Source organism: Paraburkholderia hiiakae, from assembly GCF_904848665.1.
Classification (GTDB): domain Bacteria; phylum Pseudomonadota; class Gammaproteobacteria; order Burkholderiales; family Burkholderiaceae; genus Paraburkholderia; species Paraburkholderia hiiakae.
In genome coordinates, this window is record NZ_CAJHCQ010000024.1 from 57,672 (window position 1) to 113,968 (window position 56,297).

Annotated in this window: 51 protein-coding genes and 1 pseudogene (2 of these 52 cut by a window edge); 36 read left to right on the forward strand and 16 right to left on the reverse strand. The window is 64.9% G+C overall.

The window, feature by feature from the left end; all coding sequences use genetic code 11:
- Together JMY28_RS32645 and JMY28_RS32650 are read right to left on the reverse strand one after the other, a co-directional pair.
- Positions 1-1,380 carry the 5' portion of an NAD-dependent succinate-semialdehyde dehydrogenase gene (locus JMY28_RS32645; RefSeq protein ID WP_201700008.1) on the reverse strand. Its footprint begins 93 nt before the window's first position, so only the first 1,380 of its 1,473 coding nucleotides appear in the window; the start codon lies at positions 1,378-1,380; its stop codon lies beyond the left edge, outside the window.
- A 12-nt stretch (positions 1,381-1,392) separates the two neighbouring features.
- Complete coding sequence (locus tag JMY28_RS32650) at positions 1,393-2,541, reverse strand: aromatic ring-hydroxylating oxygenase subunit alpha (RefSeq protein WP_201700009.1); 1,149 nt, start codon at positions 2,539-2,541, stop codon at positions 1,393-1,395.
- A gap of 397 nt (positions 2,542-2,938) precedes the next feature.
- Between JMY28_RS32650 and JMY28_RS32655 the strand changes: the two genes are divergently transcribed.
- From JMY28_RS32655 to JMY28_RS32670, 4 genes are read left to right on the forward strand one after another with little or no spacing between them, the layout of a single operon-like run.
- Positions 2,939-4,384 (forward strand): purine-cytosine permease family protein, encoded by a 1,446-nt coding sequence (locus JMY28_RS32655; protein WP_201700010.1) that lies wholly within the window; start codon positions 2,939-2,941, stop codon positions 4,382-4,384.
- Positions 4,385-4,442: 58 nt separating this feature from the next.
- Positions 4,443-5,561, forward strand: coding sequence for a porin (locus JMY28_RS32660; protein WP_407945565.1), 1,119 nt, complete (start codon positions 4,443-4,445; stop codon positions 5,559-5,561).
- A gap of 25 nt (positions 5,562-5,586) precedes the next feature.
- Positions 5,587-6,528, forward strand: coding sequence for a LysR substrate-binding domain-containing protein (locus JMY28_RS32665; protein WP_201700012.1), 942 nt, complete (start codon positions 5,587-5,589; stop codon positions 6,526-6,528).
- A gap of 13 nt (positions 6,529-6,541) precedes the next feature.
- Entirely contained in the window at positions 6,542-7,822 is a 1,281-nt protein-coding gene (locus JMY28_RS32670) for an aromatic ring-hydroxylating oxygenase subunit alpha (RefSeq protein WP_201700013.1), read from the forward strand.
- 48 nt (positions 7,823-7,870) lie between these two features.
- On the opposite strand, the gene JMY28_RS32675 is transcribed toward JMY28_RS32670, so the two are convergent.
- Together JMY28_RS32675 and JMY28_RS32680 are read right to left on the reverse strand one after the other, a co-directional pair.
- Entirely contained in the window at positions 7,871-9,361 is a 1,491-nt protein-coding gene (locus JMY28_RS32675; RefSeq protein ID WP_201700014.1) for an aldehyde dehydrogenase, read from the reverse strand.
- Positions 9,362-9,420: 59 nt separating this feature from the next.
- Positions 9,421-10,014 (reverse strand): thioesterase family protein, encoded by a 594-nt coding sequence (locus JMY28_RS32680; RefSeq protein WP_201700015.1) that lies wholly within the window; start codon positions 10,012-10,014, stop codon positions 9,421-9,423.
- A 219-nt stretch (positions 10,015-10,233) separates the two neighbouring features.
- Between JMY28_RS32680 and JMY28_RS32685 the strand changes: the two genes are divergently transcribed.
- Both JMY28_RS32685 and JMY28_RS32690 read left to right on the forward strand, forming a co-directional pair.
- Positions 10,234-11,364 carry a porin gene (locus JMY28_RS32685; RefSeq protein WP_201700016.1) on the forward strand — a complete coding sequence of 377 codons (1,131 nt, stop codon included), beginning with the start codon at positions 10,234-10,236 and terminating at the stop codon, positions 11,362-11,364.
- Between the two features lie 36 nt (positions 11,365-11,400).
- Positions 11,401-12,804, forward strand: coding sequence for an FAD-binding oxidoreductase (locus tag JMY28_RS32690; protein WP_236597145.1), 1,404 nt, complete (start codon positions 11,401-11,403; stop codon positions 12,802-12,804).
- A gap of 63 nt (positions 12,805-12,867) precedes the next feature.
- On the opposite strand, the gene JMY28_RS32695 is transcribed toward JMY28_RS32690, so the two are convergent.
- The 3 genes from JMY28_RS32695 to JMY28_RS32705 all read right to left on the reverse strand — a co-directional run bounded on the left by JMY28_RS32695 (position 12,868) and on the right by JMY28_RS32705 (position 17,057).
- Positions 12,868-15,003, reverse strand: coding sequence for an acetate--CoA ligase family protein (locus JMY28_RS32695; RefSeq protein ID WP_201700018.1), 2,136 nt, complete (start codon positions 15,001-15,003; stop codon positions 12,868-12,870).
- Positions 15,004-15,107: 104 nt separating this feature from the next.
- Positions 15,108-16,265 (reverse strand): acyl-CoA dehydrogenase family protein, encoded by a 1,158-nt coding sequence (locus tag JMY28_RS32700; RefSeq protein WP_201700019.1) that lies wholly within the window; start codon positions 16,263-16,265, stop codon positions 15,108-15,110.
- A gap of 3 nt (positions 16,266-16,268) precedes the next feature.
- Positions 16,269-17,057, reverse strand: a complete 789-nt coding sequence (locus JMY28_RS32705; protein WP_201700020.1) for an enoyl-CoA hydratase/isomerase family protein — start codon at positions 17,055-17,057, stop codon at positions 16,269-16,271.
- A 142-nt stretch (positions 17,058-17,199) separates the two neighbouring features.
- Here JMY28_RS32705 and JMY28_RS32710 point away from each other — a divergent pair, with 142 nt between their 5' ends.
- From JMY28_RS32710 to JMY28_RS32750, 9 genes are all read left to right on the forward strand, one after another.
- Positions 17,200-18,357, forward strand: a complete 1,158-nt coding sequence (locus tag JMY28_RS32710; protein ID WP_236597146.1) for an ABC transporter ATP-binding protein — start codon at positions 17,200-17,202, stop codon at positions 18,355-18,357.
- Positions 18,358-18,446: 89 nt separating this feature from the next.
- Positions 18,447-19,556 carry an extracellular solute-binding protein gene (locus tag JMY28_RS32715; protein WP_201700021.1) on the forward strand — a complete coding sequence of 370 codons (1,110 nt, stop codon included), beginning with the start codon at positions 18,447-18,449 and terminating at the stop codon, positions 19,554-19,556.
- Positions 19,557-19,623: 67 nt separating this feature from the next.
- Complete coding sequence (locus JMY28_RS32720; protein ID WP_201700022.1) at positions 19,624-20,499, forward strand: ABC transporter permease; 876 nt, start codon at positions 19,624-19,626, stop codon at positions 20,497-20,499.
- Between the two features lie 19 nt (positions 20,500-20,518).
- Positions 20,519-21,313, forward strand: coding sequence for an ABC transporter permease (locus JMY28_RS32725; protein ID WP_201700023.1), 795 nt, complete (start codon positions 20,519-20,521; stop codon positions 21,311-21,313).
- 34 nt (positions 21,314-21,347) lie between these two features.
- On the forward strand, positions 21,348-22,076 hold the full coding sequence (locus JMY28_RS32730) for an NAD(P)H-dependent oxidoreductase (protein ID WP_201700024.1): 729 nt from the start codon (positions 21,348-21,350) through the stop codon (positions 22,074-22,076).
- Between the two features lie 28 nt (positions 22,077-22,104).
- The gene (locus tag JMY28_RS32735) at positions 22,105-22,854 is read left to right on the forward strand and encodes an electron transfer flavoprotein subunit beta/FixA family protein (protein ID WP_328809802.1); all 750 of its coding nucleotides are present in this window, start codon (positions 22,105-22,107) and stop codon (positions 22,852-22,854) included.
- A gap of 15 nt (positions 22,855-22,869) precedes the next feature.
- Positions 22,870-23,805: an electron transfer flavoprotein subunit alpha/FixB family protein gene (locus JMY28_RS32740; protein WP_201700026.1), complete on the forward strand. Its 936-nt coding sequence runs from the start codon at positions 22,870-22,872 to the stop codon at positions 23,803-23,805.
- A 54-nt stretch (positions 23,806-23,859) separates the two neighbouring features.
- Positions 23,860-24,510 (forward strand): MarC family protein, encoded by a 651-nt coding sequence (locus JMY28_RS32745; protein WP_201700027.1) that lies wholly within the window; start codon positions 23,860-23,862, stop codon positions 24,508-24,510.
- A gap of 52 nt (positions 24,511-24,562) precedes the next feature.
- Positions 24,563-26,170 (forward strand): 5-guanidino-2-oxopentanoate decarboxylase, encoded by a 1,608-nt coding sequence (locus JMY28_RS32750; RefSeq protein ID WP_201700028.1) that lies wholly within the window; start codon positions 24,563-24,565, stop codon positions 26,168-26,170.
- Between the two features lie 94 nt (positions 26,171-26,264).
- On the opposite strand, the gene JMY28_RS32755 is transcribed toward JMY28_RS32750, so the two are convergent.
- Entirely contained in the window at positions 26,265-26,918 is a 654-nt protein-coding gene (locus JMY28_RS32755) for a TetR family transcriptional regulator C-terminal domain-containing protein (RefSeq protein WP_236597147.1), read from the reverse strand.
- Positions 26,919-27,156: 238 nt separating this feature from the next.
- Between JMY28_RS32755 and JMY28_RS32760 the strand changes: the two genes are divergently transcribed.
- From JMY28_RS32760 to JMY28_RS32790, 7 genes are all read left to right on the forward strand, one after another.
- On the forward strand, positions 27,157-27,984 hold the full coding sequence (locus JMY28_RS32760; protein WP_201700029.1) for an ABC transporter ATP-binding protein: 828 nt from the start codon (positions 27,157-27,159) through the stop codon (positions 27,982-27,984).
- A 90-nt stretch (positions 27,985-28,074) separates the two neighbouring features.
- Entirely contained in the window at positions 28,075-28,872 is a 798-nt protein-coding gene (locus tag JMY28_RS32765; protein WP_201700030.1) for a transporter substrate-binding domain-containing protein, read from the forward strand.
- Positions 28,873-28,909: 37 nt separating this feature from the next.
- Entirely contained in the window at positions 28,910-29,626 is a 717-nt protein-coding gene (locus JMY28_RS32770) for an ABC transporter permease (RefSeq protein WP_201700031.1), read from the forward strand.
- Between the two features lie 49 nt (positions 29,627-29,675).
- Positions 29,676-30,371, forward strand: coding sequence for an ABC transporter permease (locus tag JMY28_RS32775; protein ID WP_201700032.1), 696 nt, complete (start codon positions 29,676-29,678; stop codon positions 30,369-30,371).
- Positions 30,372-30,448: 77 nt separating this feature from the next.
- On the forward strand, positions 30,449-31,633 hold the full coding sequence (locus JMY28_RS32780) for a pyridoxal phosphate-dependent aminotransferase (protein ID WP_201700033.1): 1,185 nt from the start codon (positions 30,449-30,451) through the stop codon (positions 31,631-31,633).
- Positions 31,626-32,636, forward strand: a complete 1,011-nt coding sequence (locus tag JMY28_RS32785) for a succinylglutamate desuccinylase/aspartoacylase domain-containing protein (RefSeq protein WP_201700034.1) — start codon at positions 31,626-31,628, stop codon at positions 32,634-32,636. Before JMY28_RS32780 ends, JMY28_RS32785 begins: the two co-directional genes overlap by 8 nt.
- Before the next feature lie 147 nt (positions 32,637-32,783).
- The gene (locus tag JMY28_RS32790; protein WP_201700035.1) at positions 32,784-34,766 is read left to right on the forward strand and encodes an oxidoreductase; all 1,983 of its coding nucleotides are present in this window, start codon (positions 32,784-32,786) and stop codon (positions 34,764-34,766) included.
- A gap of 199 nt (positions 34,767-34,965) precedes the next feature.
- Here JMY28_RS32790 and JMY28_RS32795 read toward each other — a convergent pair whose 3' ends face one another.
- Genes JMY28_RS32795 through JMY28_RS32805 form a run of 3 tightly spaced genes read right to left on the reverse strand, consistent with a single transcriptional unit; the run spans position 34,966 to position 37,705 of the window.
- Complete coding sequence (locus tag JMY28_RS32795) at positions 34,966-35,994, reverse strand: acyl-CoA dehydrogenase family protein (protein ID WP_201700036.1); 1,029 nt, start codon at positions 35,992-35,994, stop codon at positions 34,966-34,968.
- A 13-nt stretch (positions 35,995-36,007) separates the two neighbouring features.
- On the reverse strand, positions 36,008-37,174 hold the full coding sequence (locus tag JMY28_RS32800; RefSeq protein WP_201700037.1) for an acyl-CoA dehydrogenase family protein: 1,167 nt from the start codon (positions 37,172-37,174) through the stop codon (positions 36,008-36,010).
- 60 nt (positions 37,175-37,234) lie between these two features.
- The gene (locus JMY28_RS32805) at positions 37,235-37,705 is read right to left on the reverse strand and encodes a MaoC family dehydratase (protein ID WP_201700038.1); all 471 of its coding nucleotides are present in this window, start codon (positions 37,703-37,705) and stop codon (positions 37,235-37,237) included.
- A 310-nt stretch (positions 37,706-38,015) separates the two neighbouring features.
- On the opposite strand from JMY28_RS32805, the gene JMY28_RS32810 reads away from it, so the two are divergent.
- The 11 genes and pseudogenes from JMY28_RS32810 (at position 38,016) to JMY28_RS32855 (ending at position 49,930) form a co-directional block, all read left to right on the forward strand.
- Positions 38,016-39,323 carry an MFS transporter gene (locus tag JMY28_RS32810; RefSeq protein WP_201700039.1) on the forward strand — a complete coding sequence of 436 codons (1,308 nt, stop codon included), beginning with the start codon at positions 38,016-38,018 and terminating at the stop codon, positions 39,321-39,323.
- 100 nt (positions 39,324-39,423) lie between these two features.
- A complete protein-coding gene (locus JMY28_RS32815) occupies positions 39,424-40,731 on the forward strand; it encodes a CaiB/BaiF CoA transferase family protein (protein WP_201700040.1) in 1,308 nt (435 codons plus the stop codon).
- 96 nt (positions 40,732-40,827) lie between these two features.
- Positions 40,828-41,664 carry an IclR family transcriptional regulator gene (locus tag JMY28_RS32820; protein ID WP_201700041.1) on the forward strand — a complete coding sequence of 279 codons (837 nt, stop codon included), beginning with the start codon at positions 40,828-40,830 and terminating at the stop codon, positions 41,662-41,664.
- A gap of 296 nt (positions 41,665-41,960) precedes the next feature.
- Positions 41,961-42,234, forward strand: a pseudogene (locus JMY28_RS39145) (methyl-accepting chemotaxis protein); the annotation flags it as partial.
- Between the two features lie 101 nt (positions 42,235-42,335).
- Positions 42,336-43,760 (forward strand): DNA-binding protein, encoded by a 1,425-nt coding sequence (locus JMY28_RS32825; protein WP_201700042.1) that lies wholly within the window; start codon positions 42,336-42,338, stop codon positions 43,758-43,760.
- Positions 43,761-44,080: 320 nt separating this feature from the next.
- Entirely contained in the window at positions 44,081-45,316 is a 1,236-nt protein-coding gene (locus JMY28_RS32830; RefSeq protein ID WP_201700043.1) for an ABC transporter substrate-binding protein, read from the forward strand.
- Positions 45,317-45,401: 85 nt separating this feature from the next.
- Positions 45,402-46,613, forward strand: coding sequence for an ABC transporter substrate-binding protein (locus JMY28_RS32835; protein ID WP_201700044.1), 1,212 nt, complete (start codon positions 45,402-45,404; stop codon positions 46,611-46,613).
- A 28-nt stretch (positions 46,614-46,641) separates the two neighbouring features.
- Positions 46,642-47,514, forward strand: coding sequence for a branched-chain amino acid ABC transporter permease (locus JMY28_RS32840; protein WP_201700045.1), 873 nt, complete (start codon positions 46,642-46,644; stop codon positions 47,512-47,514).
- A 5-nt stretch (positions 47,515-47,519) separates the two neighbouring features.
- The gene (locus tag JMY28_RS32845; protein WP_201700046.1) at positions 47,520-48,509 is read left to right on the forward strand and encodes a branched-chain amino acid ABC transporter permease; all 990 of its coding nucleotides are present in this window, start codon (positions 47,520-47,522) and stop codon (positions 48,507-48,509) included.
- Positions 48,496-49,236 (forward strand): ABC transporter ATP-binding protein, encoded by a 741-nt coding sequence (locus JMY28_RS32850; protein WP_201700047.1) that lies wholly within the window; start codon positions 48,496-48,498, stop codon positions 49,234-49,236. Before JMY28_RS32845 ends, JMY28_RS32850 begins: the two co-directional genes overlap by 14 nt.
- Entirely contained in the window at positions 49,229-49,930 is a 702-nt protein-coding gene (locus tag JMY28_RS32855; RefSeq protein WP_201700048.1) for an ABC transporter ATP-binding protein, read from the forward strand. Before JMY28_RS32850 ends, JMY28_RS32855 begins: the two co-directional genes overlap by 8 nt.
- Before the next feature lie 3 nt (positions 49,931-49,933).
- On the opposite strand, the gene JMY28_RS32860 is transcribed toward JMY28_RS32855, so the two are convergent.
- From JMY28_RS32860 to gtdA, 4 genes are all read right to left on the reverse strand, one after another.
- The gene (locus JMY28_RS32860; protein WP_201700049.1) at positions 49,934-51,142 is read right to left on the reverse strand and encodes a 3-hydroxybenzoate 6-monooxygenase; all 1,209 of its coding nucleotides are present in this window, start codon (positions 51,140-51,142) and stop codon (positions 49,934-49,936) included.
- Between the two features lie 36 nt (positions 51,143-51,178).
- A complete protein-coding gene (maiA, locus tag JMY28_RS32865; protein ID WP_201700050.1) occupies positions 51,179-51,829 on the reverse strand; it encodes a maleylacetoacetate isomerase in 651 nt (216 codons plus the stop codon).
- A 29-nt stretch (positions 51,830-51,858) separates the two neighbouring features.
- The gene (locus JMY28_RS32870; RefSeq protein WP_201700051.1) at positions 51,859-52,557 is read right to left on the reverse strand and encodes a fumarylacetoacetate hydrolase family protein; all 699 of its coding nucleotides are present in this window, start codon (positions 52,555-52,557) and stop codon (positions 51,859-51,861) included.
- Positions 52,558-52,653: 96 nt separating this feature from the next.
- On the reverse strand, positions 52,654-53,703 hold the full coding sequence (gene gtdA, locus JMY28_RS32875; protein WP_201700078.1) for a gentisate 1,2-dioxygenase: 1,050 nt from the start codon (positions 53,701-53,703) through the stop codon (positions 52,654-52,656).
- 157 nt (positions 53,704-53,860) lie between these two features.
- On the opposite strand from gtdA, the gene JMY28_RS32880 reads away from it, so the two are divergent.
- Together JMY28_RS32880 and JMY28_RS32885 are read left to right on the forward strand one after the other, a co-directional pair.
- Positions 53,861-54,799, forward strand: coding sequence for a LysR substrate-binding domain-containing protein (locus JMY28_RS32880; protein WP_201700052.1), 939 nt, complete (start codon positions 53,861-53,863; stop codon positions 54,797-54,799).
- Positions 54,800-54,914: 115 nt separating this feature from the next.
- Positions 54,915-55,331, forward strand: a complete 417-nt coding sequence (locus JMY28_RS32885) for a Rap1a/Tai family immunity protein (RefSeq protein WP_201700053.1) — start codon at positions 54,915-54,917, stop codon at positions 55,329-55,331.
- A 258-nt stretch (positions 55,332-55,589) separates the two neighbouring features.
- Here JMY28_RS32885 and JMY28_RS32890 read toward each other — a convergent pair whose 3' ends face one another.
- Complete coding sequence (locus tag JMY28_RS32890) at positions 55,590-55,994, reverse strand: rhodanese-like domain-containing protein (protein WP_201700054.1); 405 nt, start codon at positions 55,992-55,994, stop codon at positions 55,590-55,592.
- 102 nt (positions 55,995-56,096) lie between these two features.
- Between JMY28_RS32890 and ftrA the strand changes: the two genes are divergently transcribed.
- Positions 56,097-56,297, forward strand: partial view of a transcriptional regulator FtrA gene (gene ftrA / locus JMY28_RS32895; protein ID WP_201700055.1) — the beginning only. It continues 783 nt past the right edge of the window; the window shows 201 of its 984 coding nt (coding positions 1-201); the start codon lies at positions 56,097-56,099; its stop codon lies off the right edge, out of view.

Below are 56,297 nucleotides of genomic sequence, written 5' to 3' on the forward strand. Positions count from 1 at the left end.
GCCCGACTGCTTCACGCCGCCGAACGGCGCGACTTCGTTGGAGATGAGTCCCGTGTTGATGCCGACGATGCCGTACTCGAGTTGCTCCGCCACACGCCAGATGCGGCCGATGTCGCGGCTGTAGAAGTACGCGGCGAGCCCATAGATGGAGTCGTTCGCGAGCTGCACGACTTCGGCGTCGCTCGAAAAGCGCACGATCGGCGCGACCGGTCCGAAGATCTCTTCGGAGAGCACGGCCATGCCGGGCTTCGCGTCCGCGAGCACGGTGGGCGCGTAGAAGTTGCCGCCGCGCGCGTGCGGCGCACCGCCCGTGACCACGCGCGCGCCTTGCGCCACGGCATCGCGCACAAGGCCATCGACCTTGTCGCGTGCCGCTACGGTGATGAGCGGGCCGATATGCACGCCCTCGGCAAAACCGTCGTCCACCTTGAAGGCGGCCACGCGCGCCGCGAAGCGCCGGCAGAATTCGTCGTACACGGAGTCGTGCACATAGAAGCGGTTCGCGCAAACGCAGGTTTGGCCCGCGTTGCGGTACTTCGAGAGCAGGGCGCCTTCGATGGCGGCGTCGAGATCCGCGTCCTCGAACACGATGAACGGCGCATTGCCGCCCAGCTCCAGCGAAACCTTCTTGACGGTGTCCGAGCACTGGCGCATCAGCAGGCGGCCGACTTCCGTCGAACCCGTGAACGTGAGCTTCTTGACGAGCGGGCTCGACGTCATCTCGAGGCCGATCTCGCGCGACTTGCCCGTGACGACGTTGATCACGCCCGCCGGGATGCCGGCCTGTTCAGCGAGCGCGGCGAGCGCGAACGCGGAGAGCGGCGTCTCGTTGGCGGGCTTGATGACGATGGTGCAGCCTGCGGCGAGCGCGGGCGCGGCCTTGCGGGTGATCATCGCGGCCGGGAAATTCCACGGCGTGATGGCGGCGCACACGCCCACCGGCTCTTTCGTCACGACGAGGCGCTGGTCCGGGTTCGGGCTCGGGATCACGTCGCCGTCGATACGCTTGGCCTGCTCGCCGAACCATTCAATGAACGAGGCGGCGTAGCCGATTTCGCCGCGCGCTTCCGCGAGCGGCTTGCCTTGCTCGCGCGTCATGATTTCAGCGAGCGCGTCCTGGTTCGCCATGATGAGCTCGAACCAGTTGCGCAGCAGGCGCGCGCGCTCTTTCGCGGTCGTGGCGCGCCAGGCCGGGAAGGCGCGGTGCGCCGCTTCGATGGCCGCACGCGTTTCGCCCGCACCCATGTTCGGCACGCTCGCGAGCCGTTCGCCCGTGGCGGGGTTGTACACGTCGAGCGTGGCGCTGTCGTCGGCGTTGCGCCACTGGCCGTCGATATAAGCCTGCTCGCGCAACAGGCTGGGGTTTTGCAATTTGTTCAAGCTAGCCTCTCGTCAGTCCTGGTACTGCTGCGCGAGCAGATTGTGGAAGTGCGCAATGCCGTGCTCGCTGATGCCACTGCGCTCTTTGTCGACCATGATCCGGCCCTGGCCGCGATAGCCGCGCGACTTCAGGCCCTTCTGCACGCTTTCCACGAGACGCAGGTCTTCCGGACGGAACACCGTGCGATACCACTCGATCAGCTTTTGCTGCTCTTCGGTCGGCTCGTCGTTCAGGAAGTAGATGTCGTAGTGCTGCAGCGTGACTTCGGCGCTCACCGGGAATTCGTAGATCACCGTCATGAAGTCGCTGCCCGGCGGCACGTTGAACATCGTGCACGGCCAGGCCCAGTAGCCGCTGAAGCTCGGGTCTTTCACCGAAGGGTCGAGCTTGAACGAGCGCTCCGACGACTGCGCGTGACCGAACTGCACCGTCCAGTTGCCGTGCAGCGTGTGCGTGTACTGGTCGATCTTCACCGAGTCCGAGAAGCCGGGGTGCGCCGGGCCGCAGTGGTAGCACTCCAGGTAGTTATCGACGATCGACTTCCAGTTGGCGGGCGTCTCGCTCACGAAGCGGGCGGCCAGCTTGAGGTCGTCGATCACGGGGCATGCACGGCGCAGGCTCGCTTCGAGGCCGGGCAGTTGCGCCTCGACCGGGTCGGCGTGCGGGTTCAGATTGATGAACACGAAGCCCGCGTATTCCTCCACGCGCACCGGCACGAGCGTCGAATTTTCCTTGTCGAACGACTCGACGTGATCGCAGTTGTTGGCGTGCGCGAGCGCGCCGTCGAGCTTGAACGCCCATGCGTGGTACGGGCAGGTGATGACGTTCTTTGCCTTGCCGCTGCCTTCGAGCAGCTGGTGGCCACGGTGCGGGCACACGTTGTAGAACGCGCGCAGCACCTTGTCCTTGCCGCGCACGAGCAGAATGCTTTCCCCGACCACCTCGCGGGTCACGTAGGCGTTCGCCTCGGCCAGTTCGCTGCGGTGCGCGACGCAGATCCACGCGTCTTCGAAGATCTTCTTCTCTTCCGCCTTGTAAACAGCTTCGGATGTGTAGAAGCTCGCCGGGATGGTCCAGGCGAGATCCGGGTTGGCGCAGAAGTCGGCCGGGAGCTTGGGAGATTCAGCTTTCTTGTGGAATTCGATCGGGAGGTAGGTCATGGGGTCCGCCGCACGGGAGAAAGTTAACCATCAGTTACGATAAAACTATCGGTTAACGAAATATACGAGAAAGCTGCGCGGCAGTGGATCAGGGTTATCCCTTTATGTGGTGCACAAAAGCGTGCCATGGCAATGCGTTACGCGTATTCTTCGTCTCTGAAGCCCATGAAAATTGATCGACGGCATGCCAGCCGGAACTTTCGCTAGGCGTCAATAGGAGGATGCGATAGTGCGACGAAACCCTCCAAGCTGCGTACTATTGTTAACTGAGAGTTTTGTGTTAACCGTAGGATAACTCGCCGTGTCCGGAAACTGGAACTCCTGGTTTCGGGGCGGGCGAGCAAAGCGCAACCGCGTCGTGCGGGGCCGCTTTCGCCACCCCACAACTGGAGGAGACATGTCCCAAGAGGCAATCGCCGAAGCGTTGGCCAATGAGCCAGCGCGCGCCAAATCGCGGATCGAGTCACGCTCGATCGACTACGTGCCGCTCGCTGAGCGCAAAGGCAAGGCGTGGCACCTGTGGCCCGTGTGGTTCACGGGCGACGCCAATCTCGCGACCATCGCCGCTGGCGCGATCGGCATCAGCATGGGCGGCAACCTGCTGTGGAGCGCGATCGCCATCGTGCTCGGCAACGTGCTGGGCACCTTCTTCATGGCGTTCCATTCGAGCCAGGGGCCGCAGCTCGGCCTGCCGCAGATGATCCAGTCGCGCCCGCAGTTCGGCTACATGGGCGCGCTGCTCGTGTGGGTGGTCGCGCTCGTCACCTATATTGGCTACAACTCGTTCAACCAGCTCATGGCGGGGCAGACCGCGCATCATCTGCTCGGCACCGAGCCGCATATGAGCTACATCGTGTTCACGGTGATCTCGGTCGCGCTCGCCGTGTTCGGCTATGACCTGATTCACAAGGCGCAACGCTGGCTCGCGCTCGCGCTGCTCGTCGCGCTCACCGTGTTCAGCATCGGCATGTGCGTGAAGGTGCAGTTTCCCGCTGGCCAGTTGAGCCTCGCGGGCTTCAAGACCACGCCGTTCCTCGTGCAGCTCTTCTCGGCGGCGGCGTATCAGCTTTCGTGGTCCATCTACGTTTCGGACTACTCGCGGTATTTGCCGCCCAATACTGGCGTGCGCTCCACGTTCTGGTGGACCTTCCTTGGCGCGTTCATTGGCGGCGTGTGGATGATGCTGGTGGGCACGGCGGCCGCGGCGCTCAACGCGCAGATCGAGATCTCGGACGCGGTTCAGCGCGCCGGCGACATGATTTTTCCGGGCTTCGGCACGGTCACACTGCTGCTCTCGCTGCTGGGCTTGCTGGCCATCACCGGGCTGAACTTCTACGGCGCCTCGCTCACGCTGCTCAGCATCACGGACTCGTTCAAGCCGCTCAAATCGAACGCCACGAAGCGCGTGGTGAGCCTCGTCGTGGTGGCGCTGATCGCGACGTCGCTCGCGTTCTCGGCGTCGGACAACTTCATGGGCAAGTTCGGCGACTTCCTCGGCATTCTCGGCTATCTGTTCACGCCGTGGACTGCGATCAACCTCGTGGACTTCTTCATCGTGCGCCACTCGCACTACTCGGTGCGTGAGATCTTCAACCCGCGCGGCATCTACGGTCGCTGGAACTGGCGCGGCCTCACCGCATACGCGGCGGGCTTCGTCGCCATGATTCCGTTCTTCAAGACGGACATCTACACCGGCCCGGTCGCCAGGGCGTTGGGAGGCACCGATATCGCCATGCTGGTGGGGCTGCCGGTTGCCGCGCTGGTCTACCTGTGGGCGTGCCGCTCGCTCGACATCGAAAAGGAACGCCGACTCGTGCGCGAAGCCGACCGCGGCCTGAACTGATCCCGCCTTCAGAACGAACAGCAACATGAACTCGATGAATCAAGCGCGGCTCGCCGCGATGTATGCGGCTGTGCTTACGCTCGCCGCACTCCCCATGGCCGCGCGCGCGCAAAGCAGCGTGACGCTCTACGGCGTGATCGATGCGGGCATCACGTATGTTTCCAACACGGGCGGCTCGCACGTGGTGAAATTCGACGACGGCGTGACGTACGCCAACCGCTGGGGCCTGATGGGCACCGAAGACCTCGGCGGCGGGATGAAGGCCGTCTTCAAGCTGGAAAGCGGTTTTCACCTGGCTAACGGGCAGATCTCTAACGGCGGCTCGCTCTTTGGCCGCGCCGCTTACGTAGGTCTCCAAAGCGATTGGGGTACGCTCACGTTCGGCAATCAGTTCGACATGACGCGGGAGATGGTCTACCTGTACAACGTGTCGGCATGGGCAAGCGGCTACGCGATCAACCAGGGCGACTTCGATCGCATGAACGGCGATCATTTGCCGAACGCGGTGAAGTTCATGTCGAACACGTACGCCGGCTTCCAGTTCGGCGGCATGTACTCGTTCAGCAATACGCCGGGCGATTTCCACACGGGCAGCGCGTGGAGCGTGGGCGCGCAGTACCAGCATGGCCCGTTTTCGATCGGCACGGCCTATACCCAGCTTAATAATCCGTCGGGTATTTATGGCTTCGACCCGTACAACATGATTGGCGTGCGTTCGTTCTTCGGCAGGCCGACTGTGAGCGTCGATCCCGCCACCGGTGCGGTCACGTCGCTCTATGCGGATACGCCGTTCCCGGTGGACAAGCAAGGCGCCTTCGGTGTGGGCGCGAGCTACGCGATCGGCAACGTCACGCTGATGGGCGCCTTCACGTATACGCAAATCAAGGCGTTTGGCGAGAGCGAGCACATGCAGGTCGCCGAAGGCGGCGCGAACTGGCAGGTCACGCCCGCGATGAGCCTCATCGGTGGCTACCAGTACACGCACTTCGACGGCCATCACTGGAATCAGCTTTCGGCGGGCATGCACTACCTGCTGTCGAAGCGCACGGACGTCTATATCTCGGGCGACTGGCTCTCGGCGTCGCAAGGGGTGGACGCGGTGATCGGCTACAGCTTCACGCCGTCTTCGACCACGACGCAGGCGGATGTTCGCATCGGCATGCGCCATAGCTTCTGATGACGCATCGCTCGCGCGCCACGCCATGAATCTGCCTGTTTCCCCGGAACTCGACGACTTGCGCGTTTTCTGCACGGTCGCGCGCAAGGCGAGCTTCAGCGCGGCAGCCGAAGCGCTTTGCGCCTCGGCTGCCTACGTGAGCAAGCGCGTGGGCGTGCTCGAAGCGAGCCTCGGTACCCGGCTGCTGCACCGCTCGACGCGCCGCGTTGCCATCACGGCGGCGGGTGAGCGCGTGCTCGCATGGGCCGAAAAAATCCTCGACGACGTGGATCACCTCGTCGAAGACGTCTCCAGTACGCGCAGCATTCCGCGCGGCACGTTGCGCGTTTCCAGCAGCTTCGGCTTCGGCCGCCAGTTCGTTGCACCGGCGCTCGCGGCATTGTCCGACCGCTATCCACGGCTCAACGTGCGGCTCGACCTGTTCGACCGCGTGGTGGATGTCGCGGCCGAGGGTTTCGATCTCGACGTGCGGATCGGCGACGACATTGCGGGGCATCTGATTGCCAGACAGCTCGCGGCGAATCATCGCGTGTTGTGCGCCGCGCCCGCTTATCTCGCGCGTCACGGCATGCCCAAAAGCATTGCCGATCTCGAGGCGCACGCTTGCCTCGCGATCAAGGAGCGCGACCATCCGTTCGGCGTCTGGCGGCTCGACGCCGGCGGCGAGACCGTGTCCGTGAAGGTCACCGGTCCGCTCTCGACCAATCACGGCGAGGCGGCGGTGCAATGGGCGCTCGCGGGGCGGGGCATCGTGCTGCGTTCGGTCTGGGACGTGCAGCCTTTGCTCGACGCCGGACGCCTGCAACGTGTGCTGCCCGAAGTCACGCAGCCGGCCAACGTGTGGGCCGTCTTTCCGGAGCGGCTCGCGCAATCGGCGCGCGTGAAAGTGTGCGTGGAGTGTCTCGCCGAGGCATTTGCACAGATGCGCATTGGTGAGGGCGTGGAACTGGCCGAATACACTGAATGAAAGGAGGAGTTCGATGACAGGAATGGCACGCGTTCGCGAGTTACTGGACCGCCGTCGTAAAGGCTATAGCCTCGAAGGCGCGTTCTATACGGACCCGGCGTTGCATGAGCTCGACGTCGAAGCCGTGTTCTCGAACGAATGGCTCTTTGCCTGCAACGTCGCGGAGATTGCGCAGCCGGGAGACTACATCACGCTCTCGATCGGCAAGACATCTGTCGTGGTATTGCGCGGTGAAGACGGTGGAGTCTCCGCGTTCTTCAATACCTGCCGTCATCGCGGCTCGCTTGTTTGCACCGAGGCCGCGGGGCGTGCAAAACGGCTCGTGTGCCCCTACCATCAGTGGGTCTACGCACTGGACGGCTCGTTGCTGAGCGCGCGCCAGATGCCTGCGGATTTTGATCGCAGTGAGCACGGTTTGCAGCCAGTTCACGTCGAAACGATCTGCGGCATGGTCTATATCTGCATCGCCAGCGAGCCACCCGATATCGCCCGCTTCAAGGCCACGGTCACGCCATATATCGCGCCTCATCATCCGGAGCGCACAAAGGTCGCCTGCTCGATGACGATCGTCGAGGACGCGAACTGGAAGCTCGTGATCGAAAATAACCGCGAGTGCTATCACTGCGTGGGCAACCATCCCGAATTGCTCGCGACACTGATCGAATTCGCGCTGCCCGACGATCCGCGCGCGAATCGCGATTTCCAGGCGTTGATGCGCGAGAAAACGGCGCTGTGGGACAGCCTGAATCTGCCGCATCAGCCTGCGGATGGGGGTACGGAGTTCCGCTGCATTCGCTTGCCGTTCCATCGTGGTGCGGTGTCGTTCACCTCCGATGGAAGGCCTGCGTGCAAGAAGCTGCTGGGCGATTTCGTCGAGCCGGATATCGGTTCCGTGCGAATGTTCAGGGTGCCGAACAACTGGAATCACTTTCTCTCGGACCACGTCATCCACTTTCGCGTGTTGCCGCTCTCTGCCACGCAAACGGAACTCAAGACCACCTGGCTCGTGCACGAAGACGCGGTGGAAGGTGTGGACTACGACGTTCAGACGCTCACGGAAGTCTGGCGCGCCACGAATGACCAGGACGCCGCGCTCGTGGCGAACAATCAGCGGGGTGTCAATTCGATTGGGTATCGGCCGGGACCCTACGCGCCTTCCGAGTTCATGCTGAACAATTTCACCGACTGGTATGCGCAAAAGCTGGCGGCTTATGTCGATCGCGCGAGTTCACCGCTTCGCACGATTCGGCCGATAGCACAGCCGATGACCGCCGCCGCGAGTGAGTGCGCCTGATCTACGCGCCGATGCGGGCACGCCAGCGGCGGCCCGCGACTCACCACCTTAACGCAAGCGCACGATGGTGGACTTGAGTTCGGTGTACTTCTCCAGCGCATGCAATGAATTATCGCGTCCGTTGCCGGACTCCTTGAAGCCGCCGAACGGGAAGTTCATGTCGTCGGTCTCCTCGTAGCCATTCACCCACACCGTGCCCGCGCGCAGCCGCCGAGCGGTTTCGTGCGCGGTCGTGAGATTCGCGCTCCAGACTGACGCCGCGAGTCCATAGGGCGTGTCGTTGGCGAGCGCGACGGCGTCGTCGAGCGTATCGAACGCCGTCACCGCGAGCACCGGCCCGAAGATTTCTTCCCGTACGATGGGGCTGCCCGTGTCTGCGCAGTCGAATACCGTCGGTTCGACATACTGGCCACCGGTGTCGCTGCGCACGCGCTGTCCGCCGCGCAGCAGTCGCGCCGTTGCTCGGCCTTGCTCCACATAGCCGAGCACGCGGTCGACCTGGGCCGCGTCGATCAGGCTGCCCATGCGGGTGTCCGGCGAGAGGGGGTCGCCGGGCGCATATTCCGCCGCGATCGCGAGCACGCGTTCCAGGAACGATGCCTTGATGTCGCGATGCACGAGCAGGCGCGAGCCGGCCGTGCACATCTGCCCGGTGTTGTAGAACACGGCATGCGCGACGCTGCGGGCCGCGCGCTCCAGGTCGGGGCAATCGGGCAGAACGATCTGCGGCGACTTGCCGCCAAGTTCTAGCCACACGCGCTTGAGGTTCGAGTCGGCCGCATAGTGCGCGATCTTGCGTCCAACAGCGGTCGAACCCGTGAACGCGAGGCAATCCACGTCGCCATGGCGCGCGAGGGCTTCGCCTGCGTCCCCGAAGCCCGGCACCACATTGAGCACACCTGCGGGCAGTCCGGCTTGCCCGGCCAGTGCGGCGAGCTTCAAGGCCGTGAGCGGCGACTTCTCCGAAGGCTTGAGCACCACGCTGTTGCCGCATGCAAGCGCAGGCGCGCACTTCCACATGGCGATCATCGCCGGGAAATTCCACGGCACCACGGCGCCCACTACGCCCACGGGTTCGCGCGTCACGAGACCCAGAAACTCGCTGCTGACTGGCGCGACTTCGCCACCCACCTTGTCGATGGCTTCGGCAAACCAGCCGATGCAGTACGCCGCCGAAGGGATGTCCACGCTCGTGGTGTCCGCAATGGGTTTGCCGGTGTCGAGCGTTTCGAGCAGGGCAAGTTCGTCGGCGTGTTCGCGCACGAGTTCGGCCCAGCGCAGCAGCACCGCCTTGCGCGCACGCGGCGCCTGGTTGCGCCAGATGCCCCGATCGAATGCGCTACGCGCCGCGCGCACAGCGCGCTCCACATCTGCCGAGCGGCAATGGGCGACATCGGCCAGCGTGCGGCCGTCGATCGGGCTGGCGCACGTGTACGTACGCGAGTCGTGCGTGGCGCAGTATGCACCGTCTATCCATGCACGGCCCTCGATGGCAAGCGTTGCCGCTTGTGCGGCCCAGTTCTGCGCTGCTTCCGTCATGTTTCGTATTCCTCAGGATGGAGTGTGGTGTGCGGCGGAAATGGCCAATGTATGGCCGCTTATTCCGCTGCGGCGTCCGCGTTGACCTTCGCTTCGCGGCGCGTAATCGCAATCACACGGCCCGCGTCGGCGGGGCGCGCGGCAACGCTATGCGCGGCGTGGATGACGGCAAGACGCTGCTGTATGTCGGCGGGAAAGGGCGCCGCGCGCCCGGCGCGCATGTCCACGTGCATGAGCATCTGCTCGGCGCTTGCCAGCAGCACGCCGCTTTGCGCATGGAACATCTCGTGAAAGACGTGCAGCCGTTTGTGGTCGAAGTCGAGCAGGCGCAGCGTGAGTCGTAGCGGCTCGCCGAGCGCGGCCTCGCGCCGGTTGCGGATATGCGTTTCGACGGTATAGAGGGAGTAGCCGCGCATGCGGTAGTCGTCGTCGATGCCGAAGTAGCGGAAGAACGCGTCCGAGTTGTCGCCGAACACATAGAGGTAGCACGACTCGCTCATGTGCTGGTTGTAGTCCACCCATGCCGCCTGAACCGTGCAGCGATGCAACTCCAGCGGCGTGGCGACCGTCGCGCTCAGGTCGAAGGGCTGCGACTTCTGGCCTTCATAGGTCGAACGCAATTGATGCGGAGTCAAGGAGTCGTGGTGGTTCATGCGCGAGGCGCTCCGTTTTCTGGCTGTCCGGACCCGATGGTATTGTTAACTGAACAATTTTTCAACAGCAGATATGTGCGGGAAAATACGGGTAAATCCGCTGGCTGTTTACGCTATCGTTCGGTGGGTTGAACATTCATTCAGCAAATTCTATACTCGCCCACGTTTCGCTGATCGACGAAAGAGACAAAAGAGACAACAGGACTGGAGACCTCGACAATGAAGAAACAGTTTGTGGCAGCAGGTATCGCCTGCGCAATGGTGGGTGGACCCGCATTCGCGCAGAGCAGCGTGACGATGTACGGCATCATCGATGCGGGCATTACCTACGTGAGCAACACGGGTGGTGCACACGCCTGGCTGTTCGACGACGGCATCTCGTATGGCAACCGGTTCGGCTTCATGGGCACGGAAGATCTGGGCGGCGGCTACAAGGCCGTCTTCAAGCTCGAAAGCGGTTTTCGCCTGGGCACCGGGAAACTCAACCAGGGTGGCGCGCTGTTCGGACGTCAGGCTTACGTTGGGTTGGGCAATAGCTGGGGCACACTCACGTTCGGCAACCAGTACGACTTCGCGTTCGACTTCACCGAAGCGTTCAACGTGAGCGCGTTCGCGAGCGGTTACGGCGTACACCAGGGCGACTTCGACCGGCAGAGCGGCGATCGCCTGCAGAACTCGGTCAAGTTCGTCAGCAATAGCTACCACGGGCTCGTGGTGGGCGGCATGTATTCGTTCAGCAACACCGCGGGCAACTTCCACGACGGCAGCGCATGGAGCGTGGGCTCGACCTACTCGATCGGCGACTTCTCCGCGGGCGGCAACTACACGCGACTGAACAAGCCGCAGGGGCTGGCCGGGCTCGACCCGTATGCGCAGATCGGCGTGAGCACGATGCTCGGCCAGCAGGTTGCCAGCGTCGACCCGCAAACCGGCGCCGTGACCGACCTGTATGCGGACAAGCCGTTTCAGGTCGACTCGCAGTCGATCTTCGGCATCGGCGCGTCCTATGTCTTCGGCAACCTCACCGTGATGGGCGACTTCACCAACACGACGTTCAAGGGTTACGGGCAGTCTTCGACGATGCGTGTATACGAGGCGGGCGGCATCTATCAGGTGAGCGCGCCGCTTTCGGTCGTGGCGGGCTATCAGTACACGACCTTCGAAGGCCATCACTGGCACGAAGTCGCGCTCGGCACGCACTATCTGCTCTCCAAGCGCACCGACATCTACGCGGCCGTGGACTGGCTGCGTGCTTCGGAGGGCGTAGATGCAGTGATAGGCTATAGCTTCGCGCCGTCGTCGAGCCGCACGCAAACCGCGGCGCGCGTGGGCCTTCGTCACAACTTCTGAGTGGATGCGGACACCGTTCGCCACCGCATGAGGATCATGAATCAGCCTGATAATGACCACCCGAATGCGGAGGCGGCAATAGAGCGCCTCGCGCATGTGCTTGGTGCGGATTGCGTGAGCCGCGGCGCCGCCATCGGCGAGCGCTATTTCACAAACTACGGCGAGGCGCCGGGCGAGCGGCCGCTTGCGCTCGTGCGCCCGCGCACCGTTGACGAAGTGAGCCGCGCGCTCGCAACGTGCGATGCGCTACACGTGAGCGTCGTCGTGCAGGGCGGTATGACGGGCCTTGCAGGCGGTGCCTCGCCCCGTGCGAGCGACGTCGTGCTTTCGCTCGAGCGTCTTGTCGGCATCGAGGAGATCGACCGTGACGCGGCGACGGTCACGGTGTGGGCCGGCACGACGTTGCAGGCCGTGCAGGAAGCAGTGGAAGAAGCCGGCTTTACGCTGGGTATCGACCTGGGCGCGCGCGGCTCATGCCAGATCGGCGGCAATGTCGCAACGAATGCGGGCGGCAACCGCGTGATCCGCTATGGCACGACGCGCGAGCAGGTGCTCGGGCTCGAAGCCGTGCTGGCGGATGGCACCGTGCTCAGCTCGCTCAACAAGATGCTGAAGAACAACGCGGGCTACGATCTGCGCCAGTTGTTCGTCGGCAGTGAAGGCACGCTTGGCGTGGTCACGCGCGTCGTGCTGAAGATGCACCCGCGCCTGTCCAGCCCCGCCACGGCGTTTTGCCTCACGTCGAACTTCAGTCAGACCCTCGCGTTGCTGCATGCCGCGCGCGCTGCGTTGCCCGAACTGTCGAGCTTCGAGGTGATGTGGCCGCGTTTTTGCGCTTACGTCGCGGCGCAGACGCCCGACCTGCGCGTGCCGTTTCAGCACGCGCCTGGCCTGCGGGTGATTATCGAATGCGCGGGCCGCGACGCCGAGGAGACCACCGGGCGCTTCGAGACCGTGCTGGCGGACTGGCTCGAACGCGGCCTCATCGACGACGCCGCGCTGGCCCAGAGCGAAGCGGACACGCGTGCGTTCTGGACGCTGCGCGAAGGGCTCGCGATCGACGCGTTGCCCGATCTCATCAATTTCGACGTCAGCTTGCCGCACGGCCGCATGGAAGCGTTCGTCGCCCAGTGCGAGGCCGCGTTGGACGCGCGCTGGCCGGGCGCCCACGTGTTCTTCTTCGGCCACCTGGGCGACGGCAATCTGCATTTGTGCGTGTCCGCGCACTATGCGCTGGGCGAAAGCGCCGAGGATGTCGAGGCGCTCGTCTACCAGTTTGTGGGGGAGGCAGGCGGCTCGATTTCCGCCGAGCATGGCATCGGCCTCTATAAACGGGCATGGCTTCATTTCTCACGCAGTCCTGAGGAAATTTCCGCCATGCGCCGCCTCAAGCAGGCGTTCGATCCGCGCGGCATTCTCAATCCCGGCAAAGTGATCTAAGCCCGCTTTCATGCTGGCAGCTCGCGCGCCGCGCTCTACGCGCGGCGCGCGGCTTCGTATGCGTCAGCTTGCGAGACGGACGAGCGCATCGACGGCTACCGCGCCATCCTTCGACACCAGCAGCGGATTCACGTCGAGTTCGAGCAGCGTTTGCGCGTGGTCCTGCGCGAAGCGCGCGATGGCCATGACGTTGCGCACGACCGCATCGAGATCGGCGGGGGCACTGCCGCGGTAGCCAGTGAGCAACGGCCCGAGCTTGAGGCCGAGCAGCGCTGCGCGTACGTCCTGCTCGCTTGCGGGCAGCAGCAACGTGGCGGTATCGCGGATCAGTTCGACCAGGACGCCGCCGCTGCCAAGCACCAGCGCGAGACCGAAGCTGGCATCGCGCTTGACGCCCACGATCAGCTCCATGAGCGGCGGGCTCGCCATGCGCTCGACGAGGATGCGTTCGACCACGACCTCCGGGGCATAGCGCGCGACGCTTTCCGTCATGCGCGTAACGGCCCGAGCCACGGCCTCGGGCGAATCGAGCCGCAGTGCGACGGCACCTGCTTCGGTCTTGTGTGGCAGGTGTTCACTCACGACCTTCACGCAAACCGGGAAGCCGAGGCGCTGCGCCGCGGCAGGCGCAACGGCTGGGCTCACGCACACGGCTTCGGGGACGTCCAGCCCGTATCCGGCCAGCAGGCGCTTGCTTGCCCATTCGTCGAGCAGACGGCCAGGCGCGTCGCTTGCGGCGAGACCCGGCACGCGCAGCACCGGCAGCGACGAGAGGCGGTCTTCTGCCAGCCGCGCTTCGCGTGTTTTGCCATACCACATCGCCGCGCCCAATGCCGCGATGCCTTCGCGCAGCCCCTGCAAGGGCGCGACGCCAGCAGCGGCCATGCGCAGCGCGTGCTCGGGCGGCGTGAGTTCGGGAAACACGGAGATCAAGGCGGCGGGTACGCCGTGGGCGCGCGCGCTGGCCGCGAAGGCATCGGCGGCGATATCGCACTGGGGGCGCTCGCCGGTCTCTTCTTTCGGGTAGTCGAGAATCATCGCCGCGGCGCCGGGCTGCTCACTGAGCAATGCGTCGCAGCAGGTGCGCATGGCGTCGGGGCGGCCCCAGGGTGTGGTCGTGAAATCGAGCGGATTGGCGATGTTCGCATAGGGCGGCAGCACGCCCTGCAGCGTGGCCCGGCCGCGCTCGCTCACAGCGGGAAAGGCGATGTTCTGCGCCTCGGCGAGATCGGCGACGAGGCCCGCGTCGCCGCCCGAAGTCGCGAGCGCGGCGAGCGTGCTGCGCCTGGGCACACCGGCGATGGAGAGCAGCTTGAGCGTTTCCACGAGTTCGACCGGGTCGCGCGCGCGGATCACGCCGAGGCGCTGGAAGAGGGCGTCGTAGAGTGAATCGGCGCCCGCGAGCGAACTGGTGTGGCTCAGCGCGAGCTGTGCGCCCAGTTCCGAGACGCCGCTCTTGAGCGCGACGATCGGCACGCCTCGCGCGAGCGCGCGCGTGGCGGCCTCGCTGAACGCGCTCACGTCCTTGAGCCCTTCGATATGCATGCCGATCGCGCGCACACGCTCGTCGTCGACGAAGGCGTTGACGAGCCGCGCCACATCCACCTGCGCCTGGTTGCCGACGCTCGCGAGATACGCGAAAGGCAGACCGCGTGCGCTCATCGAGAGGTTGTAGGCGAGATTGCCGCTTTGCGTGATCACGGCGACGCCACGCTCGACACGCGCCGTGCCGTGCGCCACGGGCCACAGTGCGCTGCCGTCCAGACCATTGAGCAATCCATAGCAATTGGGTCCCAGCATCGCCATGTCGCCCGCTGCTTCCAGCAGGCTCGCTTGCAATGCAGCGCCCTCGGCGCCGGTTTCCGAAAAGCCCGATGCGTAGACCACGGCGCCGCCCGCGCCGCGCGCGGCAAGCTCGCGAACGACGCCAATCGCAGCCGTTGAGGGCACGGCGATGAAAGTCGCGTCGGGCGCGCGCGGCAGGTCTTCCACGCGGGCGTAGCAGCGCTCGCCGTCGATCTCGGCATGCGTGGGATTGACGAGCCAGATGTCACCCTTGAAGCCGAATTCGCGCGAGCGTTGCAGCGCGGATGCGATGCTGCGTCCGCCAATGAACGCAATGCTTGTGGGGTTGAGAAGTCGATGCAGATTTGCGGCGACTGCGGTGTCGCCGCGTTCGTTGGCACGGGTGTGGGCCATGGCGGGTGTGTTCTGTAAAAGCATAGGCGCGCGTCAGCGCATGAGCTTGAGTTTGAGCATGGAGCAGCGAGAGGCGCGCTGCAGCGCGCCTGCCGTCTCGTTCGTTAGCTGTACTGCCGCATGATTTCCTTCGAGAGGATGTGGCGCTGGATTTCCGAAGTGCCTTCCCAGATACGCTCGATGCGCGCGTCGCGCCAGAAGCGCTCGATGGGCAGTTCGTCCATCAGGCCCATGCCGCCGTAGATCTGCACCGCGTGATCGGTGACGCGTCCGAGCGTTTCGGTTGCGAGCAGCTTGGCGAGCGCGGCGTCCCCGTCGGTCATCGTGCCCTTGTCGAGCTTGTCGGCCGTGTAGAACGTAACCAGTTCCGCCGCGCGGATTTCGGTGGCCATGTCGGCAAGCTTGAACGACGTGCCCTGGAAGTCACCGATACGCTTGCCGAACTGCTGGCGCGTGGCCGCCCATTCGGCCGCCATTTCGAACGCGCGCTGCGCACGGCCGATATTATTGGCCGCCACCATCACACGGCCGGCGGTCAGCCATTCGCTGGCCAGATCGAAGCCGTGATGCTCTTCACCCAGGATCTGCGAGACATGCACGCGGCAATCGGTGAGGAAAATCTCCGATTGATGATAGCCGCGCAGGCTCGTGCAATGCGGGCCGCGCCGCACGGTCATGCCCGGCGTGTCCTTGTCGATCAGGAAGCAGGTGACGAGTTTGCGCGTGCGGCCGCGCCGTTCCTCTTCGCCCGTCACGGCGAACAGGATCACGAAGTCCGCGGTTTCCGCGTGGCTGATGAAGTGCTTGCTGCCGTTGATCACGTAGTGATCGCCGTCGCGTACCGCGCGCGTGCGGATGCCCATGGCATCGGAGCCCGCGCCCGGTTCCGTGAGTGCGAAGCAGTCCACGCGATCGCCGCGCACGCTCGGTTTCAGATAGCGCTCGATCTGCTCGCCTTTGCAGGCCATCAAGATCTTGCTGGGGCGTGCGACGAAAACGTGCAGCGCCCAGCTCGTGCGTCCGAGTTCACGTTCGACGAGCGCCTGGCTCAAGTAATCAAGCCCCGCGCCGCCGACGCTCTCGGGCATGTTGAACGCGTAGAGGCCGAGTTCGATGGACTTCTTGCGGATCGAGGCGGCGAGCGCAGGCGGCACTTCGTCGGCGCGGTCCACGGCGAATTCGTGCGGCTGCAGCTCCTTTTCCACGAAGCTGCGCACCGACGAAACCAGCATTTCCTGCTCATGGGTCAACGAGAATTCCACGCGTTATCTCCCTGCGAATTGTGGGGCGCGCCGTTCTTTCGACGCGCGAAGGGCTTCCTGACCGTCTTCGCTATGACCGCAGGCGAGACCGGCGCTCAGTTCGGCTTGAAGCTGCTCGGCGAGCGTGCTGTTGAGGGAGCGGGCGAAGAGCGCCTTGGTATGGCCGAACGCAACGCTCGGACCCGCTGCAAGCTGGGCGGCAAAGCGCGCAACGTGCGCTTCGAACGCATCATCATCGACCACTTCTGAAACCAGGCCTGCGGCAAGCGCCTGTTCGGCGCTCCAGCGTTCGTTCAGAAAGACGAAACGGCGCGCGACGTCGGGCCGCGCGAGACGCGCGAGGAACCAGCTGCCGCCCATGTCCGGGCTGTAGCCCATGCCCGTGTAGCCGCAGCGCAGCGACGCGCTCGCACTGGCGATGCGAAAGTCACACGCAAAGCCGATGTCGGTGCCGGCGCCCACTGTCGAGCCGTTGAGCGCGGCCACCGTCGGGCGCGGAAACGCCGCGAGCAACTGCACGAACGCGTGCGCCTTTTCGCTCCAGCCGTACGTGTCGAGTTCGCCGTTCGCCTCCGCCTGCGCCCATTCCTCCACATCAGCGCCCGCACAGAATGCCTTGCCGGTGCCGGTGATCACGAGGCAGCGCACCGACGGGTCCTGCGCATAACTTTCGAGCAGCGCGCGCAACCGGTCCAGGTGCACACGCGCAAGCGCATTGCGGGCCGCCGGCCGGTCTATGCGCACGGTGACGACACCGTTGCGCGAATCGATACGGATCTCTTCTGTCATCATGGTTTTCGTCAGTCTCCTGTCTGATTATGCGGGCCCTGGGCGGGCAAGGGTCCGCTCTACTTGCAGCCTCCACTTCGGCATAGTATAAGTTCTGTTAAATGAACGTTCAACCCAAATCGGAAAAACGATCAGGAGACGAAGAGTGGAAGCAGGTCATGCGAGTGCGGAAATGAATGTCGGCTGGCGTGCCGGTGCGGCGCCGGCGAGCGCGAGTCGCGTGGCAGCCGGTGCGGGGCTGTCGATCGACCGGGTGTCCAAGCGCTATGGGAGCGTCGTGGCAGTGCAGGAAACCACGATTGACATCCCGCGCGGCGAGTTTCTGACCATACTCGGGCCATCCGGGTCGGGCAAGACCACGCTGCTGATGATGGTGGCGGGCTTCGAACAGCCCACGGGCGGCGATCTGCGCGTGGGCGCGAAAAGCATCGTTGCGCTGCCCCCGGAGAAACGCAACTTCGGCATGGTGTTTCAGGGCTACGCGCTCTTTCCACACATGACCGTGCAGCAGAACGTGGCGTATCCGCTGATGGTGCGCGGCCAGAAAGGCCCGGACGCCGTGAAGCGCGTGAAGCAGGCGCTCGACCAGGTGCGTCTGGGCCACCTTGCGGACCGCCTGCCGCGCCAGATGTCGGGTGGGCAGCAGCAGCGCGTGGCGCTCGCGCGGGCGCTCGTGTTCAACCCCGACGTCGTGCTGCTAGACGAGCCGCTTGGCGCGCTCGACCGCAAGCTGCGCTGCGAGGTGCAGATCGAGTTGAAGGCGCTGCACGAGCGCCTTGGCGCGACGTTCCTCTTCGTCACGCACGATCAGGAAGAGGCGCTTTCGATGTCGGACCGCATCGCGATCATGCGCGACGGGCGGCTCGAACAGATCGGCGCGCCGGGCGAACTATACGAGCGGCCGGGCAATCGCTTTGTCGCCGATTTCCTTGGCGAGAGCAACTTCATCGAAGGCGAGGCCGTGGGCACGGGCGAGGGCATCACCGTGTATCGCGCAGGCAACCGGCAATTTACGGCGAGTGCATGCAGCAGACGGGCTGGTGAGAAGGTCCTGTTCGCGCTGCGTCCCGAGAAGGTCAGCATTGCCACGGCGTCGAGCCGCGGTGCGCTCAACGAAGTGAGCGGCCGCGTCGTGCACTGGAACTACTTTGGCGCGTCGTTCCGGTTCGAGGTGCAGACGGCGGAACTCGGCCGCATGATCGCCGACGTGCCGGCGTGGAAGGGACTCGCCTCGCCGCATACCGGCATGGAAGTTTTCGTGCAGTGGGAGCGCGACGCCACGTCGCCGCTCGCAGCGAGCTAAATGCGACCAGCGAAGCGCGGCTGGCGAACCTACCCGCAAGCACGCGACTGAAATCCATCCATCGAGCGAAACAAAATACAGGAGACACCATGACGCAACGCCATATGCGCGACCTCATCGAACAGGCGCGCGATCTCGAACCCCGCACCGAACAGGGCCGCCGCAACTTCCTCAAGCTGTGCGCGGCGGCGGGTATCGCGCCCACGCTGCTGTCGGTCTGGAGCGGCGCGGCGCGCGCATCGAACCCGAAGGAGATCGTGCTCAGCGCATGGGGCGGCGAAGGGCGCACCGCGTTCCGCACGGCGTACATGGACCCGTTCACGAAGGCGACGGGCATCCGCATGGGCTACGACTCGTCGCCGGACGACGGCAAGATCAAGGCGATGGTCGAGAACGGCAATGTCATCTGGGACGTGATGGACCTCGACGGCTTCGAGGCGATCAAGCTCGGCAAGCAGGGCTTTCTGCGCACGATCGACTACTCGGTGGTGAACCGGCTCGCGTTGCCGGGGCTCGCCTCCGATTTCGGCGCGCCAGCTTATTTGCTCAGCTACGTGCTCGCTTACGACTCGCAGAAGTTCGGCGCGAATCCGCCGAAGAACTGGGCCGACTTCTGGAACGTGAACCAGTTCCCCGGCAAACGCAGCTTGTGGAAGTGGATGGGCGGCTCGCTCGAAGCGGCGCTGATGGCGGACGGCGTGGACAAGGACAAGGTCTACCCGCTCGACACGAAGCGCGCATTCAACAAGCTCAAGGTGCTCAAGCCCAATGTGCTGCTGTGGGATTCCGGCGCGGACAGCCTGCAATTGCTGCGCGACGGCGAAGTGAGCATGGCCTGCATCTGGCATACGCGTGCGAACGCGATCCAGCGCGAAAGCAAGGGGCGTTTCCGCTATACGTGGGACCAGGGCCTGGCTTCGTGCGACGTGTGGTCCGTGCCGAAGAACAATCCGGCCGGCGACCAGGTGTGGCAGTTCATCAAGTTCGTCCAGGGCATCGAGCCGCAGCTCAAGCTGCTCTCGGCGCTCGGCAACGGCCCGGTGACACCGGCGGCGACGGAGGAGGTGCCCGCCACGCTGCGCGCGGACAATCCGGGCACGCCGGAGAACTGGGCGAAGCAGTGCAAGGTCGATCCGGCCTGGTGGGCGCAGAACTACGACGCCACCTTGCAGCGCTACACCGACCTGATGTCCTCGTGAAACCGAACGTCCGTCGCCGGCTGGCAACACGCCGGCGACCTGCCGAACCTTCATCGAACGTCGCCCCATGAATACCCTCGCTTCTTCCGCGCCTGAGCTTGCCGCGCTGCCGCGCAAGCGTATCGACCGCTACTGGCTGCTCGTGGTGCCGCTGCTGGCGCTGCTCGCCGTGCTGTACCTGTTCCCCTTGCTGCGCGTGTTGTGGCTGAGCTTTTCCGTGCCGCAGCCGGGGCTGCAGAACTACGCGCGCTTTATCGACAACGCGAGCGTGCATCGCGTGCTGTGGACCACGCTGCGCATTTGCAGCATGACCACCGTGATCTCGGTGGCGCTCGGCTATGCCATTGCGTTCGCCATGGTGCACGTCGGGCCGCGTCAGCGCATGGCGCTGTTCTTCGGCCTTCTCGTGCCGTTCTGGGCCTCGGTGCTGATCCGCGCGTTCTCGTGGCTCTTCCTGCTCGGCGAGCAGGGTCTCGTGAACAACACGCTGATCGCGCTCGGCCTGACCGATGAACCGCTGCAACTCATGCGCAACCAGTTCGGCGTGGTGGTGGGCATGGCGCACTTCATGATCCCCTATGCGGTGTTGCCGCTGTATTCGAACATGAAGGGCATCGACCCGCAGCTCGCGCGAGCTTCGCAAGGGCTGGGCGCGAGCGCCTTCCTCACGTTCCGCAAGGTGTATTTCCCGCAGACGCTGCCCGGCATCTACGGCGCAGCCTTGCTCGTGTTCATTTTCTCGCTCGGCTTTTATGTGACGCCGGTGATTCTGGGCGGCGGGCGTACCGTGATGGTGGCGGAGTACATCAGCACACAAGTCCTGCAACTGGTGAACTGGGGCAGCGGCGCCGCGCTGGCAAGCGTGCTGCTGATCGCGATCGTGGCCGCGCTGGCCGCGCTCTCGCGCTTCGTTGACCTACGCGAGTTGTTCGGCGCGAAGTAACTGGACCTAAGGAAACCTTATGAATTCCAGATTCACCATCGGACGCGCACTCGTGATCGGCGTGGCGTGGGCGGCCATCCTGTTCCTGCTGCTGCCGCTGCTGGTCTCGGTGCCGGTGTCGCTCACGCCCAACGACTATCTCTCGATGCCGGGCGGCGCCATGTCCACGCGCCACTACGCCGTGCTGTTCGAAGACGACGGCTGGCTCGCGAGTTTCCTGCAGAGCGGCGTGATCGCGCTGGCCTCGGCCGCGATCTCCGTGACGCTCGGCACGTTGTGCGCCATCGGCCTGTGGAAGATCGCGTCGCCTCGCGGCGAAGCCGTGCGACTTGTGATCCTCTTTCCACTCATCGTGCCGCCCATCGTCTCGGCGCTCGCGTTCTACCGGCTCTGGGCGGACTGGCGACTACTCGACAGCTATACCGGCACGATACTCGCGCACGTGGTGTTGACGGTGCCTTATGTCGTGGTGTCCGTCTCCACTTCACTCGCGACACTCGGGCTCAAGGTCGAGCAGGCGTCGCGCAATCTCGGCGCGAATCTCTACCAGACGCTGCGCCACGTGATCCTGCCGCTGATTCGCCCCGGCGTGCTCTCGGCCACGATATTCGCGTTCATCCTCTCGTGGGACGAACTCGTGGTCACGCTCTTCATTTCGAGCCGCCATATCTATACGCTGCCGCGCCGCATGTGGGACGGGATGCGCGAGAACGTCGACCCGGCCATTGCCGCCGTGTCCACGCTGATGCTCGTCGCCACGTGCGCCGCCATTGCGCTGTCGCTCGCGCGCAGGCGCACGGCGGGCGAACTCTGACTATTGCAATTGCAGCACTGGAGACATAGAAAACATGAAGGTATTGATCGTTCACGCCCACCCCGAACCGCAGTCGTTCACCACGTCCATGCAGCATTGCGCGGTGCGCACGCTCGAAGCGCAGGGGCACGAGGTGATGGTATCGGACCTCTACGCCATGAACTGGAATCCCGTGGCGAGCGCGGCGGACTTCGGCATGCGGCGCAACGCGGACTATCTCGTCTACGCGCTGGAACAGCGCGAGAACGTGAGCGCCGACGCTATCGCGCCCGATATCGCCGCGGAACTGGAAAAGCTGCTGGCCTGCGACCTGGTCATCTTCAGCTTTCCGCTGTTCTGGTGCTCGGTGCCCGCGATCATGAAAGGATGGATCGATCGCGTGATGGTGTCGGGGAAGGTGTACGGCGGCGTGCGCTTTTACGACCGCGGCGGCATGCGCGGCAAGCGCGCGATGCTGGCCTACACGTGCGGCGGCCGCGACTTCATGTTCGGACCCAATGGCGTGCACGGAGAAATGGATCTCATGCTGCGCCACATGTTGCGCGGCACGCTGGGTTATGCGGGCTTCGAGGTGCTGCCGTCGTTCGTCGGGTACCACGTGCCGTATCTCCCGAACGAAGAACGGGTGGCGATACTCGCGCGTTATGCCGACTACCTCACGAAGCTCGACCAGTTGCAGCCGCTCGCGTTTCCGACACTCGACGACTTCGACACGGAGATGCGCCCGCGTGCGCGCGTCGAACAACTTAGTGAGCAAGACTGATTAACCTGAACGGAAGAATGCGATGAGTGTGAAGGTACTGGTAGCCGTGAAGCGCGTGGTGGACTACAACGTGAAAGTTCGCGTGAAGCTGGACGGCACGGGCGTGGATATCGCCAACGTAAAATTTTCGATGAATCCGTTTGATGAAATCGCCGTGGAGGAAGCGGTGCGCTTGAGAGAATCGGGTGTCGCGACCGAAGTGATCGCGGTTTCGTGTGGTGTTTCGCAGGCGCAGGAGACGCTGCGCACGGCGCTCGCTATCGGTGCGGATCGAGCGATTCTCATCGAATCGAGTGAGGATTTGCAGCCGCTGGCTGTCGCGAAGCTTTTGAAGGCGGTTGTCGATAAAGAGCAGCCTTCGCTCGTCATTGTCGGCAAGCAGGCTATCGACGACGATTCGAATCAGACAGGGCAGATGCTTGCGGCTTTGGCGGGTTTGCCGCAAGCCACGTTTGCATCGAAGGTCGTGGTTGCCGATGGCACGGCTACGGTATCGCGCGAAGTGGATGGCGGGGCGGAAACGCTCTCGCTGACGCTGCCCGCAGTGGTCACGACCGACCTGCGCCTGAACGAGCCGCGCTACGTCACGCTGCCGAACATCATGAAGGCAAAAAAGAAGCCGCTCGAAACGATCAAGCCGGGAGACCTGGGCGTTGACGTCACGCCGCGCCTGAAAACGTTGAAGGTTGCCGAGCCGCCCAAGCGTAGCGCCGGTGTGAAGGTGCCCGACGTTGCCGCGCTGATCGACAAGCTGAAATCCGAAGCCAAGGTGCTGTGAGGGAGCGAATTAGAAATGACGAATCTGGTAATTGCTGAACACGACAACGTGACCATAAAGGCCGCAACACTGAACACCGTGGCTGCCGCGCAAAAGATTGGCGGTGACGTGCATGTGCTGATTGCAGGGCACAACGCTCAGGCGGCAGCGGACGCAGCGGCGAAGATTGCAGGCGTGGCCAAGGTACTGCTCGCCGATGCGCCGCACCTCGAACAGGGTCTCGCAGAAAACGTCGAAGCAACCGTGCTGAGCATCGCGAAGCAGTACTCGCATATCCTTGCGCCCGCAACGGCTTTAGGCAAGAACGTCGCGCCGCGTATTGCCGCAAAGCTCGACGTTGCGCAGATCAGCGATATCACCGCTGTCGATTCGCCGGATACGTTCGAGCGCCCCATCTATGCGGGCAACGCAATCGCGACGGTGCAATCGCAAGACGCCATCAAGGTCATCACCGTTCGCACGACGGCGTTCGACGCCGTGGCGGCCGAAGGCGGCAGCGCAGCGGTCGAGAAGCTCGAACCAGCAGCAGACAGCGGCCTCTCGCAGTTCGTGAGCCGTGAAGTCACGAAGCTCGATCGCCCGGAACTCACGAGCGCGAAGATCATCGTCTCGGGTGGCCGCGGTCTTGGCAGCGGGGAAAACTACACGAAGGTTCTGGAGCCGCTGGCCGACAAGCTCAATGCCGCGCTCGGCGCTTCGCGTGCAGCCGTCGACGCGGGTTACGTCCCGAACGATTATCAAGTGGGCCAAACCGGCAAGATCGTCGCACCGCAGTTGTACGTGGCAGTCGGTATCTCCGGCGCGATCCAGCACCTTGCAGGCATGAAGGACTCGAAGGTCATCGTTGCGATCAACAAGGACGAAGAAGCGCCGATCTTCAGCGTGGCCGACTATGGCCTCGTAGGCGACCTGTTCACGGCGGTGCCCGAGTGGGCGAACGCACCCGCCTGATTCGCCTGAGCGCAGCCCATCCCCAACCAGACGATCCAACCGCACAAGACCACCATGACGTCCAGCGACGTACTGCTGTTCCTCACGGGCCTGATGACGTTGTTCTGCCCGCCCGTTGCGATGCCCATGTACGCGGCGGTCACCGGCCATTTCCCCGACGCGACGCAGCGGCGGATCGCCCTGCGCCTGTTCGTGTGGATCGCGGTGCTGATGGTCGCCTCGGTGTGGGGCGGCCAGTTCTTGCTGCGCATGCTGGGCCTCACGCTCGGCGCGCTGACGCTCACGGGTGGTCTCGTGCTCTGTCTGTGGTCGATTCCGATGATGCGTGGCACCCACGCGGAAAGAGACGAACAGCGGGACGAACGGCGCAGCGGCACGGGCCGGCTCGAACACGCGCAGTGGCGCAGCTATATCGCGGTGCCGCTGATTTTCCCGCTTTCGATCGGCAGCGCGGTGATCTCGCTCGTCATCACGACGGCCACGCGCTTTCATACGATCGCCGATCTGAGCATCGTGAGCGCTGCATGCGTGCTGCATGCGGGCGTGATCGCCCTCACGTACCTGTGCTCGGGCTCGTGGTGCAAGCGCTTGAGCGAAATCGGCCGGACGATCGTCGAGCGGCTTTCGGGCATCGTGCTGACCGCCATCGCTTTCCAGATGCTAGCGCAGGGCATACGCGAATTGCTGCCGGGCCTCGCTTCATGACAGACCGGCTCGCCGGTTTTCAATAATTCACCTGAATCATTCAAGACAGCTTATGAAAACAGTCGGCATGTACCTCGTCGAGTTGCTTGCGGCCTATGGCGTGGATACCGTCTTCGGTATTCCCGGCGTGCATACGATCGACCTCTATCGCGGCCTCGAAAAGAGCGGCATGCGCCATATTACGGCGCGCCACGAGCAAGGGCTCGGCTTCATGGCCGATGGCTATGCGCGCGCCACGGGGCGTCCCGGTGTGTGCTTCGTGATCACCGGCCCTGGCGTCACGAACATCGCGACGGCGATGGCGCAGGCCAGCGCGGACTCGATTCCCATGCTCGTGATTTCGAGTGTCAATGCGCTCGGGCAGATGGGGTCGGGCAACGGCCATCTGCACGAGCTGCCGGATCAGCGGCAGCTTGCCGGCAGCGTCGCTGCGTTCAGCCACACCGTCACGCGCGCCGAAGAACTGCCTCAGGTCATGGCGCGCGCCTTCGCGGTGTTTTCGGGCGCGCGCCCGCGCCCCGTACATATCGAGTTGCCGCTCGACGTCATCAATGCGCCCGCGGGCGCGTTGCCGTCGCCGCCGCCCGCACCCAGGCGTGTGCAGGTCGGCCCCGCGGCCGCGCACGCGGTGGACGCGCTGCGCGAGGCCGCGCAGCGTGCCAGGGCGCCGCTGATTCTCGCGGGCGGCGGAGCGCTCGCCGCTGCCGACGAGGTGCGCTGGCTCGCACAAGCGCTCGATGCGCCTGTGGTCATGACGATCAACGGGCGCGGCATCCTCGCCCCCACGCATCCGCTCGGTATCTCGTGGTCGGCTTCGGGCGCGGCCGTGCGCACGCTGATGCGCGATAGCGATCTCGTGATCGCACTGGGCACGGAGCTTGGCCCGACCGATTACGATCTTTACGCAGACGGCAGCTTCGTCGCGCCGCGCACGCTCGCGCGCATCGATATCGATGCGCAGCAACTCTTTCGCAACGCGCCGCCCGATTTGCCGCTCCTTGGCGACGTGGCCGAGACCATCGCGGCCTTGCGCCGCGCGTGGGGCGAGCCGGGCGCGCGCGCGGAAGGCGCGGGCTCGCCCGGCGCCGCGCGCGCGGCTGTGTGCCGTGAAGCCGCGAGTCGGGAAGCCGACGCGCAAACGCAGCGCGATCTCGCCTTGCTCGATAGCGTGCGTGAGGCGCTGCCGCAGGCGTGCATCGTGGGTGACTCCACGCGCATGGTCTACTCGGGCAACATCGGTTACGCGGCGCCGCGGCCGCGCAGCTGGTTCAATGCCTCCGTGGGCTTCGGCTCGCTGGGCTACGGCTTGCCGGCCGCCATCGGTGCGAGTCTCGGCGACCCGGCGCGGCCGGTCGTGTGTCTCGCGGGCGACGGGGGCTTGCAGTACACGCTGGGCGAGCTTGGGACTGCGCGCCAGCATGGCGCGCGCGTGATCGTGCTGCTGCTGAACAATCGCGGCTATGGCGAGATCAAGAACGCGATGTTGCAGCGTGGGGTCGAGCCGATCGGCGTCGATTTGCACACGCCGGACTTCGTCGCGCTCGCCAGTGCGTATGGCTGGCAGGCACAACGCGTTGCCGAAGGCGAGTCGCTTGCCGACGCGCTGCGGCATGCGAGCAGGCAGGACGCGCCGACGCTGATCGAAATCTGCGTGGCGTGAGGTTCCGCCAGGAGCTTGCGGCAACAAAAAAGCCGCCGCCCTGATAAGGGGCGGCGGCTTGTGTATTCAAGAGCGCGGCCGAAACCTGGCGCGCTCAGGCGCGCTTGCGCACGGCTTTGGCCGTGACGAAGTTCTCGACGATGTCCAGACAGCTCCGCAGCGCGTCTTCTGCCGTGAACGAAGTCGGGTCGCGCGCAAGCTCCAGCCAGAAGCCATCGATCAACGAGGTCAAGGTGAGCGCGGCGAGATCGCTGTCGATCTCCACGCCGCGCACTTCGCCGATCTGGTCGAACAGCTTTTTGAGCGCCCGCCGGTAGCCGCTATAGAGCTCCTTGTGCGCCTTGCGGATGACCGGGTCGCTATGCGCGACGCTCCAGAATCCAAGCCACACCTTCACGTTCTTCGGCGCGAATACCGGGGCCGCAAAACATACCCGAATGATCGCGTCGAGCTTCGCCTCGGGGCCCACCGCGTCGGCCGCGGCCGCGCGCGAGACTTCCTGCAGGTCGGCGGCCAGGCGCTTGTACGTCTGCGCCATCAGCTCGTCTTTCGACTGGAAGTGATGGTTGATGAGCCCGCGCGAGACCTTGGCCTCGGCGCAGATGCGATCGATCGTGGTGTCGGAATAGCTGAAGCGCGCAATGCAGCGCATCGTCGCCTCGATGATCAACTGCTGGCGTACCTCAGGCGTTTCGCGCACGCCGCGCCCTCGCGTGGGCACGGGTTCTTTGCGGGTTGTTTTTGGCACAGGTCACCTTTCACTGTCGTTACTCGACCGATTATATTCGACTACCGGAAAGTTGTTCAATTGCGACGCCGCGCTCCCAGAACAGTAGGGTCTTCCCGGCACAAAAAGTTTATTGAAACGAGTTGAACCATCGTTCAATAAAAAATATACTCGTGAACACAACGAGGTTGGTTGACCATTCAACAAGCCACTGCGAGCGCGCCGTTTTATCGCATCAGCAGATGGCACTGGAGACAACATGCTGGCCGTGGCAAACGACACTGCGCAGAACCGCGACGCACAGCGGGAAGGGGGCGCGCAGCGTGTGCGCGTCGACAACCTGCACAAGTCCTTCGGCGATCTGGAGGTGCTCAAGGGTGTATCGCTCGGCGCGAACGAAGGCGAGGTGATCTCGCTGATCGGTGCGAGCGGCTCGGGCAAGAGCACGCTGCTTCGCTGCATCAACCTGCTGGAAATGCCCACGAGCGGGCGGATCGTCGTGGACGGCGAGGAGATCCGGCTCGGCACCGACCGCAAGGGCCGCACCATCGCCCGCGACGCGCGCCAGGTCGAGCGCATCCGCACGCGGCTCGGCATGGTGTTCCAGAGCTTCAACCTGTGGGCGCACCGCACGGTGCTGGAAAACGTCATCGAAATGCCGGTGCACGTGCTGCGCGAACCGCGTGCCGAAGCCATCGCGCGCGCCGAGCAACTGCTCGAACGTGTCGGTCTCGCCGACAAACGTCATGTCTATCCCGCGTTCCTTTCCGGCGGCCAGCAACAGCGTGTGGCGATCGCGCGAGCGCTCGCCATGCGCCCGAAGGTCATGCTGTTCGACGAACCCACCTCGGCGCTCGACCCGGAGCGCGTGGGGGAAGTCCTGAAAGTGATCCGCGATCTCGCCTGCGAAGGCCGCACGATGCTGCTGGTCACGCACGAGATGGATTTTGCACGCGACGTTTCCAGCAAGGTCGTTTTCCTGCATCAGGGGCGCATCGAAGAAAGCGGCACGCCCGAGCAGGTGTTCGGCGCGCCGCGAAGCGAGCGATGCCGGCAATTCGTCACCGCGCATCAGCAGCGCCATTGAATGGCGTGCTCGCGGCCCCGCACAAGGCGGCCGCCAGCGCACCCACGCAAGTTTCACGTTCAACCCGTACTTCGATAGAGGGACTTCACCATGAAGAAAATGATTCGCGTCCTGGCCGTGGCCGCCACCGCCGCCCTGACGATGCTGAGCGCGCCGGGCAGCGCCGTGGCCGCATCGGATACGCTGCGCTTCGGCGTGGCCGCCGAGCCGTATCCGCCGTTCCTGATGAAGACGCCCACCGGGCAGTGGGGCGGCTTCGAGGCCGACCTGATTCGCGCGTTGTGCGACCAGATGAAGGCGCAATGCCAGATCAAGGAAGTGTCGTGGGACGGCATCATTCCGGCGCTCCAAAGCGACAAGATCGACGTGATCTTCAATTCCATGTCGATCACGCCCGAACGCGAGAAAGTCATTGCCTTTTCGCGGCCGTACTATGAAACGCCGGGCGTCTTCGTCGGACCGAAGGGCGCACATCTGACACTCTCGCCGGCGGGCCTCGCGGGCAAGGTGATCGGCGTGCAGAGCTCCACCGGCAACGCGGAGTTCGTCAAGGCCGCCTACGGGAATACCGCCACGGTGCGCCTCTACAACACGCAGGACGACTGCAACGCCGACCTCGTGGCGGGCCGTATCGACGTGATGTTCCTCGACAAGCTCGGCGTGATCGACTTCCTCAAGACGAAGGACGGCGCCTCGCTCGAAATGATGGGGCCGGGCAGCGTGAAGATGGACCCGGCGATCTATGGCAGCGGCATTGGCGCGGGCCTGCGGAAGAACGATGCAACGCTCAAGCAGCGCATCGACACGGCGCTCGTCCAGCTTCACGACTCGGGCAAGTACGACACCATCGCGAAGAAGTACTTCTCCATCGACCTCTGGCCGCATTGAGCCCGGCGCGCTCGCGACGCAAAACAGGGAATAAAGCATGAACACGTGGACCTGGCTGGCGTATCTCGGCATCGACCCGGATGGTTGGGCGGCCGCCCTGCTGCAGGGCGCGCTCGTCACGCTCGAAATTTCGTTCGGGGCGTTTGCGGTGGGCCTCCTGCTCGGCCTCGCGGGTGCGGCGGCGAAGCTCTCGGGCGTGCGCTCGCTCGAGCGCGTTGCCAACGCGTACACGACAGTGTGCCGCGCGGTGCCCGAGCTGCTGCTGATCCTGCTGCTGTACTACGCGGGCACGGACGCGGTGAACCTGCTGATGCGCGCCATCGGCGTGGGCGACGTGAACGTCAACGGCTTCGCGGCGGCGGTCACGGTGCTCGGCGTGGTGCAGGGCGCTTACGCGGCCGAGATCATCCGCGGCGCGATCCTCGCGATTCCGTACGGGCAGATCGAGGCGGGGCGCGCGTTCGGCGCACGGCCCTCGCTCGTGTTTCGCCGCGTGATCCTGCCCGCCATGGCGCCTTATGCGCTCGCGGGTTTCGCGAACCTGTGGCTCATCCTCGTGAAGGACAGCGCACTCATCAGCGTGGTGGGGTACTCCGAGCTGCTCTACACCGCCAAGCAGGCGGCGGGATCGACGCGCGAATATCTGCACTACTACCTGATGGTGGCGGCGGTGTACTTCGCGATCACGGCGGTATCGGGCGCATGCTTTCGCGAGATCGAGCGCCGCTTCGGCCGCTGGATGCCGCAGGCTTGATGACACGGTGGCCGGCCCGCTGCCGGCCTGACTCTCGCAGGTGACTGTGATGGACTGGACTGTATTGCCGTCGTACGGGAGCATGCTCCTCCTCGGTGTGGTGACCACGCTCAAGCTGCTGCTGGTCTCGGGTGTTGCGGGATTTGCGTTTGCCGTGGTCGTCGCGTTCGCACGAATCTCGCGTAACCCGCTCATCGCGGGCGCGAGCAGAGGCTTCACCTCGCTCATACGCGGCACGCCGCTGCTCGTGCAGATCTACATCCTGTATTACGGCGTGGGCTCGCTCTTCGCGCAGTGGCCGTGGCTGCGCGAGAGTGTGCTGTGGCCGTTCCTGCGCGATGGTTTCTGGTATGTGGCGTTCGCGCTGGTGGTGAGTGTGGGCGCCTACGTGGGCGAGGTGATCCGCGCGGGACTGCGTGGTGTGCCCAAGGGCGAACTCGAAGCCGCACGCGCCATGGGTATGCGGCCATGGCTGATCGTGCGCCGCGTGTGGCTGCCACGCGCCGTCCAGATCCTGCTGCCGACGCTGGCGGGCGAGACGGTGATGCTGCTCAAGTCGACGGCGCTCGCCTCGACGGTGGCGGTCATGGACGTGCTCGGCGCCGCCAACTACATCCGCGCGCAAACGCTGCGCACTTATGAGCCCTTGCTCGCCATCGCCGTGATTTACGTTCTGCTCGCGTACCTGATCGAGCGGGGCTTTGGTTATCTCGAGCGTCGTGTGCCGGTGCGTTCGGCGCGGTGAAGACACGATAGACACGGATAAGCACGCGATATAGGCAAGTTTATGCGCGGCAGCCTTGGCTGCCGCAAGGAGACAACATGAAATTTTCGACACTCGTGGAGCGCCTGCAAGGCAAGCGCACGTCGGCCTGGGAGATTCACTACGCGGCGCAGCGCGCGCTGTCCGAGGGCGAGGACGTGATCATGCTGAGCGTAGGCGACCCGGACTTTGCCACGCCTGCGCCCATTGTCGAGCGGGCCGTCGCTGCATTGCGCGGCGGCGACACGCACTACAGCGAAGTGGCGGGTCGCCCGGCGCTGCGCGCGGCGCTCGCGCGCGAGCACACGCGAACGACGGGCCGCGAAGTGACGATGGACAACGTGATCGTCACCGCCGGCGCGCAGAACGGCTTGTATGCAGTGGCCCAGTGCATCTGTGAAGCGGGCGACGAAGTCATCGTGCCCGAACCGATGTACCTGACCTATGAGGCCAGCGTGCGCGCGTCGGGCGCGACGCTCGTGGGCGTCCCGGTCGATTCCGAGCGCGGCTTTCATCTGAACCTTGCACGGCTCGAAGCGGCCATCACGCCGCGCACGAAGGCGATCTTCTTCGCGACGCCGTGCAACCCGACGGGTGTCGTCATGCCGCGCGCCGATCTCGAGGCCATCGCGCGGCTCGCCTGCCAGCACGATTTGTGGGTGCTCGCCGACGAAGTCTATGCGGACCTCGTGTTCGAGCGCGAGCATGTGAGCATCGCGTCGCTCGAAGGGATGGCAGAGCGCACCATCACGCTGGGCAGCTTTTCGAAGTCGCATGCGATGCCGGGCTGGCGCGCGGGCTGGGCGGTGGCGCCCGTGCCGCTCGTCGAGCATCTCGAACGGCTTGCGCTGTGCATGCTTTACGGACTGCCAGGTTTCATCCAGGAGGGGGCGCTTGCGGGGATCGAAGCGCGCGAGGCAATCGTGGGCGAGATGCGCGACGTGTATCGCCGCCGTCGCGACGTCGTGTACGAACGCTTGAGCCGCGTGCCGGGCCTGCGTTGTCTGCTGCCGGAGGCGGGCATGTTCATGATGGTGGATGTGCGCGGCACCGGCCTCGATACGCACGCGTTCACCTGGCAACTCTTTCACGCGCAGAAGGTCTCGCTGCTCGACGCGAGTGCTTTCGGCGATACGGCACAGGGCTTCGTGCGCTTCGGCTTCGTGGTGGACGAGAACCGCCTCGCCGACGCCTGTGAGCGGATTGCGACGTTCGTTGCGAGTCTGGTGGCTGTCGATGCATGACATGCTCGCCATGAGTGTGACCGGCGACTCGGGCGAGCGGCTGCCGCTGCGCGCGTGGCGGCTGGCTGGCCGCGGCGATGGTCCCAGCGTTCATCTGCAAGCTGGTCTCCACGCGGACGAAATTGCGGGCATGCACGTGCTGCACACGTTGCTGCCGCGGCTGCGCGAGGCGCATGAGAACGGGCGCCTTGCGGGTACGGTCACGGTCGTGCCGCAGGCGAATCCGCTGGGCCTCGCGCAGTTTCGCCATGGCCGCCTGCTCGGCCGCTTTCATGACGCGACGAGCCGCAATTTCAACCGGCACTTTCACGAGTCGATCGCCACGGAGCGCGCGCCGACCACGTTTGCCGCGTGGCAACAAGCACTCTTCGGGCTCGCGCGCGGGGCGCAGATCGTGCTGGACCTGCATACGGATTCGGATGCGCTGCCTTACCTTTATATGCATCGCGGCTTCTGGCCTGAAGGCCGCGACCTCGCTGCCGCATTGAACGCGCAAGTCGCCATCCTCTGGGACGACGACGACGGCGCATTCGAAGGCGCGATCGTGGCGCATGGCCAGCGCGATCCGCACGCGAAATTGCGCCTTGCGGCGACGATCGAACTGCGCGGGCAATCGGATGTGAGCGATGCCCTGGCCCAGCGCGACGCGGATGGCCTCTACCGCTTTCTTTGCGCGCGGGGCGTCATCGACGAGCCGGTGGCGCGTACGCAATGGGACGGCGAGGCCGTGCCGATGGCGAACATGGAGACGATCTTCGCGCCGGTTTCGGGCGTCCTCGTCTATACGTGCGAACTGGGCGAGCGCGTGGAGCAGGGCGCACCGATCGCGCGCATCGTCGCGAGGCCGGGCGATCCTTCCAGCGAGGTCGTGTTGCGCGCGCCGCAAAGCGGGCGGGTCGTGACCCGCAATCGCGACCGGTTGATCGCGCAGGGCGATGTAGCACTGAAGCTGACCGGCTCGCAACCGTCGGCGGGCTGGCGGGGCGGCGCGCTCGATCCGTAACGCGTAAGAAGGGCGTAGCGCGATGGACACGTGCGTGTCACGCCTGGAACGATTCGGATGTTCGACAACAAACTGAATGAACGATCATTCAAGAGTGATTGGGATTATCCACAGTCTCGATCACGTAACAGAACAGGGCTCGCTTTCATGAATGCCACTTTGTTTCCACGGCTCTTTTCGCCACTCCAGATTCGCGGCGTCACGCTCAAAAACCGCATCATGTCTACCGGACATGACACGACGATGCCGACCGACGGTCACGTCAACGACGCGCTCATCGCCTATCATGAAGCCCGCGCGCGCGGCGGCGCGGGGCTCATCGTGATGCAGGTCGCGGGCGTGCACGAGACCGCGCGCTACACGTCGCACCTTCTCATGGCGACCGACGACGGTTGTATTCCAGGCTATCGGCGCCTCGCCGATGCCGTTCACGCGCACGGTTGCACGCTGTTTTCGCAGCTCTTTCATCCGGGCCGTGAGTTGATGGAATCGGCGGATGGGTTGCTCGCGGTGGCCTATGCGCCGTCGTCGGTGCCCAATGAACGCTTTCGCGTGATGCCGCGCGAACTTTCGCACGCGATGATCGACGAGATCGTGCGCGGCTACGGGCAGGCCGCGCGCCGCATGTGCGAGGCCGGGCTCGACGGCGTGGAATTCGTGGCGAGCCACGGCTATTTGCCCTCGCAGTTCCTGAATCCGCGCGTGAATCAACGCACCGATGCCTATGGCGGTACGCTCGAAAACCGGCTGCGCTTCCTGCGTGAAGTGCTCGAGGAAATCCGTCGTCAGACTTCGGAAGACTTCGTGATTGGCATGCGTATCAGCGCGGGGGAGCGCGATGCAAGCGGCCTCACGGCCGAAGACGCGCTCGAGGCATGCACGCAGCTTCAGGCCCAACTCGACTATGTGAACATCATCGCGGGCAATTCCGCGTCGCTGGGCGGTGCGATGCATATCGTGCCGCCCATGGCGTTCGCGAATGCCTATGTCGCCACCGATTCGCGCGGGTTCAAGGAACGCCTCTCGATTCCGGTGTTCGTCGGCGGGCGTATCAATCAGCCTCACGAGGCCGAGGCGGTCATCGCGAACGCGCAGGCGGACGTGTGCGGCATGACGCGGGCGCTGATCTGCGATCCGCAGATGCCGGTCAAGGCGCAGGCCGGCAAGACCGACGACATTCGCGCGTGTATCGGCTGCAATCAGGCCTGTATTGGACACTTCCATCGCGGCTATCCGATCTCGTGCATTCAACATCCCGAGACGGGGCGCGAGCTGACTTACGCGGAAATGAAGCCGGCCGCGCGTCCACGCAAGGTGGTGGTGGTCGGCGGCGGCCCGGCAGGCATGAAGGCGGCGGCCACGGCGGCAAAGCGCGGGCACGACGTCACGCTTTACGAGGCCGGCAGTCAGCTTGGCGGGCAGGCGTTGCTCGCGCAGTTGCTGCCGCGCCGCAGCGAGTTTGGCGGCATCGCGACGAACCTCGCGCGCGAGCTGGAATTGTCGGGCGCACGTGTGGTGAAGAACACGCGCGTGGATGCGGCGTTGATCCGCGATCTGCGTCCCGATGTGGTCATTCTGGCGACGGGCGCCGCGCCTTACGTGCCCGCGTTCGAGAGCGACGGCGGGGTGCAGGTGGTGAACGCGTGGCAAGTGCTGCGCGGGGAGGCGAAGGTGGGCGCGCGCGCACTGGTGGTCGACTGGCGATCCGATTGGGTCGGGCCAGGCGTTGCCGAGTTACTGGCGCGCGCGGGGACCGCGGTTCAACTGGCCGTGAACGGGACGCACGCGGGCGAGACGCTGCCGCTTTATGTACGCGACGATATTGCCGCGGAACTACATCGGCGCCAGATACCCGTGACGCCGTACGCGCGCCTGTATGGATGCGACGGCGACACCGTGTTCATGCAGCACAGTACGAGCGAAGAGCCCATCGTTTTTGAAGGCGTCGATACGCTCGTGCTGTGTTACGGGCACAAGTCCGAGTCCGAGTTGGAGGCGGCGTTGCGCCCGCTCGCCAACGGCCGGGAAGATGCGGCGCTCGCCGAGCTGATCACGATTGGCGACTGCATGGCGCCACGCACGGCAGAGGAAGCCGTGTACGAAGGGTTGAAGGCAGGTTGGCATATTTAAGGCGAATGGCTGTGCGGCTCGCCACGCTCGACGCAATCGCCGAGACCGCGCTGCCTTTCGCGGTCTCGGCGGTCTCGGCGTTCTCGAAGTCGATGCGCGCCGGCGCGATGCCGCTGCTGCGCCCATGAGCAGCGCAGAAGGCGATCGTTCGTTGAAACCGGATGCGTCGCCATGGCGCGATGTCCGCAGTGGTGCACGATTACGTCCCGACCGCCGCCGCTTCGTCGAGCGCATCGTAAATGCCGATGACGCCCGCAGCAACGTTGCTCCAGTGATCGATGGCGTGCGTGCCGACGACGTCGTCCCAGAACGACTCCGACCCGTATTGCAGACGTTGCGCGTGCAACCGCCGCGTATAGAGCTGCAGGTCGTACTCTGCGGTGATGCCCATCGCGCCGACTAGCGCGTGTGCGCCGTTCGCCACCAGTGGCGCGGCGCGGCTCGCGCGCGCCTTCGCAATGGCCGCTGCGATGCGCTGCTCCGAAGTGTGGTGCCCCGCGCAGCCCAGCTGGGCCGCGACGCGTGTGGCGGCCACGTGCTCGGCCATCACGCTCAACTGCTGCTGAACGGCCTGGAACTTGCCCAGCGAGCGCCCGAACTGCTGGCGGTCGTTCACGTAGCCGAGCGTCATGTCGAATACGCGCTGCATGCCGCCCGCCATCGTCGCGGCTGTGGCGAGGGCGCCCAGTTCGCCCACGCCACGCACAGTTGCGGGCAGCGCGCGCGCCGCGTGCGCGGGATAGGTGAGCGTGGCGTCGAGGCTGTCACCGTGAGCGCGCAATTCGGCACTGGCGAGCGGGACGAGGCTCGCGCCATCGGCAGTTTCGACGATGAGCGTGTCGGCCACGAGACCATAGGGCACGAACGCCGCGCCGTGCCGCGAGGCGTTGCCAAGCGCAATGGCGATGGGACCGCGTGGCGCTTCAACGCCCGCGCGTGCAAGCAGCTCGCGCGCGATCATGGTGTGCGCGGCGGGCAGTGGCAGCGCGTGCGCGCCGAATTCGAACAGCGCGCCCGCCGCGGCGGCGAGGCGCATACCCGAGCCGCCTTTCTCCTCAGGCACGAGCGCGTCGAGAAAGCCGAGCGCATCGAGCTGGTCCCACAGGGCGCGTCCCGCATTGCGCTCGCGCGCTGCTTCCACGGTGCGCACGAATTGCGGCGTGCAGTGACGCTCGAGCACGGTATGCGCCGATTCGGTCAGCATGTCATCCATGGTGTTCTTCTCCATGTTCGTCGTTCGTTTAGCGCAGCCCGAGGCCGCGCGCGATCATGCCGCGCAGGATCTCGCGCGTGCCGCCGCGCAGCGAGTACGACGGCGCGATCTTCGTCACGTAGTCGAGCGTATCGGCAAGTTCGCGGGCCACGGCTTGCTGCGGATGCGCGCCGAGCGCGTCGCCGATCAGCGTGGGCACGCTCTGCTCGAAGCTGGTGCCAAGATCCTTCACGAGGGCGGCCTGCGTGGCGGGGCTCCCGCCGTTGGCAAGCGCTCCCGTGACGGCGACGGACATCGCCCGCAACGTGGCCAGTTCGGTCACGAACGCGCCGAGCGTGCGGCGCTCGCTCTCGCCAACCGGCGTGTGGGTTGTACGCGAGGCTTCGCGCAACGCATGCGCCCATTCTTCGAGCAGTACGATGCTCGAATAAATGCGCTCGGGACCGCTGCGCTCGAACGCCAGCTCGGCGGTGACCTGTTCCCAGCCCGCGCCTTCGGTGCCGATCAGTGCGCTCTCGGGCAGTTCGACATCGTCGAAGGTGACTTCGGAGAAATGCGCGTCGCCGGTGAGGTCGTGGATCGGCGCGATATGCACGCCCGGCAGCGACAAATCGACGATCAGTTGCGAGAGCCCGCGATGCCGGTCCTCGGGCGCGCCCGAGGTGCGCACGAGCGCGATCATGAAGTGCGAGTGCGGCGCGTTGGTCGTCCAGATCTTGCGGCCCGACAGACGCCAGCCGCTGGCCGTGCGCTCGGCGCGCGTGCGTACGCTCGCGAGGTCGGAACCCGCGTTCGGCTCGCTCATGCCGATGCAGAAAAATGCCTCGGCCGTGCAGATACGCGGCAAATAAAACGCTTTCTGCTCCTCGGTGCCGTAGCGGGCGATGAGCGGGCCGCTCTGGCGGTCGGCGATCCAGTGAGCCGAAACCGGCGCGCCGGCCGCAAGCAGTTCTTCCACGAGCACGAAACGCGCGAATGGACTGCGACCGCCTCCGCCATATGCGCGCGGCAGCGTGAGGCCCAACCAGCCATGCGCCGCGAGCTGGCGGCTGAAGTCGGCGTCGAAACCGAGCCACGAACGCGCGCGCACGGCGGGCGGCACGCCTTTGAGCGCTTCAGCGAGAAATGCGCGCACCGGTGCGCGCAAGGCTTCGTCTTCGGGGGGAATCGTTCTGAGTGCGAAAGGGTCGTTCATAACGTGCTGCGCTTTACAGCGCAGTTCCTGGCAGTGCGAAGTCATCAGGCGCTTGCGCGCTCATTCGGGGCGGCCGGCGAGCATGCGCTTGACCGTGTACGAGAGCACGAGTTCGTCGCGCTGGTTGAGCACTTCGACGCGGCTCGTCACCACGGCGCGATTGTGCTTCGAGGTGGGCTTCACTTCCTCGACTTCCACCACGCCGTAGATCGTGTCGTTGACGAGCACCGGCGCGTGCGCCTTCATCGAGAACTCGAGCATGGCGAGCCCGGTGCCTTGCACCATAGTCTGGAATAGCAAGCCTTCGATCAGGCCGCTCGTGAGCGCGCCCGGCACGGGGCGGCCGCTCATGGCGCCGTGTTCGAAATGCGCGTCGATGAAGATCGCCTCCAGCATGCCGGTAGCCGAAATGAAATTGACCAGATCGGTTTCCGTGACCGTACGTCGGAACGTGCGAAAGCGCTGACCCGCTTGCAGTTCCTGCCAGTAGAAACCGCGTCCGAGCAGTTGGGCGTTTTCATGTGTCGTCATGCCTGTCTTCCTCCGGTGTGGGATGGCGCGCTGCGCCGGTATCGTGTTCCGATTCTAGAATCGCGTTTCGATATCGGCAACACCGTTCGAATATTGGAACAGGGTTGTCTGGCCGGGGTGACACGGTAAGCTATTGTTTATAAAGAAAAATAGATCAAAAAGTCGGCGCTTCGAGGGTATACGCCAGGCGCAGCTTTTGTTCGGTATTCGGAATCCGGTGCTACATTCGGAACCGAGGTCGGTTTTTGCCGGCCCAGCAGCCAGAACGATTCGAATAAACCTGAAAACAGGAATCAAGGAGACAAGCTGGATGAACGCCAACCCCGAGATCGCGCAGGCAGGCGCGGCGGCCGAAGCGGCGCCGCGCCGCACGGCCAGCGTCATATTCGCCGGCAGCGTCGGCAACGTGGTGGAGTGGTTCGACTGGTCGGTGTACACGACCTTCGCGATCTACTTCGGCAAACAGTTCTTTCCCGCGGAGAACGACACCGCCTCGCTGCTCGCGACCTTTGCCGTGTTCGCCGTGGGCTTCTTCATGCGGCCGCTGGGCGGCTGGGTGATCGGCGGCTTTTCAGACCGCTTCGGGCGGCGCGCCGCGCTCACACTCACCATCATGATGATGGCGGGCTCCTCGCTGTTGATCTCCGTGCTGCCCACCTACGCGACGATCGGCGTGCTCGCGCCGGTGCTCATGACGGTGCTGCGCATGGTGCAGGGCCTCTCGGTCGGCGGCGAGTACGGCGCGGCCACCACGTTCCTCGCGGAATCCGCGCCCGCGAAGCGCCGCGGGCTGTATGGGAGCTTCCTGTTCTTCAGCATCGCGGCGGGCCTGCTGCTCGCTTCCGGGCTTGCCGTCGTGATGACGAACGTGATGTCGAAGGAAGCGCTCGTGGCGTGGGGCTGGCGTATTCCGTTCTTCATTGGCGGCTGCGGCTCGCTCGCGGGCTTCTGGATGCGCCGCAACGTGGGCGAAACGCACGCGTTCGAGCAACTGCGCCGTTCGGGCCGCATCGAGCGCCGCTCGCTGTGGTGGACGTGGACGCAACATCGCACAGCGGTCCTGCGCCTCGTGGGCATCAGCGTGCTGGGTGCGTTCAGCTTCTACCTCTTCATCAGCTTCATGCCGATCTACGCGATCCGCCACGCGGGCGCGACGCCGGCCGACGCGTTTTTGGCGAGCACGCTGAGCATTGCCATCTTCATGGTCGCGCAGCCATTTTTCGGCGCGTTGTCGGATCGGTTCGGGCGGCGTCCGCAATTGATGGTGTTCGCGGTGGCCTATCTCGTGTTCCTGTATCCGGTGGTGCGCTCGATCGGGCCGAGCATGACATCGATGCTGCTCGTAGAATGCTTCGGCCTGCTGACTTATGGACTCTATTCGGCTATCGCGCCCGCGATCATGGCCGAGCTGTTTTCGACCGCGGTGCGCGGCATCGGTATTGGCGCCGCGTACAACCTCGTGGTCGCGTTGCTCGGCGGCACCACGCCGTATCTCATGACCTGGCTGCAATCGCAGCAGCGCGAAGGCTGGTTTCTCGCCTACGTGTGCGCAGGCGCGGCCGTGAGTCTTTTTGCTTACTGGCGCATGCCCGAAACGGTGGGCAAGCCGCTCGAATGAGCATGGCGCACGCGCAGCGCACGAACGTGTAGTTCCGCAATCCAGGCAGAGGTCATTTCACATGCAGCAGCAGACGAGAGAAGCACCGGCATCGCAGTCAATGAAAACGCAGGCACGACAGGAAGCACAGCAACCGCGCGGCCGCCCGCTGGAAGGCATACGGGTGCTCGATCTTTCCCGCGTGCTGGCAGGGCCGTGGTGCACGCAGAATCTCGCCGATCTCGGCGCGCAGGTGATCAAGATCGAACGGCCCGGCACGGGTGACGAAACGCGTTCGTGGGGGCCTCCCTATCTGCGCGACGAAGCTGGCCGCGACACGGTGGAGAGCGCGTATTACCAGTGTGCGAACCGAGGCAAGCTTTCGATGGCGGTCGACATTGCCGCGCCCGAAGGCGCCGCGCTGATCCGCGAACTTGCGCGTCAGTGCGACGTGCTGGTGGAGAACTTCAAGGTGGGCGGCCTGAAGAAGTACGGGCTCGACTATGAAAGCCTCGCGGCGCTCAATCCCGCGCTCATCTACTGCTCGGTCACGGGGTTCGGTCAGAGCGGCCCGCTTGCGCACCGCGCCGGATACGACTTCCTCATTCAGGGCATGGGCGGCCTCATGAGCGTGACGGGCGAGCCCGACGAGACACCCGGCGGCGGTCCGCAAAAAGTCGGCGTGGCGGTCACGGATCTCATGGCCGGCATGTACGCGACAACGGGCGTGCTCGCTGCCGTGATCGAGCGGCAGCGCAGCGGCCTTGGCCAGCACATCGACATTGCGCTGCTCGACTGCCAGCTGGCGATGCTCGCGAACCAGTCGATGAACTACCTCTGCTCGGACGAGGTGCCGCGGCGCCTGGGCAACGCGCATCCCAACGTGGTGCCGTACCAGACCTTCGCGGCCAGCGACGGCCATCTGATTCTCGCGTGCGGCAACGACAGCCAGTTCCGGTCGCTGTGCGGCGCGATGGATCTGAACGAACTCGCGGCGGACCCGCGCTTTGCCACCAACAGCGCGCGCAGCGTGAATCGCGCGCTGCTGTTGCCGGTGCTCGAAAAGGCGTTCCGCACGCGCACGCGCGACGCGTGGATCGACGCGCTCGAGGCGTGCGGCGTGCCGTGCGGGCCGATCAACGACGTGGCGCAGGCGTTCGGCTCCGAGCACGCGCGTGCGCGTGAGACCGTGCGCCGCATTGCGCATCCGCTGGCGGGCACGTCGCCGAGCGTGGCGAGTCCGCTGCGCTTATCGGCCACTCCCGTGCGATACGACGTGCCGCCGCCCTTGCTCGGCGAGCACACGCGCACCCTGCTCGACGACCTGCTCGGGTTCGATGCCGCGCGCATCGAGGCGCTGTCCGCGAGCGGGGCGATCGGCGCAAGCGCGCGAGTACAAACGAGCGGCGAGCATGAGGAAGCCGTTTGAACACGCACCGGCCATACCGTCACCGTCGGTTCGCATCCCTTTCGGGAGCAGGGCGCCATGTATAATTTTTCGCACCGTTCAACAGTCGATCGATCCATGGCGCACCACCCCGAAGACCGTGATCCGGGCACCGAATCCACCGCGTCGCCCGGGCCGCGGGCCACTACGCGCATCGTGCAGGTGCTGCGCATTCTCGCCGACCATCCGCAGGGCGCCACGCTCACCGAACTCGCGGACTTGAGCGCCACGCCGAAAACGAGCCTTCTCGCGCTGCTTCGCGCGCTCACGCACGCGCACTATCTCACGCATGACGGCGGCAAATACGCGCTCGGCGTAGAAGCGTTCAAGCTCGGTGCGGCCATCGTCGCGCAGCGGCGCTTTCCCGAAATCGCACGCCCGGTGATGGAGCGCCTGGCGCTCGAGGCGGGCGAAACGATCCTGATCGGCCAGCTCGCGAGCGACCGGCCTTCCATGGTCTATGTGATGTCGGCGCAGAGCCGCAACGCGATCCGCTTCATTGCGGGCATAGGCGAGCGGCGCGAACTCTTTTCCTCCTCGGGCGGGCGCGTGTTGCTGGCCGCGATGAGCGAGGCGCAGCAGACCGAGTATTTCCGCACAGCCGAGTTGCGAGCCCACACGTCTGCCACGCGCACGCAAAAGCGCGAGCTGAAGGCGCTCCTCAAGGAAGTGGCCGAGACCGGCGTGGCCGCCACGGTCGAGCAAAGTTCCGCCGACGTAGTGGGCTTTGCCGCGCCGATACGCGACGAGTCGGGCGCGGTGATCGCGGCGCTCGTGATGGGCACGCCGGTGAGCCGCGGCGTACCGGGCATGGAGCGCTTCAAGGCGCTGATCGCGCGTGGCGCGGCGGAAGTGTCGGCGCTGCTTGGGTATGCGGGGCCCAGCACGTTGGCGTTTTCAAAGCCGGTGGCATAACCCGGCTTGCCTATCCCACTATGGCTGCCGAATGATGAGGCGGCCATTTGTCTAACGGGATACATGATTCGGATAACGAAGTTATGTTCGCCTTTTTCCTCTCGATCTGTCACTTAGAGACATTGAACGTTTGTTCCACGGCCCTTCAAAAAAGGTTCATCGCGGAAAACCGCGGAGCTTTAGGGAGAGATTGCGCAACTCGAGACCTGAATTGATTGAGTTCAGGAGGTAGGGTTGCGCAATTACAAGGCACTTCAGGCGCTGGGTTGCTGGGCGGGATACCCTGCGAGCCAGGTCAGCACAAGGGCATCGAGCAGGTGAACCGGGGCCGTCACGCAAATGGACGAGGTGACGCAGCAGAATGCCGCGTTCGTTGAGGAAGCCACCGCCGCCGGGCAGTGCGCGGCGGGGGCCTCCAACCCGAAGGAACTGGTGTCGATCTTGCGCGTGGGCGCGGCTCATCCGGCTCCCGGCCTATGCCGCCTCGGGCGCTGCCAGGTCCCAATCGGCGCCGGTCTGGGCTGCGGCACCGGTTTGACGCGAAGCGCGCCGGTGAGCGCAATTCCATGAACACCCCCCCTTAAACCCGGCTTTTCCATCGATTAACCGGGGGGAGGTTGGCCGACAATCTCCAGAAACGCGGGGTGGGCTCGCACTTTCTCGAGGCAGATATGTCAAGCAGCATTACGATCACGGACGAACTGGTTGCTGAAATCGCGGAACGGATGGCCGACGAGGGCCAGAAGGTTTCTCCCATGGCCATCTGGTCCGAAGTTCATACCGGCTCGGTGGTCGCAGTCGCTGCGTCGCTGCGCAAGTGGCGCGAAGAGCGCGCGCCGCGCGCGCAGCAGGTCGCGGAACGCCCGGCTTTGCCGGAAACCGTGACGGACACGATGCGCGACGCGCTCGACCGTCTGTGGACCTCGGCGCAGGACGAGGCCGAGCGCGCCGTGGCGCGCCGCCTGCTGTCGATGCGCGAGCGCGTCGAGGACGCCTGCAACGAACGCGACAACGCGCTCGAAGAGCTGCAAACCACCGTCCAGGAACTCGACGCCCTGCAAGTCCAGCTGGACAAGATGACGCGAGCCTACGAGACGAAGACCGATGCCGGGTCGGGTCTGGAGGAAGACATCGCGAGCGCGATGCAGCGCGCCGAGGCAGCGGAACAGCGCGCCGAGGAGCTGGCGGAGCGCGTCTCGACCCTCGAGGCAGAACTGGAGCGCGCGCTCGCCGAACTGGCAGCCGAGCGCGAGGCGCATGCGAGCGAGGCCGCCGCAGCCGCAGAGCCGGCCGAGCAGGCGGAGCAAGCCGAGCCTGCCGCCTCGACCGAACATGACGAAGCGCAGCGCGCCGCGCTGGACGCTGCTCATGCGGAAGCCGTTGCGAAGCTCGAAGGCGAACTGGAAGCCATTCGCGCGGCATTGCAGGCCGAGCAGGAAGCCCACGCGGCCCAGCGCGAGCAGGTCGCCGGTGCGCAGGCCGAACGCGACGCCGCCGCAACCGAACTGCAAAACACCCAGCAGCAGCTCGCCAGCCTGAACGACGAGCGCACGGCCGACGCTTCCGAAATCGCACGTCTGTCGGCCAGCTTGTCCGAGGCGCAGAAGCGCGCCGAAGCCGCGCAGCAGCGCGCGACCGAACTGGCCGAAATGGGCGAGTTTGCCGATGCCGCGGCGTCGAGCGAAGCGGCCGAGGGCGCAGCCGAGGCACAGGCCGCCGCCGCCGACCCGGAAGAAGTCGAGGCGCTGAAGGCCCAGCTTGCCCGTGAGACGGCAACGCACGCCGCCGCGATTACCGATGCGCGTGAGAACATCAAGCGTTGGTCCGAGTATGCGAACGGTCTGAAGCAGCAACTGGCCCAGGCCAACGAAAAGGCGATCGTGGGCCTTGCCCGCAGCGCCGGCGAGGCCTCACTGAGCCGCCGCCTCGCCGCCGAGCTGGGCCAGGTCGCGCCGGAGCATGAACTGCTGCGCAAGGAGGCCCAGCAGCAAGTGGTCGTCGAAGCGGTCAGCGCTCATCTCGAGCAGCAGGGCTATGCCTACGACGCCAAGACCGGCATGGTCTCGAAGCTGAGCACCGAAAACGCGCCGGCCTGAGCGCATCGTAGACCGTACGTTCGATGGCGCATCGCGAGGGCGGTGTGCCGAGCCGTTCCCAATGACCGCTGCCCGAGTGCAGCGGTTTTTTTTCGCCCTTGCTCGCGGCGTCCGCATGCCGCACGCCGCACGTGCCCAGGTATCGGGACAAATGCCGACTTCCAGCCAGCCGAACGCCCGCTTTCCCGAAAACGAATTGTTGGCCTCGTGCGCCTGAACCACACTGGCACCTGTCCAGTGGCGCGCACAACCGAATCAGGCCGCCGCCGCGCAGCAACACTCCAAAGTACACAAAAGCCCCCGAAGGCAAAGGAGGAGACATGACGCGACTCAAGACGCGCGCGCAGCACGCGAGCATCGGCAAACCCGCAAGCGTGCGGCCCGCACAGACGCGCGTGCGCGGCGCGCTGGCGGCGGCGTTGGCCATCGCACTCGCGCCGTCGCTCGCGCACGCCACCGAATGGCGCGTGGGCGTGGAACTGCCGCTCACCGGCGCGCTCGCCCAGGCGGGCACCGAAATGTACCGCGGCATCCAGGTGGCGGCCGACATCTACAACCGGCGCCATCCGCAGGACAAGATCACCCTCGTCGCCGTGGACGACGAATCGAACCCGGCCAAGGCCGTAGCCGCCGTCGAGCAGCTCGCCTCGCAGCACGTGGTCGCGATTGCGGGCGCAGCCAATTCGAACTGCGCCGGCCCGGCGTCGGAGGCCGCGAGCAAGGCCGGACTCGTCTACGTGACCTCGGGCGGCACCAGCGACGACATGGTCACGCGCGGCCTGAAGAACTTCTTTCGCGTGAGCAATACGCCCGGCTACACGAAGGGCATGGTGGGCCTCTTCAACACGCTGGGCGTGAAGTCGGTGGCGATCGTCTACTCGACGAAGGACGCGACGAGCGACCTCGCGAGGCAGCTCGACACGGCGCTCAAGGCGCAGGGCGTGAAGACTTTCCCCCATGCCTACGATCCCTCGATCAGCGACTTCAAGCCGCTCATCAACAAGATCAAGCTGCAGGACAAGCCCGACGCCATGGCGATGCTCGGCTATGAAAACGACTACGTGGGCATTCTGCGCGCCTCGCGCGTGCTCAAGCCCGACCTGAAGGCGATAGCGGCGCCGTGGGCGTTCGCGAGCCCGAAGATGGCACAGTCGTTCCCCGACCTCGTGCCGAACGTGTACGGCGCGACCGTGCTGTCCTCGCCGGCTGACTACCGCTCGGCGGACCAGCGCGACTTCTCCGATACCTACCAGCGGCTCTTCAAGACCAGCTCGAACTATCAGTCGCAGACGTCGTTCGTCTACGCGCAACTGCTGTTCGACGCGATCGCATCCGCGCAGAAAGCCGGCACGCTCGACAAGGGCGGACTTGCCGACACGCTGCGCGCCACCCGGCGCGACGACACGTTCCTCGGCAAGGTGGCGTTCGACGCACGCGGCGACAACGCGAACTACGTGGCGCACATGGGCCAGTTCGCGCACGACGGCAAGCTCGCGCTCGTATGGCCCGCAAATTACGCGACGGCGAAACCGGTGTATCCGGGCGTGCCGTGGTAGCAAAAACATAGAACAACGAAACAAGGCGAGCGCTGCGTTTGAACGGCGCCGCTACCTGTCACCGAGACTAAGGTTTGGAGGTTCGATGGTCCGCTTCGCTACTCGCAGCAAGCCGCGCGCCCTCGTGCGCGCGCTCTTTCGCATCGGCGCGGGCGCGGCGAGCGCCTGTGCGCTGCTAGCCCACACGCCCGCCGCATTTGCCGACACGCTGCCGGTAGGCGTGGAGTTGCCGCTCACCGGCTCGATGGCGCGCGCAGGCAACGCGCAGCTCGAAGGCATACGCCTCGCCGCCGATCTCTTCAACAAGGGCAGCGGGAAACATCAAGTCGCGCTCACCGTGGTCGACGACGAGGCGCAGCCCGCGAAAGCCGTTTCCGCGGTGGAAAAGCTCGCCTCGCAAGGTGTGCTCGCCATTACGGGCGGCTACGGCTCCAATTCGGTGAGTCCGGCTTCGGAAGCGGCTGACAAGGCCGGCATCGTCTATATCACCTCGGGTGCCGTGGACAGCGCGATGACCTCGCGCGGCCTCAAGCACTTTTTCCGCATCGGGCCCGCATCGGGTTACTCGAAGGCCGTGGTGGGGCAGTTGAACGCCATGGGCGTGAAGTCGGTCTCGATTCTCGCGTCGACGAAGCAGGCCACCACCGATCTCAGCAACGAGGTTTCCACGCAACTGCGCGCGCAGGGGCTGACCGTGACCGTGCACGCGTTCGACCCGGCGATGACGGACTTCAAGCCGCTCGTGAACAAGGTGCGCTTGCAGGACAAACCCGAAGTTCTGCTGATGATCGCTTACGAGAACGACTATATCGGCATTCTGCGCGCCGCCAAGGTATTGCGGCCGCAATTGAAAGCCGTGATGGGCGCATGGTCCATCGTCACGCCGAAGATGACCACCGACTATCCCGACCTCGTGAGCAACGTGATCGGCTGCGCGATGCTGCCGTACCCCGCGGACTTCGGCACGGCGGACGGCAAGGCCTTCGTGCAGGCCTATCAGGCTGCGTATCACAAGGAACCCGACTATCTGGCCGAATTCGCCTACGTGCAGTCGCGTCTCCTGTTCGACGCCATGTCGCGCGCCGCCGACGCGGGTACGCTCAAGCAGGACGGCATTGCGACCGAACTGCGCGCGAAGCCGCATGACACGCTGATCGGCAAGGTGAGCTTCGCGCCGAACGGCGACAACCCCGCGTTCCTGAACAACATGGCGCAGATCCAGGGCAATCGCATCGTGCTCGTGTGGCCGAAGGAGCGCGCCACGGGCAAGCTGAACTACCCCGCGCTGCCGTGGTAATTGCGCGCGCAACGAAGAAGGAGTCGCGATGACGGACCTGTTACTGCAATCGCTGTATTCGGGCGTGCTCGTGGGCGGCGCCTATGCGCTCGTCGCGCTGGGGCTCGCGCTGGTGTTCGGCTCGATGCGCATCATCAATCTCGCGCACGGCGAACTCGTGCTGCTTGCCGCCTATATCGCCTATACGTTCGAGACAAAGCTCGGCCTCAATCCCGTGTTCGCGATTCCGGTGGCGATTCCCGTGGTATGCGCGGCTGCGGCTGCGGCGTGGTATCTCGTGAGCCGCATCAAGCGCGACCGTGAGCTGAACTCGCTGATCCTCACCTACGGCATCGGCATCGTGCTGACCAATGCCGTGCTGCTAGGCTGGGGCGCCGACGTGCGCTCGACCGGCAGCGCCTGGCTGCAGGACAGCGTGATGCTCGGCAACCTGCTTTCCATGCGCAGCGAAGTGCTCTCGTTCGGTATCAGCGTCGCGCTGATGCTTGCGCTCTGGTGGTGGCTCTCGCGCTCCTGGTATGGCCGCGCCGTGCGCGCGATCTCCAGCAACCGAGACGCGGCGCGCCTGATGGGCATCGACCCGCGCAAGACCGAACTGATCTCGTTCGTCGTCGCGGGGCTGCTCGCCTCGTGCGCGGGCGTGTCGATCTACGCGTCGAGCGCGATCCAGCCTTCCATTGGCGAGGCGCTTACCGTCAAGGCGTTCATCATCACCGTGCTCGCCGGCGTGGGCTCGATTCCGGGCGTGCTGGCGGGCGCGATGCTGCTCGGCATTACCGAGGCGCTCACCGTCACGCTCGCCAGTTCGGCGCTGCAGGAACTCGCGGGCATGTTGCTGTTTCTGCTCGTGCTCTACGTGCTGCCGAACGGCTTGTTCGGCGTGGCAAAACGAAGGGGATGAGATCGATGTCGATATTGAAAACCACAACGGCCTGGTCGGGCCCACGCGTGGCTGTGCTCGCCGTGGCGCTGGCTGTACTTTACGCGGGCGTGCCGCTCGTGTTCGGACAGAACCTGTACCTCATGAGTCTCGCGGTGGCCTCGCTCACGATCGCGGGCGTGGCGCTGGCGTGGGCGCTGCTCGGCAACCTCGGCGGCATGGTGAGCTTTGGGCACGCCGCGTTTTTTGGCGTAGGTTCGTATATCTCCGCACTCCTCACGCTGAAGGCCGGCTGGCCCGTGTTTCCCGCGATGCTCGCGGGCGGCGTGGGAGCGGCCACCGCCTCGCTCGCCATGGCGCCCGCGCTGCGCCTGAAGGGGCCGTACTTCGCGCTCGCTATCCTCGCCTATGCGCAGATCTTCCGCATCATCGCGACCGAATGGTCCGATCTCACCGGTGGCGCGAGCGGTCTCTCCAGCATTCCGGGGTTGCCGAAGGTGGCGGGCTTCGACTTCGGCAGCAAGAGCGGCGGCTATCTCGTCGTGCTCACGCTCGTGCTCATGTTCGCCGCGATCTACGCGCGGCTGCGCGGCAGCCATGTAGGACTCGCGCTGCGTGCAATGCACGAGTCGGAGGACGCCACGCGCGTGGTGGGCGTGAACAGTGTGATGCTCAAACTCGCCATGCTGATGCTCTCGGCGCTGATGACGGGGCTCGTTGGTGCATTCAACGCGCACTACATCAACTTTCTCGAGCCCGATTACGCGTTCAATGCGAGCTGGGCTGTCGTGCCGATCATCGCGGCGATCTGCGGCGGCTATCGCACCATACTCGGGCCGCTGGTGGGCGCGGTGACGGTTTATCTGGTGGATCAACTCGTGCTCAAGAGCCTGCTGCCAACGGGGCACCAGATCGTGCTGGGCATCTTGCTCGTGGCGATGATCATCGTGAGCCCCGCGGGTCTGACCGCATTGCGTTTCAAACGTACCCGGCGAGGTGTTTATGCAGCAAGCTGAACAGGCAGCGGAGCTGCGCTTGCAGGATGTATCGATCCGTTTTGGCGGTATCACGGCAGTCAATGGGGTGTCGTTGTCGCTCGGCACGCGCGACGTGGTGGGGTTGGTGGGCCCGAACGGCGCAGGCAAGACGACGCTCTTCAACGCGATTTCAGGGCTCGTGCGGCCCACGAGCGGTTCGATCCGCTTCGGTGAGGTGGATCTGTTGAAATCGCCGCTCTATCGGCGCGCGCGCCTTGGCATCGGGCGCACGTTCCAGGTGCCGCAGCCCATGCACGAACTCACGGTGCGCGAGAACCTGATCGTCGCGCAACGCTTCGGCACGGGGCGCGTCGACGAGGCGCGCATCGACGAAATCCTCGCGTTCCTGGGTCTCGAAGCCAAGGCGCAGCGCGACGCGGCCACGGAACTCGCGCTGACCGAACTCAAGGCGCTCGAAGTGGCGAAGGCGCTTGCCACGGGGCCGAAGCTGCTGTTGCTGGACGAGGTTCTGGGCGGCCTGGAGACGGCTACCAAGCGCCGCTTCATGCAAACGCTGCTGGCGGTGCATGAACAATACAATGTAGGCATCCTGATCATCGAGCACGATATCGAAACCGTGATGAACCTGTGCCGCCGCGTGTGCGTGCTCAACTTCGGCAAGCTGATCGCCGATGGCCCGCCCGCCGAAGTGTTCCGCGATCCCGAAGTCGTGCGCAGCTATACGGGGGAGGCCGCCCATGCTTGAGGTTAGCAGCGCCCGCGCCGGCTATGGCGCGATCAACGTGTTGTGGGACGTTTCGCTTGATATCGCGGCCGGCGAGGTCACGACCATCGTGGGCCCGAACGGCGCAGGCAAGACCACACTGCTGCGCGCGATCATGGGGCTCGTGCCGCTGGAGCGCGGTCAGATCACCTTCGACGGCGCGCCGCTCGCGGGCGTGCCGACCTGGGACATGGCGCAGCGCGGTATTGCGATGGTGCCCGAAGGCCGCATGATCTTCCGCGACATGTCGATCGAGGAGAATCTGATGCTGGGCGCGTTCGCAAAGACGCGGCGCGCTGGGGCGAAATCGCAGCTCGAAGAGGTCTACGCGCTGTTTCCGCTGCTCAAGGAGCGCCGGGCGCTGCCGGCGGGCACGCTATCGGGGGGACAGGCGCAGATGCTGGCGCTCGGGCGCGGGCTCATGTCCTCGCCGCAGCTCATGCTGATCGACGAGCCTTCGCTTGGCCTCGCGCCCGTCATGGTGCAGGAAGTGTTCGCGATTCTCGATCGTGTCAAGGCGGCGGGGCGGACCATCGTACTGGTGGAGCAGAACACCAATATGGCGTTGCGCCTCGCCGATCAGGTGTATCTGATGCAGGGCGGCAAGGTCACGTTCGCGGCGCGCGCGAAGGACGTGAACGTAGATGAGCTTCACGACATGTACTTCGCGCGCTAGCTGTCACACCGCGCCGGTTTCGAGGCAGTTCCCGGCGCGCCACCCGTAGAGCCATTGCAGCGAGTCGTAGAACTCGTCCTGGCTGCGCCCCACCCACAGCGCGTTGCGCACCAGACGGTCCACGCCCTTCGCGTGGTAGATGCGGCCCATTTCGCGCGCGGAGTAGAGTACGCGTGCCGTGCGCGGAATGCGCGCCGCTTCATAGCGCTTGAATGCCTCGACGAAATCGCCATCGGCCGCCTTGACGGCAACGCCCAGTGTGACCGCGTCTTCGAGCGCCTGGCAGGCGCCCTGCGCCATGTACTGCGTCATCGGGTGCGCGGCGTCGCCGAGTATCGTGGCGCACCCAAAGCTCCATTGTTCGACAGGGTCGCGGTCGGCCGTGGCCCAACGCTTCCACGATGTGGGCCGGTCGAGCATCTGGCGCGGCAACGCGTGAACGCCTTCGAAGTACGAAAGGACTTCTTCCTTGCTGCCGTCACGCACGCCCCAGACTTCCTGCTCACGGCTGTGGAAGGTCACGACGAGGTTGTACTGCCGGCCACCGCGCAGCGGGTAGTGTACGAGGTGGCAGTGCGGCCCCGCCCACACCACGGGCGCGTTGATCTGCAGATCCTTCGGCATGTTGTCCACGTCCACCACGGCGCGGTAGACCACGTGGCCCGTCACGCGCGGCTCGTCGCCGATCAGCGCCGCGCGCACCGCGGACTTCACACCGTCGCAGCCGATCACAGCGTCAGCGCTGTAGCGCTCGCCATGCTGGTCGATCACGGTTGCGCCTCGCTCGTTGTGTTCGAGCGACATGATTTGCGTGTCGGTGCGGAACTGGATGAGTGGGTTGTCCTTGACGGCTTCGAGAATCGACAGATGAATGTCCGCGCGATGAATCACGCCATACGGATTGCCAAAGCGCTCGCGAAAGCGTTCGCTCGTTTCGATGCGTGCGACGGGCTTGGCGTTGGTCGCGTCCATGAGCGTTAGCGAATCGGTGAACACCGCGCGATTGCGCGCCGCTTCGCCCGCGCCGAGCGCGTCGAGCGCCGTGAACGCATTGGGCCCGAGCTGGATTCCCGCGCCGATCTCGCCGATCTGCGGGGCTTGCTCGAGCAGCAGCACGCGGACGTTGGCCCGCGCGAGCGCGAGCGCCGCGGCAAGTCCACCGATGCCGCCGCCTACCACGATCGCGCTGCGGGTGGCGTTTGAGGTATGCATGTCTTGTCTCCTGAATGACTTGTTTGAGGCGCGTTGCTAGGTGGTGTAATCGGGCTGACGCTGCGGCTCAGCCGCAGCGAATGCGGGATGCTCACTGGCGTGCCGATAAACAGCCATGCTGCGTTCGTACGCTAAGAGGTCGCAGCCCATGCGCAGCGCATTGGCGATTTGCGGCACGAGGCAGCAGTCGGCGAGTGTCGGCGCAGCGCCGAAGCACCACGGTCCATCGTGCGACGTTGCGGCTTGCGCGAGCAGGCGTTCGACGCTAGCCATGCCTTCTGCGATCCAGTGGCGATACCACGCGCTTTTCTGTTCTGGCGATACTTCCAGCACATCCTGCAGATACTTGAGCACGCGCAGGTTGTTGACAGGGTGGATATCGCAGCCAATCAGGTAGGCGAGTTCGAGCACGCGCGCACGCGCTTGCGGCTCTGCCGGAATCAAGCGCGGCTCGGGATAGCGCGCGTCGAGCCAGTCGATGATGGCGAGCGACTGGCCCAGATGGAAGTCGCCTTCGACGATCGCCGGCACCGCCGCCGAAGCGTTGATGTGCTCGACGTAGTTCGGTGCGCGATGCTCGCCGGTGCGGATGTTGACGCCGAGATATTCATGCTCGACGCCCTTGAGCCGCAATGCGATGCGCACGCGGTACGAAGTCGAGCTATTGAAGAAGCTGTAGAGCTGCACGATGGACTTTCCTGTAGAACGGATGCAGCTCAATCCACCTTGACGGTCAGCTCGCCCAGGCGCTCGACGCCTACCCTCATGGTGTCGCCCGCTTTCACCGGGCCCACGCCTTCGGGCGTGCCGGTGAAGATCACATCGCCCGGTTCGAGGCGGAAGAACTTCGAGAGATACGAAACCGTTTCGGCAACCGACCAGATCAGGTGCGAAACATCGCTCTTTTGCTTCGTTTCGCCGTTCACGGTGAGCCACAGGCTCGCGTTTTCAAAGTGGCCGGCGACGCTGGCCGGATGCACGGGCCCCACCGGCGCGGAAAGATCGAACGCCTTGCCGATCTCCCAGGGGCGGCCCATTTCGCGCATCTTCATCTGCAGGTCGCGGCGCGTCATGTCGAGGCCCACGGCGTAGCCCCACACGTGCGAGAGCGCATCGTCCTCGGCGATGTCCGAGCCTGCCTTGCCGATCACCGCCACGAGTTCGGCCTCGTAGTGGTAGTTCTGCGTTTGCGCGGGATACGGCAATTCGAGCGTTTCGCCATAGGCAACGGGCACGATGGCGTTATCGGGCTTGCAGAAGAAGAAGGGCGGATCGCGGTCCGGGTCGAAGCCCATTTCGCGCGCATGCGCGGCGTAATTGCGGCCCACGCAATAGACGCGACGTACGGCGAACTGATCGGTGGAGCCGGCAACGGCAAGGGCGACGGGCGCCTCGGGCTGAAAAACGAATGCCATAATGGTTTGCTCTTTGAGAGAGTGACTAGATTGATATGGATTGCGAATTGATGGGCGGGCTCGTATCAGATCGAACGGGCGCTCGCCGTCAAGGCATTAGCCGATGCGTTCCTCGCGCAGCAGATTGAGCGCGGTGAGCACAGGACGATCGGAATAACTGAAGAGCACGGTGTCGCTTTGCGCTTCGAGTTGCACCGGCGCCCACGAGGGCGCGACGAACACGTCGTGCGGGTCGAACGTGAAGCGCTCTTCGCCGATGCGCGCCGCGCCGCGGCCTTCCACCACGCAATAGACGGTCGAATCGGTGCTGCGGTACGTCTTGCCCTTGAAGCCCTTCGGCAAAAACTGCATGAAGGTGGCCATGGTGGGCATGGGCCAGCCGCCCGTGGCCGGATTCACGTAGCGCAGCTTCACGCCGTCCCAGTCGTCGAGGTCGCCGTTGCGGTAAAGCGTGTCGAGCGCTTCGCGGCTGCGCGCGTACGGGTAGCTGAAGATCGGCGAGGTCGGATCGTTCACCGTGTGTCGCATCGGCAGCATGTTGTGGCCGAAGCGCGCGTAGCTGTCGCCTTCGGGGCGCGCGACGGGCTGCGTGGCCTCGGAGTAGTTCTCGGCAAAGCCCGCGTCGAGTTGCGCGATCAGTGGAATGTCCAGACCGTCGAGCCACACCACGGGCTCGCCGCCTTCCTCGACGGACGGGTTGCCGTGATCGTGCCACGTCCACGAGGGCGTGATGATGAAGTCGCCGGGATGCATGGTCGTGCGCTCGCCGTTCACGGCTGTCCATGCGCCCTTGCCTTCGACGATGAAGCGAAGCGCCGATTGCGTATGACGATGGCTCGGAGCGATCTCGCCGGGCAGGATCAACTGCAGGCCGCCGTAGAGATTGGGCGTAAGGCTCGATTTGCCAGGCAGTCCGGGGTTTTCAAGCACGAGCACGCGCCGGATCGCCTCTTCGGCGCTGATGACCGAGCCCGCCTGCATGACGAGTTCGCGCAGTTGCGCGTACTTCCAGATGGCGGGCAGCGCCTGCGGGCGCGGCGACTTCGGCACGAGGGCGTGCAGCGACTCCCAGAGCGGCGACATGCCGCTGCGCGCGATCTGCGTGTAGTAGGCGGCGCGTTCGGGCGTGACTGCGTTGGCTGACATGCTGGACATGCGAGTCTCCTTTGTTCCTGTGTATTTGTCGGTGCTGCGTTGCGTTTGCATTGCCGTTGAACGAATTTATAAGCCAGCGAGCCATATCCAGTAAAATCATGAATTCTTCTGATTCATATGTTTTTGGGTATAGCTTGGTGGGGGGCACATGGACTGGACACATCGCCTGCGTCTGCGGCACCTGCAGATGCTGCTTTCCGTGGCGCAGACCGGCAATCTCAGTCAGTCGGCCGAGGCGCTCAACACCACACAGCCGGCGCTTTCCAAGTGGCTCAAGGACCTCGAGGCCGACATCGGCTTGCCGCTGTTCGAGCGCCACGCGCGCGGTCTGCGGCCCACGCCCTATGGCGAGGCGCTGATCGAGCACGCGCGGCGCATCGAGGGCCATCTCGACAGCGCGCGCGACGACATGGACGCGCTGCGTGAAGGCGGCAGCGGGCTGATCTCTATCGGCACGTCGGGCGTTTCGGCGGCGGACACGGTGCCGCTTGCGGTCGCGCGGCTCGTCGAGGCGATGCCGCGCGCGCAGGTGCGTCTCGTGGAAAGCACGATGAACCTCATGATGCCGGCGCTCGTGCATGGGGACCTCGATGTCGTCGTGGGACGCGCGGCCAACGCGCAGGTCGACCCGACGCTCGAAATGGAAACGCTCTATCGCGACCCGGTGAACTTCGTCGTGGGGCTCGGGCATCCGCTAGCGAAACGCCGCAAGCTGGACTGGCCCGATTTGTTCGAGTATGCGTGGATCGTCTGGCCGCCGGGCACGCCCATTCGCACGGCGCTCGAAACGGCGCTCGCGGCAGCGGGGCGCAGCATGCCGCGTCACACCGTGGAATCGAATTCGTCGATGCTCAATGTGACGCTGCTGAACCAGACGCGCCTGATCGGCGTGGCCTCGCATCGCGCGGCCGTGCGCTTCGAGCGGCTAAACGTGCTGCGCGTGCTTGCCATGCCGATGCCGCTCGGCAGTTCGGGCGCAGTGGGCATGTACTGGCGGCGCGACAGCGTGAGCCGCGCCGCAGTGGCGCTGGCGCTGGATTGTTTGCGCGAGAGTGCGAATCCGCCGGGGGATGGCGCGGGGCAGTGAAGTGAAACGCTGACGAGGGACAACCTGGCGGAAACAGTCTGACGCTATGCTGCGCGCTCGGCGCGTGGCCACCGTTGCGCGGCTGGATTTTTCGCACACACAGGCTCTACCCGAAATGAAAAAGCTCACCCTTGCAGGACTCGTACTCGCCAATGTGCTGTGTGCCGGCAGCGCGCTTGCGCAGACTCCGTTTGCACAGACTGCCCAGCGGACGGCGACTGCGGCGCAGGTCCCGGCCCCGGCACAGGCCGAAGCCCCCACGATCGATCAGGGCGATGGCTTCCTCGGCGTGTGCCAGAAGCCCGAGAATCTCGAGGCTTGCGTCATGTATTACGGCGGCTACACGAACGGCGTGCTGGTGCAGTCCCTCATCGACAAGCAGCGGCCACGGTACTGTGTGCCGCCGGATATCAGCCGTAAGGATCAGCTCGCCGCCGTTACGACGTGGATGAAGCGAAACCTCGATCATGTTCTTGAACCCACCGCGGCCGTCATCTACAAGGCGCTGGTTGGCACGTTTCCCTGCAAGTAAGCGCGACGCGTTTTTCGACGCTCGCGTTTCATGAAATCATGCGCGGTCCAGGGCTTTATCGAAAAGCGACTCCGTATTTTAAATCTGCACTTTGGCGACGATTTCGAAGTGAGCGCGTGGTGCGCGCGTGAAGCTGCGCTCGCACGCGATGGCGAGGAACGCAGGGAGATCGCTGAAGATTTCGCGCGCCATGATGGGATTCGCTCTGGGGGCGAGCGGAGCGAATCAAATCAAATCAAACACGTGCGCTGGAGGCGCTTATCCCGCCTCTTCGACGGCCAGCTCGAAGCCTTCGTCGAGCCAACCCGTTAAGCCGCCGATCATCACCTTGACGGGTCTTCCCAACTGCGCGAGCCGGATCGCACCACGCGTTGCACCATTGCAATGGGGACCCGCGCAGTAGGTCACGAACAACGTTTCGGCGGGGTATGCAGCGAGCTTCGACGCGACGATCTTCCCGTGCGGCAGATTGACTGCGCCCGGCACATGGCCCGCCGCATAGAGCGCGGGACCGCGAACGTCGAGCAGCACGAAGCCCGGTGGTTCGCTGCCCGCGAGCGCTGCACGCACATCGGCGCAGTCGGTTTCGAAGCGCAGCGAGGCGTTGAAATGCGTGAGCGCTTCGGCGCTCCCGGCGGCAGGAATGGCGGATACGATCGACATGAATGCGGCTCCTGAGTGTCGCGTTGAGGTGGCATCCATTGTGCGAGGCAGGCTGCATGGCAAGCTAGTGGCACGATTGCCAATCTCCGGTAACATCGCGCCATGAATAAATCGACCAACCATCTTGTCGTCGCGCTCGCCTACGACAGGCTCTGTACCTTTGAATTCGGCTGCGTGACGGAATTTTTCGCGCTCGAGCGGCCGGAGCTGGACGTCGACTGGTATCGCTTCGCTGTGTGCGCGCTCGAGCGGGGGCCGCTGCGAGCTGCCGGTGGCATCACGGTGCAGGCACCGTATACGCCC

What these genes read in the sequence shown, in the direction of transcription:
- JMY28_RS32650 (WP_201700009.1), bottom strand. Translation starts at nt 2,541, where the DNA reads ATGACCTACCTCCCGATCGAATTCCACAAGAAAGCTGAATCTCCCAAG.
- JMY28_RS32655 (WP_201700010.1), top strand. Translation starts at nt 2,939, where the DNA reads ATGTCCCAAGAGGCAATCGCCGAAGCGTTGGCCAATGAGCCAGCGCGC.
- JMY28_RS32660 (WP_407945565.1), top strand. Translation starts at nt 4,443, where the DNA reads ATGTATGCGGCTGTGCTTACGCTCGCCGCACTCCCCATGGCCGCGCGC.
- JMY28_RS32665 (WP_201700012.1), top strand. Translation starts at nt 5,587, where the DNA reads ATGAATCTGCCTGTTTCCCCGGAACTCGACGACTTGCGCGTTTTCTGC.
- JMY28_RS32670 (WP_201700013.1), top strand. Translation starts at nt 6,542, where the DNA reads ATGACAGGAATGGCACGCGTTCGCGAGTTACTGGACCGCCGTCGTAAA.
- JMY28_RS32675 (WP_201700014.1), bottom strand. Translation starts at nt 9,361, where the DNA reads ATGACGGAAGCAGCGCAGAACTGGGCCGCACAAGCGGCAACGCTTGCC.
- JMY28_RS32680 (WP_201700015.1), bottom strand. Translation starts at nt 10,014, where the DNA reads ATGAACCACCACGACTCCTTGACTCCGCATCAATTGCGTTCGACCTAT.
- JMY28_RS32685 (WP_201700016.1), top strand. Translation starts at nt 10,234, where the DNA reads ATGAAGAAACAGTTTGTGGCAGCAGGTATCGCCTGCGCAATGGTGGGT.
- JMY28_RS32690 (WP_236597145.1), top strand. Translation starts at nt 11,401, where the DNA reads ATGAATCAGCCTGATAATGACCACCCGAATGCGGAGGCGGCAATAGAG.
- JMY28_RS32695 (WP_201700018.1), bottom strand. Translation starts at nt 15,003, where the DNA reads ATGGCCCACACCCGTGCCAACGAACGCGGCGACACCGCAGTCGCCGCA.
- JMY28_RS32705 (WP_201700020.1), bottom strand. Translation starts at nt 17,057, where the DNA reads ATGATGACAGAAGAGATCCGTATCGATTCGCGCAACGGTGTCGTCACC.
- JMY28_RS32715 (WP_201700021.1), top strand. Translation starts at nt 18,447, where the DNA reads ATGACGCAACGCCATATGCGCGACCTCATCGAACAGGCGCGCGATCTC.
- JMY28_RS32720 (WP_201700022.1), top strand. Translation starts at nt 19,624, where the DNA reads ATGAATACCCTCGCTTCTTCCGCGCCTGAGCTTGCCGCGCTGCCGCGC.
- JMY28_RS32725 (WP_201700023.1), top strand. Translation starts at nt 20,519, where the DNA reads ATGAATTCCAGATTCACCATCGGACGCGCACTCGTGATCGGCGTGGCG.
- JMY28_RS32730 (WP_201700024.1), top strand. Translation starts at nt 21,348, where the DNA reads ATGAAGGTATTGATCGTTCACGCCCACCCCGAACCGCAGTCGTTCACC.
- JMY28_RS32740 (WP_201700026.1), top strand. Translation starts at nt 22,870, where the DNA reads ATGACGAATCTGGTAATTGCTGAACACGACAACGTGACCATAAAGGCC.
- JMY28_RS32745 (WP_201700027.1), top strand. Translation starts at nt 23,860, where the DNA reads ATGACGTCCAGCGACGTACTGCTGTTCCTCACGGGCCTGATGACGTTG.
- JMY28_RS32750 (WP_201700028.1), top strand. Translation starts at nt 24,563, where the DNA reads ATGAAAACAGTCGGCATGTACCTCGTCGAGTTGCTTGCGGCCTATGGC.
- JMY28_RS32760 (WP_201700029.1), top strand. Translation starts at nt 27,157, where the DNA reads ATGCTGGCCGTGGCAAACGACACTGCGCAGAACCGCGACGCACAGCGG.
- JMY28_RS32765 (WP_201700030.1), top strand. Translation starts at nt 28,075, where the DNA reads ATGAAGAAAATGATTCGCGTCCTGGCCGTGGCCGCCACCGCCGCCCTG.
- JMY28_RS32770 (WP_201700031.1), top strand. Translation starts at nt 28,910, where the DNA reads ATGAACACGTGGACCTGGCTGGCGTATCTCGGCATCGACCCGGATGGT.
- JMY28_RS32775 (WP_201700032.1), top strand. Translation starts at nt 29,676, where the DNA reads ATGGACTGGACTGTATTGCCGTCGTACGGGAGCATGCTCCTCCTCGGT.
- JMY28_RS32780 (WP_201700033.1), top strand. Translation starts at nt 30,449, where the DNA reads ATGAAATTTTCGACACTCGTGGAGCGCCTGCAAGGCAAGCGCACGTCG.
- JMY28_RS32785 (WP_201700034.1), top strand. Translation starts at nt 31,626, where the DNA reads ATGCATGACATGCTCGCCATGAGTGTGACCGGCGACTCGGGCGAGCGG.
- JMY28_RS32790 (WP_201700035.1), top strand. Translation starts at nt 32,784, where the DNA reads ATGAATGCCACTTTGTTTCCACGGCTCTTTTCGCCACTCCAGATTCGC.
- JMY28_RS32795 (WP_201700036.1), bottom strand. Translation starts at nt 35,994, where the DNA reads ATGGAGAAGAACACCATGGATGACATGCTGACCGAATCGGCGCATACC.
- JMY28_RS32800 (WP_201700037.1), bottom strand. Translation starts at nt 37,174, where the DNA reads ATGAACGACCCTTTCGCACTCAGAACGATTCCCCCCGAAGACGAAGCC.
- JMY28_RS32805 (WP_201700038.1), bottom strand. Translation starts at nt 37,705, where the DNA reads ATGACGACACATGAAAACGCCCAACTGCTCGGACGCGGTTTCTACTGG.
- JMY28_RS32810 (WP_201700039.1), top strand. Translation starts at nt 38,016, where the DNA reads ATGAACGCCAACCCCGAGATCGCGCAGGCAGGCGCGGCGGCCGAAGCG.
- JMY28_RS32815 (WP_201700040.1), top strand. Translation starts at nt 39,424, where the DNA reads ATGAAAACGCAGGCACGACAGGAAGCACAGCAACCGCGCGGCCGCCCG.
- JMY28_RS32820 (WP_201700041.1), top strand. Translation starts at nt 40,828, where the DNA reads ATGGCGCACCACCCCGAAGACCGTGATCCGGGCACCGAATCCACCGCG.
- JMY28_RS32825 (WP_201700042.1), top strand. Translation starts at nt 42,336, where the DNA reads ATGTCAAGCAGCATTACGATCACGGACGAACTGGTTGCTGAAATCGCG.
- JMY28_RS32830 (WP_201700043.1), top strand. Translation starts at nt 44,081, where the DNA reads ATGACGCGACTCAAGACGCGCGCGCAGCACGCGAGCATCGGCAAACCC.
- JMY28_RS32835 (WP_201700044.1), top strand. Translation starts at nt 45,402, where the DNA reads ATGGTCCGCTTCGCTACTCGCAGCAAGCCGCGCGCCCTCGTGCGCGCG.
- JMY28_RS32840 (WP_201700045.1), top strand. Translation starts at nt 46,642, where the DNA reads ATGACGGACCTGTTACTGCAATCGCTGTATTCGGGCGTGCTCGTGGGC.
- JMY28_RS32845 (WP_201700046.1), top strand. Translation starts at nt 47,520, where the DNA reads ATGTCGATATTGAAAACCACAACGGCCTGGTCGGGCCCACGCGTGGCT.
- JMY28_RS32850 (WP_201700047.1), top strand. Translation starts at nt 48,496, where the DNA reads ATGCAGCAAGCTGAACAGGCAGCGGAGCTGCGCTTGCAGGATGTATCG.
- JMY28_RS32855 (WP_201700048.1), top strand. Translation starts at nt 49,229, where the DNA reads ATGCTTGAGGTTAGCAGCGCCCGCGCCGGCTATGGCGCGATCAACGTG.
- JMY28_RS32860 (WP_201700049.1), bottom strand. Translation starts at nt 51,142, where the DNA reads ATGCATACCTCAAACGCCACCCGCAGCGCGATCGTGGTAGGCGGCGGC.
- JMY28_RS32870 (WP_201700051.1), bottom strand. Translation starts at nt 52,557, where the DNA reads ATGGCATTCGTTTTTCAGCCCGAGGCGCCCGTCGCCCTTGCCGTTGCC.
- gtdA (WP_201700078.1), bottom strand. Translation starts at nt 53,703, where the DNA reads ATGTCAGCCAACGCAGTCACGCCCGAACGCGCCGCCTACTACACGCAG.
- JMY28_RS32880 (WP_201700052.1), top strand. Translation starts at nt 53,861, where the DNA reads ATGGACTGGACACATCGCCTGCGTCTGCGGCACCTGCAGATGCTGCTT.
- JMY28_RS32885 (WP_201700053.1), top strand. Translation starts at nt 54,915, where the DNA reads ATGAAAAAGCTCACCCTTGCAGGACTCGTACTCGCCAATGTGCTGTGT.
- JMY28_RS32890 (WP_201700054.1), bottom strand. Translation starts at nt 55,994, where the DNA reads ATGTCGATCGTATCCGCCATTCCTGCCGCCGGGAGCGCCGAAGCGCTC.